We start from the raw sequence: 57,671 nt of genomic DNA on the forward strand, positions 1-57,671 counted from the left end.
GCACCAGCGCCAGGATTACAATTATAAGTTGCTAGTTTCGTCAACTTTCCTTCTAGATTGACATCATAGGTAGTGACTTCGTCAGTACCCAAGTCACAAGTTACCAAATATTGGTCTGGTGTTAAATCGGTGTAGTGTACGTGGGGAGAAGATTGGTTTTCATGTGGACCATGGCCAGTATGTTGAACTTTGTCTGCCAATTCAAGACAGCCATCTTCTTTACGTTTATAGACTAGAACTTGACCTTTATGATAGTTAGCGCCATAAACTAGACTCCGTGTCTCATCGACTGCAACATAGCAGTGAGGAGCACCTTCTTCAACGACGTGATTCAGGAGGGCACCATCAGTTTTGTATGCTGCGATTCCACCTTTGTCATCATGGCTTCCGACAGTATAGAGATGCTGATGCTGATCAAAGGCTAGGTAGGTTGGACTTGGCTCGGTTGCAAATAGTTCTAGATTTGAGAGTTTGCCAGTCTCAGTATCAAAATCAGCCTTGTAAATCCCTTGAGAAATACGTCGTGTATAGGTTCCAAAATATACTATTTCTTTCATATTCATACCTCTAGAAAAAGATAATTCAATTATAACATAAAAAGGCCTGCTTGATGAAAAATCTAAGTCAGAAAAAACAGCTCTTCCCTTGTCAAGAAGACAAATTTATCCCTTGCTAAATGACTATAAAAAACCCTTATTTTTCTTAAAACATGGTATAATGTTAGGACAAAGGAAAGGAAGAAAAAATGGAACAAAAAGAGAAACACTTTACCTTATCTTGGTTTTTTAAATGGTTTTTAGACAATAAAGCGACCACTGTTTTCTTGGTGACCTTGTTATTAGGTCTCAATATTTTTATTCTCAGTAAAATTAGCTTTTTATTTTTCCCAGTTATAGACTTTTTATCAGTAGTGATGTTGCCGGTTATTTTATCGGGTCTACTTTTTTACCTCTTAAATCCACTAGTAGATCTGATGGAGAAGTACAAGATCAACCGTGTCTTAGCCATTAGTATTATCTTTATCATTATTGCCATACTCTTGATTATTGGACTAGCCGTTGCAATTCCAAACCTTCAACGTCAAGTAGTAATTTTTGCGCAAAATGTCCCAAGTTATCTCGAAGATGCTGATAGAGTCATTAATGACCTTGTAACCAAGCGTTTGCCAGATGACTTTAGACCACAACTGGAGCAAGTTTTAGCTAATTTTTCAACACAAGCAACTGCTTGGGCAAGTAATATTTCTTCTAAGGCTGTTAACTGGGTGAGTGCTCTTATCAGTGGAACGTCACAGGTCATTGTCGCTCTGATCATCATGCCATTTATGCTCTTTTATCTCCTTCGAGATGGAAAAGGACTTAGAGACTATATTACTCAATTCTTACCAAATAAATTGAGAGAACCAGTTGGTAAGGTTCTTTCAGAAGTCAATCAACAACTTTCCAATTATGTTAGAGGACAAATTACGGTCGCTGTAATCGTAGCTATCATGTTTATTATCTTATTCAAGATTATAGGACTTCGTTATGCTGTTACTTTAGGTATTACAGCCGGTTTTCTCAATTTAGTTCCTTATCTAGGTAGTTTTCTTGCAATGATTCCAGCCCTTGTTTTGGGTTTGATTGCTGGTCCTGTTATGCTCTTAAAAGTTATTATCGTTTTCATTGTAGAGCAAACTATTGAAGGACGTTTTGTTTCTCCACTGATTTTGGGTAGTCAATTAAATATTCACCCAATTACCATTCTTTTTGTACTGTTGACTTCAGGATCCATGTTTGGTATTTGGGGTGTATTGCTAGGTATTCCAATCTACGCTTCCGCAAAAGTAGTCATCTCAGCAATATTTGATTGGTATAAAGGAGTTAGTGGACTTTATGAACCAGTAGAGGAGACTGAAGGTGAACAATAGTCAACAAATGCTCGAAGCCTTGGAGCAACAAGATTTATCAAAAGCAGAATCTTTTTTCCAAAAAGCCCTAGAGGAAGATTCAGATGAAGTTCTTCTTGAACTTGCTGCATATCTCGAAGGGATTGGTTTCTATCCACAGGCAGCACAAATCTATGAGAAACTAGCACCGAAATTTCCAGAAGTCTACATCAATCTAGCTGCAATAGCTGGTGAGGATGGATTGATTGAGGAGGCTTTTGATTATTTAGAGAATATTGGTCCGGAAAGTGAATGGTACGTATCAGCTCTTGCCTTAAAAGCAGATTTATATCAGATGGAAGGATTGACAGATGTTGCGCGTGAGAAGCTTCTAGAAGCTCGTAGCTACTCTGATGACCCTCTCCTGATATTTGGACTAGCTGAACTAGATAGTGAGCTAGGAAACGATTTAGAAGCCATTAAGGGCTATGCTCAACTAGATAATCGTGCTATCTACGATCAAACTGGAATTTCGACCTATCAGAGAATTGGTCTTGCTTATGCACGTTTAGGTAAGTTTGAATCTGCAATAGAATTTTTAGAAAAAGCCTTAGAGTTAGAATATGATGACCAAACAGCCTTTGAGCTTGCAAGTCTCTATTTTGACCAAGAGGACTACCAGAAAGCCGTACTATACTTTAAACAACTAGACACTATTTCCCCAGATTTTGAGGGTTATGAATATGGTTATAGTCAAGCCCTTCATAAAGAGCATCAGACAGAAGAGGCTCTTAAAATAGCTCAGCAGGGCTTGTCAAAAAATCCTTTTGAAACTCGACTCTTACTCCTTGCATCTCAGCTATCTTATGAGTTGCATCAACCTGAGCAAGCAGAAGCTTATCTGATTCAAGCACAAGAAAATGCTGATGACCAGGAAGAAATTTTGCTACGCTTAGCTACCATCTACCAAGAACAAGAAAGATACGAAGATATTCTAGCTTTAGCAGTCTATGAACCTGAAAATCTCTTGACTAAATGGATGATTGCTCGAAGCTATCAAGAAACTGAAGAATTAGATGCAGCATATGATCTCTATAAGGAACTTGCTACTGAACTCAAGGATAATCCAGAGTTTTTGGAACAGTTTATTTATTTGTTAAGAGAGTTAGGTAAGCTAGAAGAAGCAAAAGACTACATTCAATCCTATCTACAATTAGTACCCGATGATTTACAAATGCAAGATTTGTATGATTATTTATCTTAAATACAAAAGATAATCACCAAGCATAGGTGATTTTCTTTTTTTATTAAAAAGAAGTATAAATTGCTTTAAATTTAGGTGGATTGAGTATGAACTTTTAGTATTTTTTTGATATAATTGTTATAGTTATAAGTTGAATAATCAACAAAGTAAAAATAGAAAGATTAGCAAAATGACAAAAGTAAAAATTGTAACGGATTCTTCGGTTACTATTGAACCGGAAGTGGTTAAAGAATTTGATATTACTGTTGTTCCACTATCTGTAATGATTGATAGTGTCCTTTATTCAGATGCAGATCTTGAAGAAGGAGAATTTCTTCGCTTGATGCAAGCTAGTAAAAATCTTCCTAAGACTAGTCAACCACCAGTGGGACTCTTTGCAGAAATTTTTGATGATTTGGGTAAGGATGGTAGTCAGATTCTAGCTATTCACATGTCCCATGCTTTATCAGGAACTGTTGAAGCGGCTCGTCAAGGTGCAAGTTTATCAACAGCAGATGTCACTGTTTTGGATAGTTCATTCACAGATCAGGCCTTGAAGTTCCAAGTTGTGGAAGCTGCTAAACTAGCTCAAGAAGGAAAAGACCTTGAAACTATTCTAACCCATGTAGAGGACGTAAAAAATCACACTGAACTCTACATCGGTGTTTCAACTTTAGAAAATCTTGTAAAAGGTGGTCGCATTGGCCGTGTTACTGGTTTGCTAAGCTCTTTACTGAATATTCGAGTAGTTATGCAAATGAAAGACAATGAGCTTCAACCGATTGTCAAAGGACGTGGTTCAAAAACCTTTAAGAAATGGTTGGATGAGTTAGTAGCCACTCTTTCAAATCGTTCAGTAGCTGAGATTGGTATTTCTTATGCAGGTACAAATGAATTTGCAAACGAGATGAAAGCTGTTCTACAACCTTACGTTGAAAAACCAATTTCAGTTCTAGAAACAGGCTCAATTATCCAAACTCACACCGGAGAAAACGCCTGGGCGATCTTAATTCGCTATAATTCCTAAAAAAATGAAGAAAAATTGAGATAAAAGGTGTTTTTGACTTGACCTAAAAGCAATTTTAGGTTATGATTATAAGTGTTAATTAGAAATAATTTTGGAGGATTCATTAACATGGCAAACAAACAAGATTTGATCGCTAAAGTAGCAGAAGCTACAGAATTGACTAAGAAAGATTCAGCAGCAGCAGTTGACGCTGTATTCGCAGCTGTAACTGAATTCCTTTCAGCTGGTGAAAAAGTTCAATTGATCGGTTTTGGTAACTTCGAAGTTCGTAAACGTGCAGCTCGTAAAGGTCGCAACCCACAAACTGGTAAAGAAATCAAAATCAAAGCTTCTAAAGTTCCAGCATTCAAAGCTGGTAAAGCTCTTAAAGAAGCAGTTAAATAATGATTTTATAAAAAACCTATTAATCAAGCGTCAAGCTTGGTTAGTAGGTTTTTTTGTTTAATGGAGGACTTGTTACGAAAGTAGAAGTAGAAATAAGAATTGGGACTATTATAAGCTATAAAAAAAATTAAAGCTTGAAAAAATAAAAGAAACAAAAAAAACAACTCCGAATCGAAGTTGTTTTCGTTTAACCGTATACAAGTGATGCGGTTGATTATTTGAGACCGTATTTTTTGTTGAAACGATCCACGCGTCCATCTGCTTGAGTGAACTTTTGACGTCCAGTGTAGAATGGGTGTGAGTCTGATGAAATTTCCACACGGATCAATGGGTAAGTTTCGCCTTCGAACTCAACAGTTTCGCTAGAGCGTTTTGTTGAACCGCTAAGGAATTTGTAACCAGTAGTTGTGTCCATGAAGACAACTGGGCGATATTCTGGATGGATATCTTTTTTCATTTTGCAATATTTCCTTTCTGCCATGGTCTCTTTGCGAGCCATAGATTGTTACCATACTAGTCTATCAGATTCTGAAAAGTTTGGCAAGCTTTTTATCTATTTTTCAGCAAGTTTTTTAATTTTTGGTAGATGAGCTCATTCTCTTCTAAACTATATGAATTAGCTCCACTAGCAAGAGGATGGCCACCGCCATCATGTTCTTTTGCAACTTCATTGATTGGGACAAATTTACTGCGAAGACGTACGCGGTAGTGACCATCTGCTTGCTCCACAAAGATTCCCCAAAGGCTAACAGTATCAATACGGCCCGGAGCTCCAACGATGGCTGCTGTTTCCGCATCAGTAACGTCGTATTTCCTCAAGATTTCTTGGGTGAGAATAACACGTGCAGCACCATTTTCATCAACTTCTAAGTGGTCATAAACATAACCCTGGAGTTTGGCAATCTTAAAGCTCATAGTATCCATTTTACGTGTTAATTCAGCATAGTCAAAGTTATGTTCTCTGAGTTGACTTGCGATACGAAGTGTACGTGCAGAAGTAGAAGGGTAGAGAAAACGGCCAGTATCACCAATAATTCCAGCGCAGAGCATTTTGGCAGCGTAGTCGGATAATTCTAAGTTAGTTGCTTCAGCAAAAAGAGCAATCATCTCACTCGCACTACTAGAGTTCGTGTCTACCCAAACAAGATCGCCGTAGACTTCGTCATTTGGATGGTGGTCAATTTTGATAATTGTCTCAGCATTAAGATAACGTTTATCATCAATACGTGCTGTGTTTGCTGTATCACAGATAATGGCCAGTGCACCTTGATAGTCTGTGTCCTCTACCTGATCCATTTTAGCAAGCCAAGTTAAGGTTGGTTCATTAAAACCAACTACTTTTATCGTTTTTTCTGGAAAATGATGCTCAAGCAAGTCTTTTAAACCTACCTGACTCCCCAGAGCGTCAGGGTCTGGTTTCATATGACGGTGAATGATAATAGTATCATATTCTTTAATTTTTTCTAAAATTTGGTGACAAATTTCCATAATGAACCTCAATTCTTTCTCATTTCATTTTAGCACAAGAGTTTTTATTTTTAAAATGAAAAAGATGTGATATAATGGAGAAAGATTAATTGAGGAGGACCTTATGGCATTAGCAAAAATTGTATTTGCCAGTATGACCGGTAATACTGAAGAAATCGCTGATATTGTAGCAGATAAATTAAGAGAATGTGGTTTAGAAGTGGATGTTGATGAGTGTACAACCGTTGACGCTTCTGACTTTTTAGAAGCAGACATTGCCATTGTCGCAACCTATACCTACGGAGATGGAGAATTACCAGATGAGATGATGGACTTCTACGAAGATCTAGCAGACCTCAACTTGAGCGGTAAAATCTATGGTGTAGTCGGATCTGGTGATACTTTCTACGATGAATTCTGTAAAGCAGTTGATGACTTTGACCGAGTATTTGTAGCGACAGGAGCTGAAAAGGGTTCAGAGTGCGTCAAAGTAGACCTATCTGCCGAAGAAGAAGATATTGAACGCTTGGAGCAATTCGCAGAAGAATTAGCTACCAAAGTTGGATAATATAATGTTGCACTGATTGGGTAAGTCAGTGCAGTTTTTATTAACCAGGATTAGGATATTACTAGCCTATTTAGTGCTTTTTTGGTACAATAATTCAAATAAAAAGGAGACACTATGGACTTAGATATTATTAGACAAGAAATTGACAAAATCGATGACCAAATCGTCCAACTTTTAGAAGAAAGAATGCATCTAGTTGAGGGTGTAGTTGCTTATAAAAAGTCTACAGGAAAACCAATTCTAGATACTAAAAGAGAAGAAGCTATCTTTGAAAAAGTCAGAAATCGCGTCAGCAATAAAAAGTACGAAGAAACGATTGTTGTAACTTTTTCAGACATTCTCAAACGTTCACGAGATTATCAGGATAAAACGATCAAATGAAAAAAGAAAAATTTTACCCTCTAGGAATCTTTCTAGCTGGTATGCTGGGAGGAATTGTGCGTTTTCAGATTTCGATATGGTTGCCATCTAGTCCAGACTTCCCTTGGGGAACACTAGTAGTCAACTATTTAGGAATTTTTTGCCTTATCTACCTTGTAAAAGGTTATCTGGTTTATAAGGGAAGTAGTAAAGGCACTATTCTAGCACTTGGAACAGGATTCTGTGGTGGCTTAACGACATTTTCTAGTCTCCTATTAGATGCTGTGAAATTACTGGATACAGGGCGGTACCTTAGTTTAGTGACCTATTTGCTTTTGAGCATCGGCGGTGGACTTTTATTAGCTTATTGTCTAGGGAGGAAGAAATGGTAGTATTTTATCTAGCGCTTGCTTGTGGACTGGGTGCTCTTGTTCGTTATTTCTTTTCCCGTTATAATCAAGGGTCAGTGCTTCCACTAGGAACACTCATAGCTAATCTTCTAGGTTGTTTTTTGATTGGATTATGCTATAACCATGTGGAGTCAAAAGAAGTCTATCTTATTCTTGCAACTGGTTTTTGTGGTGGTTTGACTACTTTCTCAACCTTGAACGATGAACTACAAAAACTGCTAAGTGACAAGAAGGCATTTTATAGTTATTTATTATTAACCTACTTGCTTGGTTTTCTTGCAATTTTTTTGGGAATTTTGCTTTAAATTTCTTTACTTTTTCTAGGAAATTTGATAAACTGTATCTTGTGTGTAATGGACGCACAAAAATACAGTTTATCCGCTGAGGAAGTTTCCTCAAGATTGACAAAGATAGGAGAATAAAATGAATCCATTAATCCAAAGCTTGACTGAAGGTCAACTTCGTACAGATATCCCTTCATTCCGTCCTGGTGACACTGTTCGTGTACACGCGAAAGTTGTCGAAGGAAACCGTGAACGTGTTCAGATCTTTGAAGGTGTTGTTATTGCACGTAAAGGTGCTGGCATCTCAGAAAACTACACAGTTCGTAAAATCTCTAACGGTGTAGGTGTTGAACGTATCTTCCCAATCCACACTCCTCGTGTTGAAAAGATCGAAGTTGTTCGTTACGGTAAAGTACGTCGTGCGAAATTGTACTACTTGCGTGCTCTTCAAGGTAAGGCAGCTCGTATCAAAGAAATCCGTCGTTAATTCGATGAACAAAACTCTGCTGCAAGGCAGGGTTTTTCTCTAGCTCCCTTAGTTCAATGGATATAACAACTCCCTCCTAAGGAGTAGTTGCAGGTTCGATTCCTGCAGGGGGCATTTTAAGAAGCGTAAAGAAACATAAAGAATATTCAAAGTCTTTATTTATAGGCAATCATCACAATTTAGTTTTTTAAAATAGTATAGTATATTTTGTTTTTTTTGACCAAACGTTGACCAAAATTTGACCAAAAATTTGTTTTGATTTTTATGAATATAGAATAAAGTAGATCAGGAAGCTGGTCTATTTTATTTTGTATTTAATATGTATAAAAATTTGAATTGTCTGTCTAAAATAACTTAGTATTTTTGGAATTTTTGACCAAAGTGTGACCAAAATTTGACTAAATATTTGTTTTGATTTTGATGATTATGAGGTTAAGTAGATCATAGGAGTAAGTCTTTATAGGTATAAGTTATTTATGCTCGCTATGTTAGTTAAATAATTAATTTTTGACTGATTTATCTCTGTTTAATGTAAATTAGTTATGAGGAATATTGTCTTATTTATATACGAATATATAAAATAATGATACAATAATATTATATAGAAAATTGTAGATATTAGACTGACTATAAAAAATGGAGGTAATTTATGAATAGCAAGGAATGGATTATGGAATTTGAATCTTTAAATGTATGATTACTATAACCGTTATAAAATCAATAAGAAACGTTGTGGTCGGAATTTTTGATATCTTCTAAGAGTAGTCAGAGGATTATTGATTTAATAACAGAAGTACACGAAGACATATATTTAACATCTATTATTTTACCCATCCCGAAGATTTTAGCTCAATCTTTAGCATTTTGGTAAAGTATGAAAAAAGTGCAAGTAAATATATTTTATCGAAAGGAGAGATATATGAGTGAAATAGTTATTAATGCTCAGAATTTATCTAAAAATTTTTATAATTTTGATTCAAGACTCCCATTTATCAAGAGATTTTTGAAACGTAATCAAATAACGATTCGAGCTGTTCAAGATATTAGTTTTACGATTAAGAGAGGGAGTATAGTTGGCTTTATTGGGAGTAATGGAGCTGGTAAATCCACAACGATTAAAATGTTGACTGGGACTCTTTATCCTAGTTCCGGAAAATTAGAAGTGAATGGAGAAATTCCATTTAAAAGAAGTATAAATTTTAGAAAAAAAATTTCAATAGTAGTAGGAAATAAATTACAGTTATTTCAAGATGTTTCGGCTATGGATTATTTTCAATTGATTGGTACTTTATATGAGGTAGAACCGGCGATTTTACAAGAACGAATTCAGGAATTAAGCAATTTGTTGAATGTAAAAGATCAGCTTTACCAGCAGGTCCGGACCCTCTCTCTTGGACAAAAAATGAAAATGGAGTTTATCGCGGCATCTTTAACAAGTCCGGAAATATTATTTTTAGACGAGCCTACTATAGGGTTAGATATACAGTCTAAAAAAGATATCAGAACATTTTTAAAGAAAATGAATGAAGAATGTCATACTACTATTATTTTAACGAGTCATGATATGGATGATATTTCGTCTGTTTGTGACGAATTAATCGTCATTGACAAAGGAAAAATTATTTTGCAGGAGTCAATGGATGTTATTTTATCTAAATTTTCTGATTTTAAATATTTAAAGATAAAAATGACATTAGATTTGGTACCAGAGTTATGCTCTGTTAAAGGAGTAGTAGTCATTTCTCAAACAAAATCGGAATGTATACTAAAAATACCTAGAGATTTTGTCTTTGAGACATTAGAATCAATCAATAAGCTTGTAGATATAGAAGATTTTGAAATATCAAATCTTTCTTTAGAAGAAATTATTTTACAAAACTATTTTACAAAAAAGGAGCACAATTGAAAAAAGAAATGTCTATTATTCTGATATCATTTCGATCTATTTTGAACTATAAATCAAGTGTACTATTGTTAATGTTACAGGCAAGTATACAAATTATGATATCAGTATTTTTATGGACGTATATATATCAGAGTAACCAGATAAATATAGCAGGATATGATTTTACCTCAATGGTTCAATACTATTTGGGGACTATAATTTTTTCATATTTTGTTTTTTATCCAGTTGATTGGGAAATCAATGACGATGTTCATTCAGGAAATTTTTTTAGCATATTAATAAAACCTGTTACTTTTTATAAGTATTATTTTTGTAAAATGCTTGGAGATAGGCTTGCTCATTTATTATTTATCATCATTCCTGTTATTTTATTCTCCAGTGTTTATTACAAGAATGAGTTATTAACCATTGAAATTCTTATTTTAGGAAGTATTGCAATTATTCTATCTATGGTTCTATGGTTTTTAATATCATGTTGTGTAGGTATGCTTTCTTTTTGGTTAGAAAATATATTTTTTGTCCTTACTGTTAAAGAAATAGTAATTCAGTTTTTATCAGGAATATTATTGCCTTTAAGTTTTTTTTCAAATAATTTTCGTCTGTTTTTAGATGTATTACCTTTTAAATACTTAGTATATGAACCGCTTCAGATGTTTAGTAATGATACATATAAATTAATAGACTATTTGAGAATTATTTGTATTCAATTGATTTGGTGCATCATTTTTTATATTATATCAAGATTCATATTGAGAAAAGGAGTGGAGCACTTCTCAAATGTGGGAGGATAAAATGTTTAGAATAAAAGTAATTTTTAGGCTACTTCATTTTGGTTTTAAATCTGATATGAATTTTCATTTTGACTTCTTTTGTGGTCTATTTTCGTCGATACTGTGGATTGGTTTACCTATTGTGTTTTTTAGATTGATTTTCTTAAACATAGACTCTTTTAATGGTTGGGACTATTATCAAATTTTATTTTTGGTAGGTTCCTACACTATTGTAGATGGAGTTATGATGGGATTGTTAATTAGAAGTATGGGAATTTTAGAATCAGATATTTTGAGTGGTAACTTGGATCAAATTTTATTGAGGCCGTTTGATACTCAGTTGTTCTATATTTTTAGATCATTTAATTTAGTTCAATTCGTGAATACTTTTTTTGGTCTTGCGATCATTTTTATAAGTTATGGAAATTTAAATGTACATTTAAATTCATTAAAAATATTATTTTATATCCTTTCTTTAATGTGTGGTTGTATTATATATTATTCAATTTGGTTTCTAATAACGATTAGTTCATTTTGGTTCCCAACTAAATTTTCAAAAGTAGATGTATTTTTGAATTATATTGGAATTTCTAAGTATCCATATAATATTTTTACAGGTATTAACAGATTGATCACTATGTTATTTGTTCCCAATTTATTAATTGCCAATCCTGCAGTATTAATATTTTTAGGGAAAGATACATTGAACCTATTTTTCTATCAAATAGTTTTTACAGTTTTTTTGATTATTATCAGTCGTACAATTTTTAGAAAAGGATTGAAAAAATATGAAAGTGCAGGAAGATAAACAATGTTGTTCAGTTATATGTTTGACTAAAGGAAGTGATTCGCTGTACTTTCGGATATGAGCTTGAAGGTGGAATTGCCGGAGTGAGTTGGATAAAAAGTTAGCGAAATTTTTGACCAAAAATTGACCAAAAGTATTCAAAAGCCTATTAGAATAGGGTTTTAGGACTGATATTTATATTCCTGCAGGGAGCAAAACTAGCCACAAAAACACTGGGTAACCAGTGTTTTTTCTTTGACCAAATTTTGAACCATTCATAAGATATCCATGGTGTGTTATAATGGACATAGAATGTTCAGGAGAAAAACATGAAAAAAGGTTTATTAATTGGCTGTTTATCCATAGTTATACTATTTGCAATATTCATAATACTTAGTCCTATTCTTGCAATGATGGATATGTGGGGTCTATTTGCCCATGCAAGTCGGAATGAACTTGAGCAAGTAGTACATCGCTCTTATGAGAACTACGGTCTTAAAGGTCAGTTTGAGTTAGAAAAATACGAAAAAAACTATACAAGTGTAGGAGGATTTGTAATCCATGGTACTTACACTGAAAATATAGATGGTAAAATCTATCAGGTTAATTCTCGTTTTAAATACTATACTCGTCCTTCGGAAAAAGAAACGTATAGAAAGACTGATGCGGAAGTAGATTATAAACAAAACAAAAAAATTTATCAAGTTTTTCCAGAATTAGCTTATTTAGGAATTGAGATTAGTCCAGGCACCAGCGAATTTTTAAAAACATTGGATACTTCAATAACAGATCCTAAAATGACTGCTTTGAAGTACGAAGGGATTGATTTTCAATTTAATAGTAAATCTGGTAATATCCACCTTTATGATGAAATCTTAGAGGAAAATCAAAGAAATGGACAAGCATTACAAGGGATGTATCCTATGGATGCTCAATATCTTTTCCAAAAAGATATTTTTATACCAGAATTTCAATTTGGATACTACACTCCAGAAGACAAGAAGGATCAGTTATATGATGCCTATCTTGAAGATCTTGAATCGCAAATGAAAGAATTTTTTAACAATCAACCCCTTCCAAGCGGTCTTTATGCTGTAAAGATTGATAAATATGAGGGGAATAAACTTGTTAATAATAGTGGTGGATATTATGTGAAGATTGAGAATCGTCAAGTTGTGGAGTTTATCAAAGATTTACAGTAGGAGTCACTGTACTAATGCTTTTTAGCTGTATAGAGTTTAGAGAAAAGAGGTAATATGTCAGATGTCCCAAGAAGAATACCTTCGACTAAAAAAAGAATATAAAATTCGACTAGTTTTAGTAATAGCTCTATTCGTATTATTTTCTATTCTAAGCATTATGCTTATCATAAATCTCAATAGATTTATCCCACTAGGAGCAACAGCAATGGCTACAGTTGTGCCATTTAACCATTTTTTACTCGTTCCACTTTGGGAAGAAAAAAAAGCGATTGAAACAGAGCATGCTGAATGAAAGGACCTTAGTACAAGCGGAGCTAGGGTTCCTTCGACAGAAGCGAGTAAACGGAACATAGCAGCCGTTGGGAGCGTTATTGCCTTGTTCTTATCGTTTGCTTTACTCTATAGGCCTGCTAAGGTATACCAGAAGGTACCTACTGCCGATGAACTAAAGAACCTTCCCAAGATTGAGAACAAGGGCATTCCTGAACTGGATAATAAGAAAATCCCAAAAATAAAAAGGGAATCAGAAGAGTAAGAGTGACGAATCTAGGTATAGTAGAATGTAAGAAAATTAGCTATCTATAAGGAGTAGAAACGATGTTAGCCATTTGTATTGATACTATAGGCGACAAGTCAATGACCTATAAGTTGTTAAGAAACTATTCATCCTTGTCTCTTTCTCTAATCCAATCAAGAATAAAAAATCATGATACAGTTATGGAAGTGGATATTCTAGATTTGGACGAATTAAAAAAAGTAAGAGCCCTTATTCATGACTTAAGTAGCATTGGAACCATGGTTACAATGAATGATTCGACTGGTGTCATCACATTAGAAATATTAAATAATATTATTACGACCTATGAAGAGATTGCAGCTGAAAGAGAAGAACTGGATGCGCTTATGTTTGATGAGGAAGAGTAATCTGTAATTAAAACACCCCCAGAAGTTAGTTTTTTATCTCTAACTTCTGAGGTGCTTTTTCTATATTCTGATTATTTTACAAGACCCAAGTTCGAATCGCATGGGCAACGCCTGATTCATCATTTGTTTTAGTGATGTATTTGGCGATTTTTTTGAGTTCGGGGTTTCCGTTTTCCATAACAACGGGGTTACCAACGACTTCGAGCATAGCACGGTCATTTTCTTCATCCCCGATCGCCATAGTTTCATCCTTGCTTAGTCCAAGTTTCTCAGCTAGGTGAGTGATAGCAGATCCCTTGTCTACATCCTTTTTAAGGAGTTCTAGGTAAAATGGAGCAGATTTGTTGATAGAGTAGCGCTCGTAAAATTCTGCTGGAATCTTTTCAATAGCAGCATCGAGAATCTCAGGTTCGTCGATAAACATACATTTGACGATTTCTTTATCAGCCATCTCTTCAGGTGTACGGTAAAAAATTGGCATGCTGACGAGAGTTGATTCGTGTACGGTGTATTTTCCGATATTGCGATTGGCAGTGTAGATGCCGTCCTTGGTAATAGCATGCATATGGACTCCCAGTTTACGGCTGAGAAATTCCATATCCAGATAGTCCTCGTAAGTCAAGGATTCACTGATAATCTCATGACCATTAGCGGTTTCTTGGACAAGGGCACCGTTGAAGGTCACAACATAGTCCTCTTCGTCTCTCAACTGCAAGTCGTCAAGGAGTTTGGCAACTCCAGCAATGGGGCGTCCTGTTGCAATGACCACCTTGACTCCAGCTGCTTTGGCATCTTGGATAGCTGCAAAAACTTCTGGAGTAATTTCTTTTTTGCTATTAACCAGGGTACCATCAATATCGACGGCGATTAGTTTTATACTCATAAATTTCCTCTGTTATTTCTTGTCTGGAGTGAAATGATCATTCTCAATCAAATGTGAAAATTGTTGAATGATATTCGTGAAAATACTGTTTTGCTTAAGCATTTCTTTAGGGAAGTAGAAGCGGTTGTCACCGTGACGGCTCCCTGCAAGAGACTGAACTATAGGAGATAAGCTAGAAAGTTCTGCCAGTTCACCATTTTTTTGAACAATCTCGATTTGAGTTCTTGGATTTTCAGACTCTGGTCGATAAATATCGTAAGGAAGGTCAAAATTCTTATGAATAGCTGTGTAGTAGTTGGGGTCAAAACCAATTTCTTCTACGAAATTTCGCATGATTTCAAGCTGGTCTTGGTCTTCCTGAGAAAAAGTAATAGATTTAAAGACCTTACGATTGATAAAACGTTGGGAAAGGTCGGCTAGAATTTTATCTGTACTAGTCATCCAGAGTTGGAAATAGGTATTCATAACCCCGTCGTCAAGTGCAAGATAGTCAGACAAGCTAACGTTTTTCTCAAAAAATGGTAGTAGATGTGGGGATGTAAGGGCAAAGAAGTCCTTATTTTCAGGATAGAGCTCCTTAGCACGTTTGAGAAGATTTTGCAGAAGGACTTCCATGGCGCGTGTGGCTGGGTGGAAATAAACCTGCATGTACATCTGGTAACGACTGAGTACATAATCCTCGATGGCATGCATCCCATTACGCTGAAAGGCGATGCCATTTTCAACAGGACGAATGACACGAAGAATACGTGTCAGATCAAACTGGCCATAAAAAGCACCGGTGAAGTAGGAGTCGCGAAGGAGATAGTCCATACGGTCTGCATCAATCTGACTCGAAATGAGCTGAACCACTTGTTTGTTTGGATAAGTGTGATCGATAACGCTGGCTACTTTTTTTGGAAAGTCCGGTGCTACCTGCAAAAGAACCTGATGAATCTCTGTATCAGGGCTTTGGATAATTTCCTGGGTAATTGCCTCATGGTCCGTGTCAAAGAGATTTTCAAAAGTATGAGAGTAGGCACCATGTCCGAGATCATGTAGAAGAGCCGCAGTCATGGTTAGTAAAGACTCATTAGAATCCCATTCCTCAGGATATTTCTCCTCAAAAATCTCCGTGATTTGCCTAGCAATTTCGTAGACACCCAAACAGTGAGAAAAACGACTATGCTCTCCACCATGGAATGTATAGCTAGATGTCCCAAGCTGTTTGATGCGACGGAGCCGCTGAAATTCTTTGGTATTGATCAGGTCATAAATGACTTGATTATTAACGTGGATATAGTTGTGAACTGGGTCACGAAATACTTTTTCATTCATAAGACCATTATAGCAAATTCCTTGCCTTTTTGGTAAAATAGTAGGGATAAGTGAGAAGAAAGAGGAATAGTTGTGAAGATAAGAATGAGAAATACCATCAAGTTCGATGAACAATTGGAAGTAATCGACCAACTTTATGATGTTGAATTACGGGAAAAGGGCGATTTTTCCTATCTCCTTTTTTTCAATGAAGACCAAGAAAAAGTAGTTTTGAAATTTAATGGGGAGGAACTGGTCATGACACGTTTCTCAAATCCCAAGACCATCATGCGTTTTCTCAAGGATACTGATAGTTTAGCCTATATTCCGACACCTATAGGCATGCAGGAGTTTATCATTCAAACAAGCCACTATGAAGTAGGTGAAGAGAAAATTGAACTAGGCTACCAACTACAAAACAAAGAAGGAGTTCCATTTGCCAACTACAGTTTAGAAATTACTTGGGGATAAGAATAAGGTTGGCGTGAGCCAACCTTATTTATGATAAATATTTTTGACTTTTCTTTAGTAATAACGGACGGTAGGTGAAATTATCCAGTGGATGATTTCAGCAATCCACGAAATTCCATACCTAAACTTTGAGCCTTATGTCTCAAAGTTTCCGAACACCCGAATGACTTTTCTGGTGTTTTTATTACTGCGAAAAGTCAGGTAAAATACTCGCTTCACTCAATAAATATAGAAAAAAGTTCATAATAAATCCAATATAAAGTTTATAGAATAAAAAAGTAAATTTCTAAATATCAAATAAGGTTGGCTCAGGCCAACCTTATTTAATATAGAGCTCTTGATTTTTCAAGACGATTTCACGTACACTTGCAAATTTCTTCAGTTTTTTAAGCTCTTCTGGATGGGTGACAAGAGTGATAACATAGCCTTCTTTACCCATGCGTCCTGTACGACCCGCACGGTGAGTGTAAGTTTCCTTGTCTCTAGGGACGTCAAAGTTAATCACGCATTCCAGGCTATCAATGTCGATACCACGAGCGAGAAGGTCTGTGGCAAGAAGTAGTGTCAGTTGATTATCTTTGAATTTTTCTAGAATAACTTTTCTAAATTTAATGTTGACATCGCTAGCTAGCGAAACTGCTAAAACATCACGATATTGTAATTTTTCCTCGGCGCTTCCAAGGTCAGACAAGCTATTAAAGAAGACAAGACCACGGAAATCTTCAACCTGTGCCAGTTTACGAAGCATATCTACTCTGTGACGTTGGTCTACTTGCATGTAGAAATGTTGAATATTGTCTAACTTTTGGTCTGATAGATCAATGATGCGCGTGTTAGGTGCAATCTTATCTTGGTCAAATTTGGTAGTGGCACTCATGTAAATAAGTTGATGGTCACGAGGTGCATAGTTGGTAATCCTTTCTACAAAGTGGATTTGAGAATCATCTAGCAACTGGTCGAATTCATCAAGAATGATTGTTTCCACGTTCATCATCTTGATTTTTTTCAATTTGACCAGTTCAAAGATACGACCAGGTGTTCCAATCAGAATTTCTGGTCCTTTTTTTAGTCTTTCAATTTGGCGTTTCTGGCTCGAACCGGATAGAAATAGCTGAGCTGTCAATCCGATAGCCTCACCCCAGGTTTTAGTGACTTCAAAAATTTGTCCAGCAAGCTCAGTATTAGGTGCTAAAATCAATAATTGTTGGGCTTTTTTCTTTTGCAGTTTGAGAAGACTAGGTAGGAGATAGGCTAAAGTCTTCCCTGTACCAGTTGGACTGACTCCAAGTAGGTTTTCACCATCTGTTATCGGTTCAAAAAGTTGAATTTGAATGGGAGTAAATTCTTGGAATCCCAGTTGATCAATCAACTCTTGCCATTCGATAGGTAGTTTGGTTTTCATTTTTCTGCCTCAAATCTAATGCCAGCATTCTGGCGCATGGTGTAAAGTAGGTTGTGGACGTGTGTCGCATCATCAATCCAAGATTGGTAAAGAGTCAGGTCTGCTTGCTTGATCATGTTCGCAAAAGCAGCAACTTCCTCAGTCATGGTGTGAGGAGCCTGCTGGATAGGAAGTTGAACATCATTTCCTTGATGGTCTGTAAAAATAGCTGATTGGACATGCTCGATTGTATTAAGTGTCAAGGTTCCATCAGTAGTATAAATCTCACAAGGAAGATTAGAAGTGATATTCTTTCCTGCTTTGATATGTACTTGATAGTTAGGATATGAGAGAATACCATCCCCATTTAAATCAATGCTATTATCTAGTTTCTGAGCTTGATAGGTTGCATGAGTCGGTTTTCCAAATAAGCGGATTGCTGCGTATAGAGTATAAATACCAAGATCCATAAGTGCACCACCTGCAAAACGGTCTGAGAAAACATTAGGAGTATTGCCAGCAAGTAGGTTAGGCATCTTAGAAGAGTATTTAGCGTAGTTAAAATCCGCACCCAGAATTTGTTTGTTTGCAAGAAAGTCTTTGATTGTGGCAAAAGCATCTTCGTGGTAGTTTCTTGCTGCTTCAAAGATAAAACATTTATTATCTTTAGCTGTTTGAACTAAATCCTGCCATTCTTGTGGTTGAGTGACAGCTGGTTTTTCAAGGATAACATGTTTTCCAGCAGATAAAGCCATCTTTGCTTGACTAAAATGCAGGGAATTCGGACTAGCAATGTATACCACATCGAATGAATCATTAAAGAAATCATTTAGCTGATCAAATAGCTTAACGCCCTGATACTGTTCAACAAACTTTTTTGCGGTTTCTATTTTTCTTGAATAAACTGCACCCAGTTGAAATTTTCCGCTAGTATGGGCAGCCTCTAGAAAATGATGGCTGATTGAACTAGTTCCTATGATACCAAGTTTTAGCATAGTTACTCCTTTTCCACAAGTAATGGTTGATTTCATTATAACATAGAAAGAGTCAACTCGTTACCTTGAGATAATTCTTTTGCTTTGATACTTCGAAATTTCTAGAAAAAATGGTACAATAGTCACAGTATATTTAGGAGATTAGTATGAGATTATTACCTATGAGAAAAATTTCTCGTCATTCAAAAAGATTGGCGCTTTTTTTGACTTTTTGTGCAGGCTATGTAGATGCCTATACCTTTATTGTAAGAGGGAATACCTTAGTCGCTGGGCAAACGGGGAATGTGGTATTTTTATCAGTCGGAATCGTTCAGAGAAATTTGGCTGATGCTGAAATAAAGATATTGACACTGTTATCTTTCATGTTAGGCGTTTTTTTGCTTACGATTTACAAGGAAAAACTTCGCATTGTTAAAAAACCCATTATATCACTTATACCATTGGCCATTTTATCATTGATAATTGGATTTATTCCATTGAGTGTAGATAACATGTTTATTGTTCCTCCTCTGGCTTTTTGTATGGGACTGGTAACAACGGCTTTCGGAGAGGTTTCAGGGATTGCCTATAACAATGCCTTTATGACGGGAAATATTAAACGCACCATGTTGGCTTTTGGCGAATATGTTCGGACCAAGCATACAGCCTTTTTGATGGAAGGATTGATTTTTGTAAGTCTACTGATTAGCTTTATTCTAGGAGTAGTATTTTCAGCTTACTTAACGATTATCTTCAACGAAAAAACGATTTTAGGTGTCCCTATCATGATGAGTATTTTTTATCTAAGTATGGTTTTATCTTCTTTGCGAAAAAAGTCTAATAAAAGGCTGAATTTTGAGTGAAAATACTTGTCAAAAATTTGGAATCATGCTATACTTGTAGAGTTGACTATGCACGATCCTGTGCAACCGCACGAACATCGTTGCTCGTCGTATAACAAATTTAAACTTCGTCATTATCGCCTTGCCTAACATAAGTTATGTCTTCGGCTCAATTCCTAGTTTATTCTTTGTTATACTAAGAGCTCTTCTTTTAAGTGGTTCGTCCCACGATGCTAGGCGAGTCTTCACAAAAATTCGGGGAAACCCCAAAAAATCATAGGAGGTGCATAATGAGCACATACGCAATTATCAAAACTGGCGGAAAACAAGTTAAAGTTGAAGTTGGTCAAGCAGTTTACGTTGAAAAATTGAACGTTGAAGCTGGTCAAGAAGTTACTTTTAACGAAGTTGTTCTTGTTGGTGGTGAAAACACTGTTGTCGGAACTCCACTTGTTGCTGGAGCTACTGTAGTTGGAACTGTTGAAAAACAAGGAAAACAAAAGAAAGTTGTTACTTACAAGTACAAACCTAAAAAAGGTAGCCACCGTAAACAAGGTCACCGTCAACCATACACTAAAGTTGTCATCAACGCAATCAACGCTTAATTTTAAGGAGAACACATGATACAAGCAGTCTTTGAGAGAGCCGAAGATGGCGAGCTGAGGAGTGCGGAGATTACTGGACACGCCGAGAGTGGCGAATACGGCCTAGATGTCGTGTGTGCATCGGTTTCTACGCTTGCCATAAACTTTATCAATTCCATTGAGAAATTTGCAGGCTATGAACCAATCTTAGAATTAAACGAAGATGAAGGTGGCTATCTGATGGTTGAAATTCCAAAAGATCTTCCTTCTCACCAGAGAGAAATGACACAATTATTCTTTGAATCATTTTTCTTAGGTATGGCAAACTTATCGGAGGACTCTTCTGAGTTCGTCCAAACCAGAGTTATCACAGAAAACTAACACGGAGGAAAACATTATGTTAAAAATGACTCTTAACAACTTGCAACTTTTCGCCCACAAAAAAGGTGGAGGTTCTACATCAAACGGACGCGATTCACAAGCTAAACGTCTTGGAGCTAAAGCAGCTGACGGACAAACTGTAACTGGTGGATCAATCCTTTACCGTCAACGTGGTACACACATCTATCCAGGTGTAAACGTTGGACGTGGTGGAGACGATACTTTGTTCGCTAAAGTTGAAGGCGTAGTACGTTTCGAACGTAAAGGTCGCGATAAGAAACAAGTTTCTGTTTACCCAATCGCTAAATAAGCATTAAAAAAGGCTTTCCAAGATTTTTGGAAAGCTTTTTTTCTTGAACAATTTTAGTATCAGTTATTTTTTATGTTTACTTCAGAAACTATTCTGAATCAATAAACTCTTAAGGAACTTATTTGATTTATTATGATAGATAATAAGAAAGAAATATGGTATAATATAGGGTGAGACCTTATGAATAAATAGTGAAAGAGTATATAAAAAATAATGAAAAAAATTGTCATTAACGGTGGGCGCCCATTAAAGGGTGAGATAACCATTAGCGGAGCGAAAAATAGTGTAGTAGCTCTAATTCCAGCTATTATTTTGTCAGATGATGTAGTTATTTTGGACTGTGTTCCAGACATCTCTGACGTTGCTAGTTTGGTTGATATCATGGAAATTATGGGTGCTAGTGTAAAGCGCTATGATGATGTTTTAGAGATTGATCCTCGTGGTGTTCAAAATAAACCAATGCCATATGGTAAAATCAACAGTCTTCGTGCATCCTATTATTTCTACGGTAGTCTTCTTGGACGTTTCGGTGAAGCAACAGTAGGTTTACCTGGTGGATGTGACTTGGGACCTCGTCCGATTGACTTGCATTTAAAAGCCTTCGAAGCAATGGGTGCTAAGACAACCTATGAGGGAGACAATATGAATCTCTCAACAAACGGCTCTAGATTACAAGGCGCTCATATTTATATGGATACTGTTAGTGTCGGAGCAACCATTAACACAATGCTTGCAGCGGTAAAAGCCCAAGGACGTACAGTCATTGAAAACGCGGCTAGAGAGCCTGAAATCATTGATGTAGCTACATTGTTAAATAATATGGGAGCTCATATTCGTGGTGCAGGTACAGATATGATTACTATCGATGGTGTTGAATCTCTACACGGTACACGCCATCAGGTAATTCCTGACCGTATTGAAGCAGGGACCTATATTGCAATGGCTGCTGCTGTGGGACAAGGAATTCGTATTAACAATGTACTTTATGAACACTTAGAAGGTTTTATTGCAAAACTTGAAGAAATGGGTGTTCATATGACTGTTTCTGAAGATAGTATCTTTGTTGAAGAGCAGAAAAATCTAAAAGCTGTTAATATCAAGACTGCTCCATATCCAGGATTTGCTACAGACCTTCAACAACCGATTACCCCTCTTTTGTTGAAAGCTGAAGGACGAGGAACACTGATTGATACCATTTATGAAAAACGTGTCAATCATGTCTTCGAATTAGCCAAAATGAATGCAGATATTTCTACAACGAATGACCATATTTTCTACAAGGGTGGCAATCCTTTACACGGTGCAAGTGTAAGAGCGACTGACTTACGTGCAGGAGCTGCCTTGGTTATTGCTGGATTAATGGCTGAAGGTAGAACAGAAATTACTAGTGTAGAGTTCATTTTAAGAGGCTACTCAAATATTATTGAAAAATTACGTAACCTTGGAGCAGATATTGAGCTAATCGAAGATTAGCCATTTTGAGGAACACAATGAATATCTGGACAAAATTAGCAATGTATTCTTTCTATGAGACGGAACGTTTGTATTTCCGTCCATTCTTTTTTACGGATGTAGATGACTTTCATGCTCTAGCATCAGACCCTGAAAATCTCCAATTTATTTTTCCTTCGCAAGCCAGCATTGAGGAAAGTCAATATGCTCTTGCTAACTACTTTATGAAATCACCTTTGGGAATTTGGGCGATTTGTGATAAGAAAGCACAGAAGATGATTGGAGCCATTAAGTTTGAAAAGCTGGATGAAATTCGTAAAGAAGCAGAAATTGGCTATTTTTTAAGGAAAGACTATTGGTCTCAGGGATATATGACGGAAGCAGTTACCAAATTACGTGATTTGTCTATGGATCAGTTTGAATTAAAGCAACTTTCTATTGTGACGCATTTAGAAAATAGTGCTAGTCAAAAGGTTGCACAAAAATCAGGCTTCGTTTTATATCGTCGTTTCAAGGGTAGTGACCGCTATACTCGTAAGATGCGGGATTATCTAGAATTTCGCTATACAAAAGGAGAGCTAAATGAGTAAACACCAAGAAATTTTAGCTTATTTAGAAGAATTACCAGTCGGAAAACGGGTCAGTGTTCGAAGTATTTCAAATAGGCTGGGAGTGAGTGATGGTACAGCTTATCGTGCTATCAAAGAAGCTGAAAATAGAGGATTGGTTGAAACACGTCCTCGAAGTGGAACTGTCCGTGTCAAGTCCAAAAAAGTTGCCATTGAGAGATTAACCTATGCAGAAATTGCAGAAGTCACTGGTTCGGAAATTTTAGCTGGCCAAGCAGGTTTGGAGAGAGAATTCAGTAAATTCTCCATTGGAGCCATGACAGAAAAGAATATTCTTTCTTATCTTCATGATGGTGGTCTACTTATTGTCGGTGACAGAACACGAATCCAATTATTGGCACTTGAGAATGAAAATGCTGTCTTGGTAACAGGTGGATTTGAAGTTCATAAAGATGTTTTGGATGCTGCTAATAAGAAAAATATCCCAGTGTTACGCAGTAAACATGACACATTTACCATTGCAACCATGATTAACCGAGCTTTGTCAAATGTACAAATAAAGACAGATATTTTAACTGTTGAAAAAATCTATCGTACTTGTCATGAATATGGTTTTTTACAGGAAACGGATACTGTTAAAGATTACTTAGATTTAGTTCGTAAGAATAGAAGTAGTCGCTTCCCTGTTATCAATCAGCATAAGGTTGTTGTGGGTGTCGTGACCATGCGTGATGCTGGAGATAAATCACCAGGGACTACCATTGATAAGGTCATGACAAGAACTGTCTACATGACCGGTTTAGCCACAAATATTGCTAACGTGAGCCAGAGAATGATTGCAGAAGATTTTGAAATGGTACCTGTTGTACGGAGCAATCAAACCTTGCTTGGTGTCATAACTAGACGTGATGTCATGGAAAAAATGAGTCGTTCTCAGGTCTCAACTTTACCAACCTTTTCAGAACAGATTGGACAGAAGTTATCTTATCATCATGATGAAGTTGTTATTACAGTTGAACCCTTTATGTTAGAAAAAAATGGTGTTCTGGCTAATGGTGTTCTTTCAGAAATCTTGACTCATATGACGCAAGACTTGGTCGTTAATAGCGGGCGTAACCTTATCATTGAACAAATGTTGATTTACTTCTTACAGGCTGTTCAGATTGATGATGTTCTACGTATTCAAGCTAGAATAATTCATCATACGAGACGATCGGCTATTATTGATTATGACATTTATCTCAATCATCAAATTGTATCAAAAGCAAATGTAACTGTAAAAATTAATTAGAATCTAGGAGAAAACATGATTACATTAAAATCAGCTAGAGAAATCGAAGCTATGGATAAGGCTGGTGATTTTCTTGCAAGTATCCACATTGGCTTGCGTGATATCATCAAGCCAGGTGTTGATATGTGGGAAGTAGAAGAGTATGTTCGCCGTCGTTGTAAAGAAGAGAATTTCCTTCCACTACAGATTGGTGTTGATGGAGCAATGATGGACTATCCATATGCAACCTGCTGTTCGCTCAATGACGAAGTAGCACATGCCTTCCCTCGCCATTATATCCTCAAAGAGGGTGACCTTCTCAAGGTTGATATGGTCCTTGGTGGGCCAATCGCGAAGTCTGACCTCAATGTTTCTAAACTCAATTTTAACAACGTTGAGCAGATGAAAAAATACACTCAAAACTATACGGGTGGATTAGCTGATTCTTGTTGGGCATACGCAGTTGGTAAACCATCAGAAGAAGTTAAAAACTTGATGGACGTGACCAAGGAAGCTATGTATAAGGGTATCGAGAAAGCTGTTGTTGGCAACCGAATTGGTGATATTGGTGCAGCTATTCAAGAATATGCTGAAAGTCGTGGATACGGTGTTGTTCGTGATCTTGTAGGACACGGTGTTGGCCCAACTATGCATGAAGAACCAATGGTTCCTAACTATGGTGTAGCTGGTCGTGGTCTCCGTCTTCGAGAAGGTATGGTTTTGACAATCGAACCTATGATCAATACAGGTGATTGGGAAATCGATACAGACATGAAAACAGGCTGGGCTCACAAAACTATCGACGGTGGTCTATCATGTCAGTATGAACACCAGTTTGTTATTACCAAGGATGGACCTGTAATCTTGACAAGTCAAGGTGAAGAAGGAACTTATTAATAAAAAAGGGGAGCTGAGCTCCTTTTTTTATTCGTTAAAGTTGAAATAAAATTTGCGTAGCAGATATCTTACAAACGTTTTCTTTTATAGTAAAATAAAAGATAACTATATGAAAGAAGGTTCTTAATTGGAAAGTATTATATTTTTTATCTCTGTATTTTTAGCTGGGGTTTTATCGTTTTTCTCACCCTGCATATTTCCTTTATTACCAGTCTATGCAGGTGTTTTGTTAGATGATCAAGAGCAGTCAAAGACATTTCGGTTTTTAGGTAAAGATGTTGCCTGGTCAGGATTAATTCGGACATTCTGTTTTATCGCAGGTATCTCTCTGATTTTCTTTATTCTAGGGTTTGGAGCAGGATTTCTCGGCAACTTACTCTATGCTGATTGGTTTCGTTATGTTATGGGTGGTATTATTATCATACTAGGCTTACATCAGATGGAAATCCTTCATTTACAAAAATTAGAGTTCCAAAAAACAGTAAGATTTGATCAAAAACAGTCTAGTAAATATCTATCAGCCTTTCTATTAGGTATTAGCTTCAGCTTTGGTTGGACTCCATGTATTGGTCCAGTTTTAAGTTCAATTTTAGCATTAGCTGCCTCAGGAGGAAATGGAGCTCTTCAAGGGGCCTTATTAACCCTAGTTTATACTCTTGGAATGGCGCTTCCATTTTTAGTATTGGCCTTGGCATCAGGTCTCATCATGCCTTATTTTAGTAGAATTAAATCTCACCTACTCTTACTGAAAAGAATTGGTGGTTTACTAATTATTCTCATGGGAATTTTATTAATGTTGGGACAGTTAAATGTCTTATCCGGAATATTAGGATAAAAGGAGTTATCTATGAAAAAAATAATCTATTTTGGACTTAGTTTCTTATCTATCTTTCTTTTGATTGCTTGTGGCAAGGAAGAGAAGGAATCAAGTCAGGAAAATCAAACGACTCAAACACAGCAACAAGCAACGGTTAAGCAAATTGCTGTAGGAGCAGAAGCGCCGGATTTCACGCTCCAATCGATGGATGGAAAAGAAGTCAAACTATCTGATTTTAAAGGTAAAAAAGTTTATCTAAAATTCTGGGCTTCTTGGTGCGGACCATGTAAAAAAAGTATGCCAGAACTAATGGAACTTGCTGCAAAAGAAGATCGTGATTTTGAAATATTATCTATTATTGCACCAGGCCTTCAAGGTGAAAAAACCATAGACCAATTTCCAAAATGGTTTGAGGAGCAGGGCTATAAGGATATTCCTGTCCTATATGACACCAAGGGGACAACCTTCCAAGCCTATCAGATTCGAAGCATTCCAACAGAATTTCTAATCGATTCAAATGGTAAAATTGCCAAAATCCAAATAGGTGCAATTAGTAATGCAGATGCAGAAGCGGCGTTTGCACAAATGAATTAACGTTATAAAAAAATGTCTAGACTGTTTTGTCTAGACATTTCTTTTTTTAAAAATTTAATTGAATTAGTTTTTAGAAGCAGCTTGGAATTCTGGGTTTTTCCATGCTTCGTCAATAATTTCTTGTAATTCACGAGCAGAAAGTTGCATTTTTTGAGTTTCAGCGTCGTTCAATGGGATGTTAACTGGGCGAACGATACCATGCGCACCAACGATAGCTGGTTGACCGATAAAGACGTTTTCAACTCCGTATTGTCCTTCTTGGAAGACTGAAAGTGGAAGAACCGCATTTTCATCATCAAGGATAGCTTTTGTGATACGAGCAAGAGCAACTGCGATACCGTAGTATGTAGCACCTTTTTTGTTGATGATTGAGTAAGCAGCGTCACGAACTGAGATGAAGAGTTCAACAAGGTCAGCTTCATTCAAGTCACGGTTAGCTTGCAACCATTGTTCCAATTTAACACCGGCAACGTTAGCGTGTGACCAAACAGCAAACTCAGAGTCACCGTGTTCACCCATGATGTAGGCGTGAACTGAACGTGCATCAACACCGATAGTTTCAGCAAGTGCTTGACGGAAACGAGCTGAGTCAAGTGAAGTACCTGAACCGATAACACGTTCTTTAGGGAAACCTGAGAATTTCCAAGTTGAGTAAGTTAAAATGTCAACTGGGTTAGCAGCAACAAGGAAGATACCGTCAAATCCAGATGCAACAACTTGTTCAACGATTGATTTGTTGATAGCAAGGTTTTTTCCAACAAGATCAAGACGAGTTTCACCTGGTTTTTGTGGAGCACCAGCAGTGATAACTACAAGGTCTGCATCCGCACAGTCTTCGTACTTAGCTGCATAGATTTTTTTAGGTGAAGTAAAAGCTAGCGCGTGGCTAAGGTCTTCAGCATCACCAACTGCTTTTTCAAACAATTGAGGAATCTCAATGATACCAAGTTCTTGTGCAATTCCTTGTGTTACGAGGGCAAAAGCGTAAGATGAACCTACGGCACCGTCACCGACGAGGATAACTTTTTTGTGTTGTTTAGTTGCTGTCATTTGTCTAAACATCTCCTTTATTTTATTAAGTGGGAAACCCATTTGATTTCATTCTATCACTTTTGCTAAGCTTTGTCACGGATATACCTTCGTGATAAATATGTAAACGTTTTACACGTGTTGTTAGACTGTAAAATAGTACAAACTATGGTATAATATATCTAGTTACTAATAGTGAAATGAGGCATTTTTTAATGCAAGATAAAAATTTAGTGAATGTCAATCTGACCAAGGAGATGAAGACTAGCTTTATCGACTACGCCATGAGTGTAATCGTATCGCGTGCTCTTCCTGATGTTCGTGATGGGTTGAAACCTGTTCATCGTCGTATTTTGTACGGAATGAACGAATTAGGAGTTACGCCTGATAAACCTCATAAGAAATCTGCCCGTATTACAGGGGACGTAATGGGTAAATACCACCCACACGGGGATTTATCTATCTATGAAGCTATGGTTCGTATGGCTCAATGGTGGAGCTACCGCTACATGCTTGTAGATGGGCACGGTAACTTTGGTTCTATGGACGGTGATGGTGCTGCCGCGCAACGTTATACCGAAGCACGTATGAGCAAGATTGCTCTTGAAATGCTTCGCGATATCAATAAAAATACTGTTGATTTTGTTGATAACTATGATGCCAACGAGCGCGAACCTGTTGTTTTACCAGCTCGTTTCCCAAATCTTTTGGTCAATGGTGCCACAGGTATTGCCGTTGGAATGGCGACCAATATTCCACCTCATAATTTGGGTGAAACCATTGATGCTGTTAAACTCGTCATGGATAATCCTGAAGTTACAACCAAAGATTTGATGGAAGTTTTGCCTGGTCCAGACTTCCCAACTGGTGCCCTAGTTATGGGTAAATCAGGTATTCATAAGGCTTATGAGACTGGTAAGGGATCTATTGTTCTTCGTTCTCGTACGGAAATTGAAGAAACTAAAACAGGTCGCGAACGTATCGTTGTTACTGAATTCCCATATATGGTCAACAAAACCAAAGTACATGAACATATTGTGCGCTTAGTTCAGGAAAAACGTATCGATGGAATTACAGCTGTTCGTGATGAATCTAACCGTGAAGGTGTTCGCTTTGTTATTGAAGTTAGACGCGATGCATCAGCTAATGTTATTTTGAACAACTTATTCAAGATGACTCAGATGCAGACTAGCTTTGGTTTTAACATGCTTGCTATCCAAAATGGTGTTCCAAAGATTTTATCGCTTCGCCAAATCTTGGATGCATACATTGAGCACCAAAAAGAAGTTGTGACTCGTCGCACTCAATTTGATAAAGAAAAAGCTGAGGCACGCGCGCATATCTTGGAAGGTTTGCTAATTGCTCTGGATCATATTGATGAAGTCATTCGTATCATCCGTTCCAGCGAAACTGACCAAGAAGCTCAAGCGGAATTGATGAGCAAGTTCAAGCTATCTGAACGTCAAAGCCAAGCAATCCTAGACATGCGTCTCCGTCGTTTGACTGGCTTGGAGCGTGATAAGATTCAATCTGAATATGATGACCTCATTGCTTTGATTGCCGACTTAGCAGATATTCTTGCAAAACCAGAACGTGTGGCTCAAATCATCAAGGAAGAATTGGATGAAGTCAAACGCAAGTATGAAGATAAACGCCGTACTGAGTTAATGGTTGGTGAAGTCTTGACGCTTGAAGATGAAGACTTGATTGAAGAGTCTGATGTTCTTATCACTCTATCAAATAAAGGTTATATTAAACGTTTGGACCAAGACGAGTTTACTGCCCAAAAACGTGGTGGACGTGGCGTACAGGGAACAGGAGTCAAGGACGATGACTTTGTCCGTGAGTTGGTTTCTACCAGCACCCATGATCACTTGCTCTTCTTTACCAACAAAGGTCGTGTCTATCGTTTGAAAGGTTATGAAATCCCAGAATATGGTCGTACAGCCAAGGGATTGCCTGTAGTTAACCTCTTGAAACTGGATGAGGGAGAAAGCATCCAAACTATCATTAATGTCGAATCAGAACGTAGTGATGATGCATACATCTTCTTTACGACCCGAGCAGGTATTGTTAAGAGAACTAGCGTTAAAGAATTTGCCAACATTCGTCAAAATGGTCTAAAAGCCTTGAATTTGAAAGATGAGGACGAATTGATTAATGTTCTTCTTACTCAAGAAGATACTGATATCATTATCGGTACTAAGTTAGGCTATGCAGTTCGTTTCAACCAGTCATCCGTTCGTAGCATGAGTCGTAGTGCAACTGGTGTTAAAGGAGTGAATCTTCGTGAAGGTGATGCTGTAGTTGGCGCTAGAGTGATTACCGATCAAGATGAAGTTCTTATCATTACTGAAAAAGGATACGGTAAGCGTACAGTTGCCACTGAATATCCAACTAAAGGTCGTGCTGGTAAAGGTATGAAGACCGCTAATATTACTGATAAAAACGGTCAACTTGCAGGCCTACTAACAGTAAAAGGTGACGAAGATTTGATGGTTATCACAGATACTGGTGTCATGATTCGTACAAATGTTGCCAATATTTCTCAAACTGGACGTTCAACCATGGGAGTTAAGGTTATGCGTTTAGATGAGAACGCTAAGATTGTAACCTTTACTACAGTTGCAGCAGCTGAGAAAGAAGAAGTTGGGGCAGACAACGAAACAGAAAGTGAAGAATAATGTCTCAAAAAAGAACTAAGAGTAAAAAAAATAAACGTAAGAATCTGCTGATTAATATTTTAGCTGGCTTTCTAATCCTTTTGTCTCTAGCCTTGATTTTTAACTCAAAGATTCGTAATATCTTTATGGTTTGGAATACTAACAAGTATCAAGTTAGTCAAGTCTCTAAAGAGAAGCTTGAAGAGAACAATGGTGCAGAAGGAAATTTTGATTTTAATTCCGTGAAGGCTATTTCTTCGGAGGCTGTTTTATCATCCCAATGGGATGCACAACAGTTGCCTGTTATAGGTGGAATTGCAGTTCCTGAAGTAGAAATCAACTTGCCAATCTTTAAAGGTTTGGACAATGTAAACTTGTTCTACGGAGCAGGAACCATGAAACCAAATCAAAAAATGGGTGAAGGAAATTATTCTCTAGCTAGTCACCATATCTTTACAGCTGAGAATGCTAGCCAAATGCTATTTTCTCCTTTGGTTAATGCCAAAGAAGGAATGAAGATTTATCTGACTGATAAGGATAAAGTTTATACCTACGAAATTCGGGAAGTGAAACACGTAACCCCAGATCGAGTTGATGAAATTGATGATCGTGAAGGTATCAATGAAATTACCTTGGTCACTTGTGTAGACTATGATGCAACCGAACGGATTATCGTAAAGGGAGATTTAAAAGAAATCAAATCTTATTCAGACACTCCGTCAGATGTCTTGGCAGCATTTAATAAACCGTATAAACAAAGATATTAATTTGTAAATTTTAGAAAAAGGTTCGCTAATGATAGCGACCTTTTTTCTTGTCAATTTCAGAAAATAGATAAGGTAAAGACTTTTCAATTTTTCTAAAAAGTAGTATAATGTTTCTATTATAGAAATTTTTAGAAAATTCCAAAAGAGGTTTGTTATGGGATATACAGTTGCTGTTGTCGGTGCTACAGGTGCCGTTGGTGCTCAAATGATCAAAATGTTGGAAGAATCAACTCTTCCAATCGATAAGATTCGCTACCTTGCGTCTGCACGTTCTGCAGGAAAGGTCTTGCAATTCAAGGGCCAAGATGTGACTATTGAAGAAACAACAGAAGAAGCTTTTGAAGGAGTTGATATTGCTCTCTTCTCTGCTGGTGGTTCAACTTCTGCAAAATACGCACCTTATGCTGTTAAAGCAGGGGCAGTAGTAGTAGATAACACTTCTTATTTCCGTCAAAATCCAGATGTGCCATTGGTTGTTCCTGAAGTAAACGCCCATGCTCTGGATGCTCATAACGGGATCATCGCATGTCCTAACTGTTCAACTATTCAAATGATGGTAGCTCTTGAACCAGTTCGTCAAAAATGGGGCTTAGACCGTATCATCGTTTCAACTTATCAAGCTGTTTCAGGTGCTGGTATGGGAGCCATTCTTGAGACACAACGTGAATTGCGTGAAGTCTTGAATGATGGTGTAAATCCACGTGATTTGCATGCGGAAATCTTGCCATCAGGTGGCGATAAGAAACACTATCCAATTGCTTTTAATGCCCTTCCTCAAATTGACGTCTTCACTGATAATGACTACACTTATGAAGAAATGAAGATGACAAAGGAAACTAAGAAAATCATGGAAGACGATAGCATTGCCGTTTCAGCAACTTGCGTGCGTATTCCTGTCTTGTCAGCTCACTCTGAGTCTGTTTACATTGAAACAAAAGAAGTGGCTCCAATCGATGAAGTCAAAGCTGCGATTGCTGCCTTTCCAGGTGCAGTTCTTGAAGACGATGTGGCTCACCAAATCTATCCACAAGCTATCAATGCGGTTGGTTCTCGCGATACCTTTGTCGGACGTATCCGTAAAGACTTGGATGCTGAAAAAGGGATCCACATGTGGGTGGTGTCTGATAACCTTCTTAAAGGTGCTGCTTGGAACTCAGTTCAAATTGCAGAAACTTTACATGAACGTGGTTTGGTTCGTCCAACTACAGAATTAAAATTTGAATTGAAATAGGGAGCAAAACAGAAATCAGTAACTCGAAGAGTTTGATTTCTTCCTCGCTTTTATAATTTAAGGCTCAGGCTATAAAAGTCCACCGGACTTTTATACTCCCCCCGCACAGTTGATTAGTAAGTACGAATGTTGCAAACATGAGTAGTTCCAATCAACCACTGCGTTATGAAACAGAAACCAGTAACTCGAAGAGTTTGATTTCTTCCTCTTATTTTATGTACATAACAGGAGGCAAAGGCAAGTATGCCCCAGCCTCTTTCTTATATAGAGAAAGGTTTTTTCTATGGCTTATCAAGATTTAAAAGAGTGTAAAATTATCACGGCTTTTATTACCCCTTTTCATGAAGATGGGTCAATAAATTTCGACGCTATTCCAAAATTGATTGAACATCTATTGGCACATCACACAGACGGAATTCTCTTGGCGGGGACGACTGCTGAGAGTCCGACTCTTACTCACGATGAGGAGTTGCAATTGTTTGCAGCTGTTCAGAAGGTTGTTAATGGACGTGTTCCTTTAATTGCTGGTGTTGGTACTAATGATACACGCGACTCTATTGAGTTCGTCAAAGAAGTAGCAGAATTTGGAGGCTTTGCGGCTGGTCTTGCGATTGTTCCTTACTACAATAAACCATCTCAAGAAGGAATGTATCAACACTTTAAAGCTATTGCAGATGCTTCTGATTTACCCATCATTATCTATAATATTCCAGGTCGTGTAGTAGTTGAGTTGACACCAGAAACCATGCTTCGCTTAGCGGAACATCCAAATATCATTGGTGTCAAGGAATGTACCAGCCTTGCAAATATGGCTTATTTGATTGAGCACAAACCAGAAGAATTCTTGATCTACACTGGTGAAGATGGAGATGCTTTCCATGCTATGAACCTTGGTGCTGATGGGGTTATCTCTGTTGCTTCTCATACCAATGGTGATGAAATGTATGAAATGTTCACTGCGATTGAAGAGAGTGATATGAAGAAGGCTGCAGCTATTCAACGTAAGTTTATTCCCAAAGTTAATGCTCTCTTCTCATACCCAAGTCCTGCACCTGTTAAGGCAGTCCTCAACTATATGGGATTTGAAGCTGGTCCAACTCGCCTCCCATTGGTTCCTGCGCCTGAAGAGGATGCTAAACGCATTATCAAGGTTGTTATTGACGGAGACTATGAGGCGACTAAAGCGACTGTCACTGGAGTTCTTCGACCTGATTATTAAGATAACAAATATAAAAAGAAACTTCCTACAAGTAAAAATTGTTGGGAGTTTTTTTCTTTTTCTACGAATATATAAATAGAGAGAGGATAACAAGGAGTTAATAATGAAGATTAAGATTGATAATTTTGAGATTTATAAGTTAAAGCAAGCAGGTTTAAGTAATCAGCAGGTTCTAAAAGTACTTCAATACGGAGAAATTTATGATCAGGAATTGAGTTTAGAGACAATCGCTGAAGCCTCAGAGTGTCGTAATCCAGTAGTTTTTATGGAGCGGTACCATAAACTGACTTTTGAAAGCATGGAACGCCTGAAGAAAGATTTTGAAAAGTTCCCATCATTTTCAATTTTGGATGATGTTTATCCCATTTCACTCAGTGAAATTTATGATGCACCTGTATTGCTTTTTTATAAAGGAGATTTAAATCTCTTGAAATTACCCAAGGTTGCAGTTGTAGGTAGTCGCTCTTGTAGTCAAATTGGAACCAAATCAGTCCGTAAAATCATTGAAGAATTGGAAAATGAATTAGTTGTGGTGAGTGGACTTGCTAGAGGAATTGATACAGCAGCCCATATGTCTGTTCTACAAACTGGGGGCAAAACGATTGGCATTATTGGGACTGGTTTAGATGTCTATTATCCCCGCTCCAATAAACGCCTTCAAGAATACATTGGAGAACATCATTTGCTTCTAAGCGAGTACGGTCCAGGAGAAGAACCTTTGAAATATCACTTTCCTGCCAGAAATCGCATTATTGCAGGATTGTGTCGAGGAGTCATCGTTGCAGAAGCTAAAATGAGATCTGGTAGCTTAATCACTTGTGAGCGTGCCATGGAGGAAGGTAGAGATGTCTTTGCGATTCCAGGTTCCATTTTAGATGGACGCTCAGACGGCTGTCATCATTTAATCCAAGAAGGAGCAAAACTAGCAACATGTGGGCAGGATATACTAGCAGAATTTGAATTTTAATGAATGAAATGATTTCATTTAGCAAACTTTTCTTCTATTATATGGGTGTTATGTCTTGACAGGTTTTTAAAAATGGTTTACACTTTATAAAGTTTAATTACTTTGAGAAGGTGTGATACTGTGGTAACGGCAACCAAAAAGAAAAAATCAACAAGTAAAAAAAATCTTGTAATCGTGGAGTCGCCTGCTAAGGCGAAAACGATTGAGAAATATCTAGGACGTAATTATAAGGTTTTAGCCAGCGTAGGACATATTCGTGATTTGAAAAAATCAAGTATGTCAGTTGACGTGGAAAATAATTACGAACCGCAATATATCAATATTCGTGGGAAAGGTCCTCTCATCAATGATTTGAAAAAAGAAGCTAAGAAAGCCAATAAAGTCTTTCTTGCAAGTGACCCGGACCGGGAAGGGGAGGCTATTTCATGGCATTTAGCGCATATTTTAGATCTAGACGAGAATGATACCAACCGTGTTGTTTTCAACGAGATTACCAAAGATGCAGTAAAAAATGCCTTTAAAGAACCTCGTAAAATCAATATGGATTTGGTCGATGCCCAACAAGCCCGTCGTGTTTTGGACCGTTTAGTGGGGTATTCAATTTCACCAATTCTTTGGAAAAAGGTTAAAAAAGGCTTATCAGCAGGACGTGTTCAGTCTGTTGCTCTTAAGCTAATCATTGATCGTGAAAATGAAATCAATGCCTTCCAACCAGAAGAATATTGGACGATTGATGGTGTTTTTAAAAAAGGTACCAAGCAATTCCAAGCTTCTTTTTATGGAATGAATGGCAAGAAGATGAAGTTGACTACCAATGATGAAGTCAAAAAAGTTTTATCTCATTTGAACAGCAAGGATTTTACAGTTGATCAAGTAGATAAAAAGGAAAGAAAGCGCAATGCTCCTCTTCCATATACAACGTCTTCTATGCAGATGGATGCTGCTAACAAGATTAACTTCCGTACTCGAAAGACGATGATGGTTGCTCAGCAACTCTATGAAGGAATCAATATCGGTACAGGTGTCCAAGGTTTGATCACCTATATGCGTACGGATTCTACTCGTATCAGTCCAGTTGCTCAGAATGAAGCCGCTAGCTACATCAATGAACGTTTTGGTAGTATGTATTCTAAACATGGTAGCAAGGTGAAAAATGCCTCTGGCGCTCAAGACGCCCACGAAGCTATTCGTCCTTCAAGTGTCTTTAATACACCTGAGAAAATTGCTAAGTATTTGGATAAAGACCAGCTAAAACTTTATACCCTTATCTGGAACCGCTTTGTAGCGAGTCAAATGACTGGTGCAATTTTTGATACCATGGCTGTTAAACTTTCACAAAATGGTGTTCAATTCGCGGCGAATGGTAGTCAGGTTAAGTTTGATGGTTATTTAGCCATTTACAATGATTCTGATAAGAATAAGATGCTGCCAGATATGAAGGTGGGTGATGTTGTTAAACAGGTTAATAGCAAACCTGAACAACATTTCACACAACCACCGGCACGATATTCAGAAGCAACACTGATTAAAACCTTGGAAGAAAATGGAGTTGGACGTCCATCTACCTATGCTCCAACCATTGAAACAATCCAAAAACGTTACTATGTAAGACTAGCATCTAAACGCTTTGAACCAACTGATTTGGGACAAGTTGTTAACAAGCTGATTGTCGAATATTTCCCAGACATTGTTAACGTGAAGTTTACCGCTGAAATGGAAGGTAAACTGGACGATGTTGAGGTCGGAAAAGAAGAGTGGCAACGGGTTATTGATGAATTTTACAAACCATTCTCTAAAGAGGTCGCAAAAGCTGAAGCAGAGATGGAAAAAATTCAAATCAAGGATGAGCCAGCTGGATTTGACTGTGAAGTTTGTGGTAGTCCTATGGTAATTAAGATTGGACGCTTCGGTAAGTTTTACGCATGTAGTAATTTTCCAGATTGTCGACATACGCAAGCCATTGTTAAAGAAGTCGGTGTTACATGTCCAAATTGTCATCAAGGGCAAATTATCGAACGTAAAACCAAACGTAATCGTATTTTCTATGGATGCAATCGTTATCCAGAATGTGAGTTTACCTCTTGGGATAAACCTGTTGGACGTGATTGTCCTAAATGTGGTCAATTCCTCATGGAGAAAAAAATCCGTGGTGGCGGAAAACAGATTGTATGTAGCAATGGTGACTACGAGGAAGAAAAGATTAAATAAAATTAATTAGGGCTGAAATGATAATTTCAGCTCTTTTTAATTTAAACTTGACAGATTTTATCTTTTTATGCTTAACTAGAAGAAGATTATTCTTACTTAGGAGTAGATATGCGCATTATTTATCTTAGCATTGGATTTATTTCACTAGCTTTAGCAATCGTTGGAGTTGTCTTGCCACTATTACCGACAACACCCTTTCTCTTGTTGTCAATAGCTTGTTTTTCAAAATCTTCTAAACGTTTTGAAGATTGGCTCTATCATACCAAGCTTTATCAAACTTATGTTGCGGACTTTAGAGAAACTAAGTCTATTGCGCGTGAACGAAAGAAGAAGATTATCGTATCGATTTATATTTTGATGGGAATCTCCATTTATTTTGCTCCGCTCTTACCTGTAAAAATTGCTTTAGGCTGCTTAACAGTATTTATAACCTATTATCTCTTTAAGGTAATACCAGATAAAGAATAGCTAAAAAAGTAATGATTTCCCTTGATAAAAAATAGAGATTACTAAAAATAATATGATATAATAATATTAAAGAAACTTTCAAGGAGTATCAAATGATTTACGAATTTTGTGCTGAAAATGTGACCTTGCTTGAAAAAGCTATGCAGGCAGGAGCTCGCCGTATTGAACTCTGTGATAATTTAGCAGTTGGTGGAACGACACCAAGCTACGGAGTAACCAAGGCAGCTGTTGAACTTGCATCAAACTACGATACGACTATCATGACGATGATTCGTCCACGTGGTGGTGACTTTGTTTATAATGACCTCGAGATTTCTATTATGCTTGAGGATATTCGTCTAACTGCTCAAGCAGGAAGCCAAGGCGTTGTTTTTGGTGCATTGACTGCTGATAAGAAGTTGGATAAGGCTAACCTCGAAAAGTTGATTGCTGCATCTAAAGGTATGGAGATTGTCTTCCATATGGCTTTCGATGATTTGAGCGATGAAGATCAGTTGGAAGCCATTGATTGGCTTAGTCAAGCTGGAGTGACACGCATCCTGACTCGTGCTGGTGTATCTGGTGATTCACTCGAGAAACGTTTTGAGCACTATCGTAGAATTCTCGAACATGCTGCAGGTAAAATTGAAATCCTACCGGGTGGAGGGATTGACATGGACAACCGTCAAACCTTTATTGATCAACTAGGTGTGACACAATTACATGGAACCAAGGTTGTCTTTTAAAAAATAGAAAGGAACTGCTAGCTTTTGGTAGCAGTTTTCGCTTATGTTTGAAATTTTTAAAGCCTATCAGTTTAATAGTAAAAAGGCTAAAGAGTATGGATTTGTAGAAAATCAAGGTGTATGGACCTATAATTCGACTATCTTGCAGGAAGATTTTCTCATGATGGTTACAGTTGAGGATGGGGACTTAAGTTTTCGAGTTTATGACCAAGAAACTGGCGAACTCTATCCTCAAGTTCATATGGAAAGTATGAGAGGTACTTTTGTTGGAAGCGTTCGAGAGGCTTGTTTAGAAGTTCTTTATGGCATTCGAAAGGCTTGTTTTGAGGTACAGGAATTTCTCTGTCCACAGACCAGGAGAATCATGGCGCTTGTTCAAGAAAAGTATGGCAATCAGCTGGAATATCTATGGGAGAAATCACCTGATACGGCGGTTTTGCGTCATGAAGATAATCAGAAATGGTATGCTATTTTAATGAGAATTCCTTGGGATAGGCTAGATAAGGGTAGAGAAGGGCTAGTGGAAGCAGTCAACCTCAAACACGACCAAGTAGCTGACTTGCTTTCACAAAATGGGATTTATCCAGCCTTTCATATGAATAAACGCTATTGGATTAGTCTTCCACTCGATGACACTCTAACTGACGAAAAGGTCCTTGAATTATTTGAGAGAAGTTGGTTATTGACTTCTAAGAAATAAATAAACATATTTGAGTTTTCAAATACTTTCAATTCGCAAAATATTCTTTATTGAAGAAATTTTCAGAAAATATTGGATTTTTTCTTGACAAGTGATTTTTCCTATGCTAGAATACTAAACAAGACATCAAACAAAGGAGAAAGCCAAACATGAAAACAGCCAAGTTTAATCAATTTGCTTTGTTGTTGAGGTACTCGGACTAGTGCAAAAGCATTAGTCCTGTTTGGCTTACCAAGCGGGAGTAAATCAACATCTCGCTTGGAACTCCGAGCGAGATGTTTTTTCTATATCGAAAATGTGAAGGGAGAATTCTCATGCGTGTAGTTGAGTTTTTAGATACCAGTCTCCGAGATGGTGAGCAGACACCAGGTGTCAATTTTTCAATAAAGGAAAAGGTTGCTATAGCAAAACAGCTAGAGAAATGGGGAATTTCAGCAATTGAAGCTGGTTTTCCAGCTGCTAGTCCAGATTCATTTACAGCTGTTCAAGAAATCGCTAAAGCCATGAAAAAAACAGCAGTGACAGGATTAGCTCGTTCTGTTAAATCAGACATTGACGCTTGTTATGAAGCACTTAAAGATGCAAAGTATCCTCAGATTCACGTCTTTATCGCTACCAGTCCGATTCACCGTAAGTATAAGCTCAATAAGAGTAAGGAAGAGATTTTGGAAGCAATCAGTGAACATGTTTCCTATGCAAGGAGCAAGTTTGAAGTAGTAGAATTCTCTCCAGAAGATGCTACTAGAACTGAGCTGGACTTTCTCCTACAAGTCGTTCAAACTGCGGTCGATGCGGGTGCGACTTATATCAATATTCCTGATACAGTAGGTTTTACAACTCCAGAGGAATATGGAAGTATCTTTAAATATCTGATTGACAATGTCCAAACAGACCGTCAGATTATCTATTCACCTCACTGCCATGATGACCTTGGAACGGCGGTAGCAAATAGCCTCGCTGCTGTTAAGAATGGTGCAGGACGTGTCGAGGGAACCATTAACGGAATCGGAGAACGAGCCGGGAATGCTGCTTTAGAAGAAATAGCAGTAGCTCTCAATATTCGCCAAGATTATTACCAAGCAGAGACAAGTATCGTCCTAAACGAAACGATTAATACGTCCGAAATGGTCTCTCGCTTCTCAGGGATTCCAGTTCCCAAAAATAAGGCAGTTGTCGGTGGAAATGCCTTCTCTCATGAATCAGGTATTCACCAAGACGGAGTTCTTAAAAACCCACTTACCTATGAGATCATCACCCCAGAGTTGGTGGGTGTTAAAAGTAATAGTCTTCCGCTCGGAAAATTATCTGGTCGACATGCCTTTGTAGAGAAACTGAGAGAACTGGCCTTAGACTTCACAGAAGAGGATATCAAGCCGCTCTTTGACAAATTCAAATCACTTGCAGATAAGAAACAAGAAGTCACAGACACAGATATTCGTGCTCTGGTAGCTGGAAGCATGGTTGAAAATTCGGAAGGTTTCCACTTTGATGATTTACAACTTCAAACTCATGCGGAAAATGAAATTGAAGCGACTGTTAGATTGGTTAATTTGGATGGTGAGAAAGTCGACTTTAATGCGACTGGACAAGGTTCTGTTGAGGCTATCTTTAACGCTGTTGATAAGTTCTTTAATCAATCTGTTCGCCTGGTATCCTACACCATTGATGCGGTAACAGATGGAATCGATGCTCAGGCTAGAGTCTTAGTTACTGTTGAAAACAAAGATACAGAAACCATCTTTAACGCAGCCGGAATTGATTTCGATGTGTTGAAGGCCTCAGCTATTGCTTACATCAATGCTAATACTTTTGTTCAAAAAGAGAATACCGGAGAGATAGGTCCAAATGTTTCCTATCGCGACATGCCTAGTCTTTAAAGGAGAATACCATGACAAAGAAAATTGTTGCCCTAGCAGGTGATGGGATTGGACCAGAAATTATGGAAGCTGGTTTAGAAGTTCTTGCATCGATAGCCGAAAAAACAGGATTTGACTTTGAGATAGATAGACGACCATTTGGAGGTGCAGGTATTGATGCTACAGGACATCCATTACCAGATGAAACTTTAAAGGCTGCTAGACAAGCAGACACTATTCTCCTAGCAGCTATCGGTAGTCCCCAGTATGATAATGCCGCAGTTCGACCTGAACAAGGTTTGCTTGCTCTTCGTAAGGAACTCAATCTCTATGCCAATATTCGTCCGGTAAAGATATTTGAGAGTCTCAAGCATTTATCTCCTCTCAAACCTGAACGAATTACTGGTGTTGACTTTGTTGTAGTACGTGAGTTGACAGGTGGAATTTACTTTGGTGAACATATCCTTGACGAGCGCAAAGCGCGTGATATCAATGACTATAGCTATGAGGAAGTGGAGCGGATTATTCGTAAGGCTTTTGAAATCGCAAGGAGTCGGAGAAAAATCCTTACCAGTATTGATAAGCAAAATGTTTTGGCAACCTCAAAACTTTGGCGAAGAGTGGCTGAGGAAGTCGCAAAAGATTTTCCAGATGTAATCCTGGAACACCAGTTGGTCGACTCAGCTGCTATGCTCATGATTACCAATCCAGCCAAGTTTGATGTTATCGTGACAGAGAATCTTTTCGGAGATATCCTCTCAGACGAATCAAGTGTTTTATCTGGTACACTTGGGGTTATGCCATCAGCCAGTCATTCTGAGAATGGACCGAGTCTCTATGAACCCATTCATGGTTCAGCGCCTGATATAGCAGGCCTAGGAATCGCCAATCCTATTTCGATGATTTTATCAATTGCTATGATGTTGCGAGATAGTTTTGGACGATATGAGGATGCTGACCGTATTGAGTGCGCTGTTGAAGCAACTTTAGCTGCAGGAATTTTAACGAGAGATATAGGAGGACAGGCTTCTACCAAGGAAATGACAGAAGCCATTATCGCAAGATTATGAAACTAAACGAAGGAATTACTTTTGTCCTACTGATTTGGAATCTTTTGACTTTTATGATCTATGGAATTGACAAATCCAGGGCAAAGAGAGGTGCTTGGCGCATCCCTGAAAAATATTTATTATCATTTGCATTCTTATGTGGTGGTTTTGGTGCTTGGTTGGCAGGTGTTACCTTTCACCACAAGACTAGAAAATGGTATTTTAAAACGGTTTGGTTCCTAGGAATAGTGACTACACTAGTAGCTTTGTATTTGATATGGAGGTAATGAATGGCAGGAAAATCGATTTTTGATAAATTATGGGACCTCCATGTGATTACAGGAGAAGAAGGACAGCCTCAACTCATGTATGTAGATCAGCACTATATTCACGAGGTGACCAGTCCTCAAGCTTTTCAAGGATTGCGAGATGCAGGACGTAGATTGAGACGACCAGATTTAACATTTGGTACCTTTGACCACAATGTCCCGACGGTCAATATATATGATATTCGAGATGTAATCTCCAAAGCACAGATTGATAAGTTAGCTGAAAATGTTGAAGAGTTTGGAATTGAACATGCTGCCCACGGTTCAGAAAAACAAGGTATCGTTCATATGGTTGGTCCAGAAACAGGACGAACCCAACCAGGAAAATTCATCGTCTGTGGTGATAGCCATACAGCAACCCATGGAGCTTTTGGAGCGATTGCCTTTGGGATTGGAACCAGTGAGGTCGAGCACGTATTTGCTACTCAAACCATTTGGCAGCTTAAACCCAAGAAAATGTTGGTGGAATTCACAGGAGTTCCTCAAAAAGGGGTTTATGCCAAAGATTTCATTCTAGCCTTGATTGCCAAGTACGGTGTTGCTTGTGGTGTTGGCTACGTGGTGGAGTATCGAGGTCAGGCCATTGATGCACTTAGCATGGAAGAGCGAATGACCATCTGCAATATGTCTATCGAGTTTGGCTCCAAAATGGGAATCATGAATCCAGATCAGACCACATTTGACTATTTAAAGGGACGAGAGTGTGTACCTAAAGATTTTGATGCAGCAGTAGCTGATTGGAAAAGACTGGATAGTGATGAAGATGCCGTTTATGATAAGGTTATTCGTTTGGATGTCTCAGAATTGGCTCCTATGGTGACTTGGGGTACTAATCCCGCTATGGGTGTTGACTTTGATTCTAGTTTCCCAGAAATTACGGATATGAATGATGAACGAGCCTATCATTACATGGATTTACAACCAGGTCAGAAACCAGCAGATATCCAACTAGGCTATGTCTTTATTGGTTCTTGTACCAACGCTAGACTTAGCGATTTGCAACTGGCGGCTCGATTTGTAGAAGGGAAGAAGATTGCACCAAATTTGACGGCTATCGTGGTACCTGGTTCTCGACCAGTCAAGCGAGCTGCTGAGAAGTTAGGTTTGGACAAGGTATTCCTAGATGCTGGCTTCGAATGGAGAGACCCTGGATGCTCCATGTGTCTAGGGATGAATCCTGATAAGGTACCAGATGGTGTTCATTGTGCCTCGACCAGCAACCGTAACTTTGAGGATCGGCAGGGCTTTGGCGCTAAGACTCATCTCTGTAGTCCAGCCATGGCAGCTGCGGCAGCAATCGCAGGACGTTTCGTAGATGTACGGCAAATGCCAGAAGCCCAGTAAGGAGAGAATATGGAGAAATTTACAGTTTATACAGGAACAACCGTTCCTCTGATGAATGACAATATCGATACCGACCAAATTCTTCCCAAACAGTTTCTGAAGTTGATTGACAAGAAAGGTTTTGGCAAATACCTCATGTATGCTTGGCGTTATTTGGATGATAAGTATACTGAGGATCCAGATTTTGTCTTTAACCGACCTGAATATCGCAAAGCTACTATCCTCATCACGGGAGATAACTTTGGAGCTGGTTCTTCGAGGGAGCACGCAGCTTGGGCGCTAGCAGACTATGGTTTTAAGGTCGTAATTGCAGGATCTTTTGGAGATATTCATTACAATAATGAGCTCAATAATGGCATGTTGCCAATTGTTCAACCAAGGGAAGTTAGAGAAAAGCTCGCCCAACTCAAACCTAGCGACCAAGTAACTGTAGACTTGGAGCAACAAAAAATCAACTCACCAGTTGGAGAATTCACTTTCGAAATCGATAGCGAGTGGAAACACAAGCTCTTAAATGGTTTGGATGATATCGGTATTACCATGCAGTACGAAGATTTGATTGCTGCTTATGAAAAACAACGTCCAGCCTACTGGCAGGATTAGAATAAATATAGAAAAGGAAATAGAACTATGACAAAACACATTCAATGGGACGGAACACTTTCACAAGAAGGCTATGACATTTTAAAAGGTGAGGGCGGATGTATCGTTTGTCCTACTAAAGTCGGTTACATCATCATGACTAGTGACAAGGCTGGACTTGAGCGTAAGTTTGAAGCCAAAGAACGTAACCGTAACAAACCAGGTGTTGTCCTCTGTGGTAGCATGGACGAGCTACACGCTTTAGCACAGCTAAATCCTGAAATCGAAGCCTTCTATCAAAAACATTGGGACAAAGATATTCTCCTCGGTTGTATCCTTCCTTGGAAACCAGAAGCCTTTGAAAAACTCAAAGCTTATGGTGATGGCCGTGAAGAACTCATGACTGACGTTCGTGGAACGAGCTGTTTTGTCATCAAGTTTGGTAAAGCTGGAGAACAATTAGCTGCCAAACTTTGGGAAGAAGGTAAAATGGTTTATGCCTCATCTGCAAACCCATCTGGTAAAGGAAACCGGGGTAAGGTGGAAGGTATCGGAGAACGTATCGAAGGAGCAGTGGATCTTGTCATCGAAGCAGACGACTATGTTGCTTCAATCCAGCCAGACAAAACAGTTGAAACTCGCTACGAGCAAGGTGTGATGGTGTCTATGGTTGATAAAGACGGCAAGCTCATTCCAGAACAAGGAGGAGAACGTTCAATCTCACCAGCACCAGTTGTGATCCGTAAAGGACTTGACATCGATAAAATCATGATGCACCTGTCAGACACCTTTAACTCATGGGACTACCGTCAAGGTGAGTATTATTAATATAAATCAAAAATAGAGAGCCTATAAACTCTCTATTTTTTATGAAATAACGAGTAAAATCCGAACGTTATAAATTTTAGGTTTCAAAATAATTGACAAAAACTTTACCTTAGTTTATAATCTTTAAAGGAAACGTCGGAAAAGGCGTAGTGATGCGCAAGCATAGGTAGGTCATTATAAAAGAAACGAGACATCGAAATGTTAAACGAATTTCCGATTTTTGACTATGAAGATATTCAGCTAATTCCTAATAAGTGTGTTCTTCAAAGTCGAGCAGAGGCTGACACACAAGTGACACTAGGGAAGTACACCTTTAAATTACCAGTTGTTCCTTCAAATATGCAAACTATCTTGGATGAAGATGTTGCAGAACAACTTGCAAAAGGTGGTTATTTCTATATCATGCATCGCTTCGATGAAGCTGGGCGCATTCCTTTTGTGAAACGCATGCACGAAAAAGGGTTGATTGCTTCTATCTCTGTTGGTGTTAAAGATTACGAATATGATTTTGTTAGTCAATTAAAGAAAGATGCTCCAGAGTACATCACTATTGATATTGCTCATGGCCATGCTGACAGTGTGATTTCAATGATTCAGCACATCAAAAAAGAGTTGCCAGATACCTTTGTCATCGCTGGTAACGTTGGAACACCAGAAGCTGTACGTGAATTGGAGAATGCTGGCGCGGATGCGACTAAGGTCGGAATCGGTCCAGGTAAAGTATGTATTACTAAGGTAAAAACTGGCTTTGGTACTGGTGGTTGGCAGTTGGCGGCTCTTCGCTGGTGTGCTAAAGCTGCTCGTAAGCCGATCATTGCTGATGGTGGGATTCGTACACATGGTGATATTGCTAAATCAATCCGCTTCGGTGCAAGCATGGTTATGATTGGTTCACTATTTGCAGGTCATATCGAAAGCCCTGGTAAAACCGTTGAAGTCGATGGTAAACAATTTAAAGAATACTATGGATCTGCTTCAGAATACCAAAAAGGTGCCTACAAGAATGTTGAAGGCAAGAAGATTCTTCTTCCTGCCAAAGGACATTTGCAAGATACCTTGACTGAGATGGAACAAGATCTGCAAAGTTCGATTTCTTATGCTGGAGGTCGCAAGGTTGCTGATCTTAGACATGTGGATTATGTCATTGTGAAAAACTCTATCTGGAATGGAGATGCTCACTAAATATTTTATTACTTATTTATGCCATGAATAGGCGTGGCGTTTCTACAAGGTACCGTAAATACCTAACAATAAGTAGGTCGAAGAGAGATTAAAGAAGCGGTACTATTTGTTTCTATGTTTCTGAGGGACTTACTTTGTAAGTCCCTTTTTATTTCGGAGGTTAACGTGAAATTACTAGAGGAACGTATTTTAAAAGATGGGAATATTCTAGGTGAGAATATTCTTAAGGTGGATTCATTCTTGACTCACCAAGTGGATTTTTCCTTAATGCGCGAGATTGGTCGCACCTTTGCAGAATATTTTAAAAATGCAGGTATTACCAAAGTCGTAACCATTGAAGCATCTGGAATTGCTCCAGCTCTATATGTTGCAGAACAATTAGATGTACCTATGATTTTTGCTAAGAAGGCAAAAAATATTACCATGAATGAAGGAATTTTAACTGCTGAGGTTTATTCTTTTACTAAACAAGTTACTAGTACCGTATCCATTGCAGGAAAGTTCTTATCTCCTGGAGATAAAGTATTAATTATTGATGATTTCTTGGCTAATGGTCAAGCAGATAATGGTTTGATTCAGATTATCGAACAAGCTGGTGCTACAGTCGAGGCCATCGGGATTGTGATAGAAAAATCTTTCCAAGATGGTCGTGAACTGTTAGAAAAATCAGGTCATCAGGTAGTATCACTTGCTCGTTTAGAGCGTTTTGAAAATGGAAGAGTTATCTTCAAGGAGGCAGACATCTAATGAATCAAAAAGAAAACCACTCAAAAGCGGCCGTATTGGGCTTGCAACACTTACTTGCCATGTACTCAGGTTCAATCCTGGTACCAATCATGATTGCAGGTGCCCTAGGTTACTCACCTCAACAACTGACATACCTTATCTCTACAGATATCTTTATGTGTGGGGTCGCAACTCTCTTACAATTGCAACTTAATAAATATTTTGGTGTCGGTTTACCTATTGTTCTTGGGGTAGCCTTCCAGTCTGTTGCTCCACTTATTATGATTGGACAAAGTCACGGTAGTGGTGCTATGTTTGGTGCCTTGATTGCTTCTGGTATTTATGTCGTTCTTGTAGCTGGCGTATTTTCTAAGGTTGCAAATCTGTTTCCTTCAATCGTAACAGGTTCTGTCATTACAACAATCGGTTTAACTTTGATTCCTGTAGCTATCGGAAATATGGGAAATAACGTCGAAAAACCAACGGGACAAAGTTTAGCATTAGCAACAATCACCATTCTCATCATTCTTTTGGTCAATATTTTTACAAAAGGATTTATTAAGTCAATTTCTATTTTGATTGGTTTGATTGCTGGTACTATCATCGCTGCGACTATGGGCTTGGTTGATTTCTCTCCAGTAGCAGAAGCTCCACTTGTTCATATCCCAACTCCATTCTACTTTGGTGCTCCACAATTTGAGATTTCTTCTATTGTAATGATGTGTATTATCGCTACTGTATCAATGGTAGAATCAACTGGTGTATATCTTGCCCTTTCTGATATTACTAAAGATCCAATCGATAGCACTCGTCTCCGTAATGGTTATCGAGCTGAAGGTCTTGCTGTTTTACTTGGTGGACTTTTCAATACCTTCCCTTATACAGGTTTTTCTCAAAACGTTGGTTTGGTGAAACTTTCAGGTATTCGTACACGTTTGCCGATCTACTATGCTGCAGGTTTTCTTATCTTACTTGGTCTCTTGCCTAAGTTCGGTGCCTTGGCACAGATTATCCCTAGCCCTGTTCTAGGTGGAGCCATGCTTGTCATGTTCGGTTTTGTTTCTCTACAAGGAATGCAAATCTTGTCTCGTGTGGACTTTGAGCACAATGAACACAACTTCCTCATTGCAGCAGTGTCTATCTCGGCTGGGGTAGGATTAAACGGAAGTAACCTCTTCAATACTTTACCGACTGAATTACAAATGTTCTTCTCAAATGGTATCGTCATTGCAAGTACAGTGGCCATCATTTTGAACGGTATTTTGAATCGTAAAAAATAAAAATAAGTGAGAAGGATAGAAATATCCTTCTCATTTTGTTTTTTAGAGCTTCTGTATTGTTTCTATAGTCCTTTTTATGGTAAAATGGTTCTATGAATGAAAGAATGAAAGAGCTCGTTGAGTTGCTCAATCGCTATGCGACAGAGTATTATACAAGTGATAACCCATCTGTATCTGATAGTGAGTATGATCGTCTCTATCGTGAACTGGTAGAGTTAGAAAAAGCTCATCCAGAGCAAGTCTTGCCAGATAGTCCAACCCACCGTGTTGGCGGTAAGATTCTAGATGGATTTGAAAAATATAGCCATCAGTATCCTCTCTATAGTTTGCAGGATGCTTTTTCTCGTGAAGAGCTCGATGCCTTTGATGCGCGTGTTCGTAAAGAATTGGATGATGTTACTTATATCTGTGAGTTGAAAATTGATGGTTTATCGATTTCCTTGACTTATGAGCAAGGAATTTTTGTTGCTGGAGCTACTCGTGGTGATGGTTCAGTCGGTGAGAATATCACAGAAAATCTCAAACGTGTCAAGGACATTCCTTTATCATTATCTGAAAAAATAGATATAACAGTTCGTGGTGAATGTTATATGCCAAGAGCTTCTTTCAATCAAGTCAATCTTGCTCGTCAAGAAAACGGGGAGCCGGAGTTTGCTAATCCACGAAATGCAGCTGCAGGAACCCTTCGCCAGTTAGATACAGCAGTAGTAGCTAAGCGTAATCTTGCAACTTTCCTCTATCAGGAAGCAAGTCCTTCAACTAGAGACAGCCAAGAGAAGGTTTTAAATCATCTGGAACAGTTGGGCTTTGTTGTCAATCCAAGACGACTATTAGCGCACAGTATGGATGAGGTTTGGCAGTTTATCCAAGAAATTGGTCAAGAGAGAGATCAGTTGCCTTATGATATTGATGGTGTTGTTATTAAGGTCAACGACCTAGCTGGTCAAGAGCAACTTGGTTTTACAGTTAAAGCGCCTAAGTGGGCAGTCGCTTATAAGTTCCCTGCAGAAGAAAAAGAAGCAAAATTACTTTCTGTTGACTGGACAGTAGGAAGAACTGGTGTCGTAACTCCGACTGCTAATCTTACTCCGGTGCAATTGGCAGGTACAACAGTTAGTCGTGCAACCCTGCATAATGTAGACTATATCGCTGAAAAGGATATCCGCAAGGATGATACAGTGATTGTTTATAAGGCAGGGGATATCATTCCAGCTGTTTTACGTGTAGTAGAGTCCAAGCGTGTGTCTGAGGAGAAACTAGATATTCCAACAAACTGTCCAAGTTGTGAAAGCAAGCTATTACATTTTGAAGATGAGGTGGCTCTTCGTTGTATAAACCCACGTTGTCCAGCTCAAATCAAGGAAGGTCTAATTCATTTCGCATCCCGTGATGCCATGAATATTTCTGGCCTTGGACCATCTATCGTCGAGAAACTTTTTGCTACCGATTTGGTTAAAGATGTTGCAGATATATATCGTTTGACAGTTGAAGATTTTCTCTTGTTAGACGGCATCAAGGAGAAATCCGCTCAAAAACTTTACCAGGCTATTCAAACTTCTAAAGAAAATTCTGCTGAAAAACTTTTGTTTGGTTTAGGCATTCGTCATGTTGGTAGCAAGGCAAGTCAGTTACTCTTACAACATTTCCATTCAATAGAGTCACTTGCTCAAGCAAATCCTGAAGAAGTAGCAAGCATAGAAAGTCTAGGGAGTGTGATTGCTCAAAGTCTCCAATCTTATTTTGAGACTGAGGGTGCAAAAATTCTTTTAAGTGAATTGAAAGAATTAGGTGTTAATCTAGACTATAAAGGACAGGTCATTGCAGCAGATGCTGCCTTATCAGGTCTAACTGTCGTATTGACAGGGAAACTTGAACGTCTTACTCGCTCGGAAGCCAAAAGTAAGCTCGAAAATCTTGGTGCCAAGGTAACGGGTAGCGTATCGAAGAAGACTGACCTTGTAGTAGCAGGAGCAGATGCAGGAAGCAAACTCCAAAAAGCACAAGAACTTGGAATTGAGATTCGAGATGAAGCTTGGCTTGAGAGTTTGTAAGGAATATACAGTCTAGAATAATCATCTATCATTTCTTGCTTCTATCCAAATAAGTGAATCAAGAAATGTTACTATATAAATTAATAATTAGAAATTAGGGAAAAACATGTACAATTATCCTGTACTTATTCATTATCATCGTAAGGATGAAGCATATCAGAGTTGCAACTTTAGTAAATGGCCAGCTGATTCAGTAGAGTTTGTTAAAGAGCAAGAATACTTTGGAGATAAATTTTCATTTACCCAATCAAGTGAAACACCTCTTGAACAAATGGTGTTTACAGTTGATAAAGATGGAGTAAGCAAAGAATATCCTATCCGATTCAATCATTATCCACTCTTAACAGAAGTTTGGATTTTAGATGGAGATGCCACCGTTTATTATTCTGAAAACCCAGCCATTGCAAGTCCACACTATAAAGATCAAAATCCATTTGCTTTTGATAAAGCGATTAACAGTGCTAGTTTTGATCACCACTGGGGTTACCAAGGAGAGTTGGGATGCCAGGTTTCCGAAGAAGAAACAAGCTTTAAACTTTGGTCGCCAACAGCAACAACTGTACAAGTTGTAGTTTATGAATCAGCAAGTAATGATGCGGCTATCCTAAAGACTTATGAAATGCAACGTGGTAACAGTTATTCATATAGTCACAAGGATAATACAATTGGCGTTTGGAATTTGACAGTTCCTGAAAGTCTTGCTGGTCGTGCCTATCAATATCAGATTAATTTTCCACATCATCAATCATTGACACGAGATCCATATACCATTGCGACAAGTCCAGATGGCAAACGTTCAGCGATTCTTTCAGAAAAAGAACGTCAGGTTGAAGGTTTTGAAGTTAAGAATGGAACGGAAGCTACTTGGCGATTGGAAAATTCTTGTCAAGCTGTTGTTTACGAAATGCATATTCGTGACTTGACCAAGTCTGAAACTTCTGGTGTTGCTCCAGAATTAAGAGGAACATTCTTGGGTGCTGCCCAGACTGGAACAGTCAATCACTTCGGTCAGTCTACTGCATTTGACTACATCAAGGAACTTGGTGTGAACTATGTTCAACTGCAACCAATTGCTGATCGTCACAAAGAGTATGATGCAGATGGAAATGTGACCTACAACTGGGGTTACGATCCACAAAACTACAATGCACCAGAAACCAGCATGTCTACGAATCCAAATGATCCAGGTCAAGTTATCCGAGATTTGAAGACGATGATTCAAGCTTATCATGATGCTGGTATTGGTGTCATCATGGACGTTGTATACAACCATACGTTTTCAACTGTTGATGCCCCATTCCAAACAACAGTCCCAGACTATTATTACCGAATGAATCGCGATGGAAGTTATCAAAATGGTACTGGTGTAGGAAACGAGACTGCTAGTGAACACGAAATGTTCCGTAAGTACATGATTGATTCACTTCTTTATTGGGTGAATGAGTTTAATATTGATGGTTTCCGCTTTGACTTGATGGGAATCCATGATGTTAAAACTATGCAGATGATTCGTTGGGCAATGGATGAAGTCGATCCTAAAATTATCCTTTATGGAGAAGGCTGGGATATGGGAACTGGTCTTGCTCCTTATGATAAGGCTAAGAAAGACAATGCCTATCAATTACCTAATATTGGATTTTTCAATGATGATCAACGTAATGCGGTAAAAGGTGCTGAAGTTTATGGTGATATCAAATCAGGCTTCGTAAGTGGTGCTGCCACTGAGCCAATTGTTGCCAAAGCTATCCTTGGTAGTCGTGAACTAGGCTCTTATCTAAGCCCTAACCAGGTTGTCAACTATGTAGAAGCCCATGATAACTATAACTTGCATGATTTATTAGCGACACTTCATCCAACAGAAGACCAAGGAAGTATCATGAAAAAGGTAGAAACAGCAACTGCAATGAATCTACTCATGCAAGGCATCTCCTTTATGGAACTTGGTCAAGAGTTTGGACGTACCAAACTGGTTCCTACAGGTGAAAACGGTGAGTTGACTCATGATGATCGCGAACGTGCTATGAACAGTTACAATGCTCCAGACGCTGTTAACCAGGTAGACTGGGATTTAATTAATGAGCGTCAAGAAAGCATAGAATTTATTCGTCAGATTATAGAGCTTAAAACAAAGACTAGTGCCTTTTCATATCCTACATACGAGGAAGTATACCGTCACGTCTTTGTTCACACAGCTATTGAAAATAGTGGCTGGATTGTCTATGAGATTCAGGGAACTAAAGAACATTTCTTGGTTGTATTTAATGCCAAAGGTGCATCTTTCTATTATGAAAATGCTGGAAATCTAGAAATGTTGGTTACAAATAGTCGTTCAAACCAAGAAAACACTCTTGATAATGTGAGCGTTGCAGTTATGAATGTTTTAGTTTAAAAAAATAAAACTCAAGATTAATCTTGAGTTTTTTTATATATAAATTTGTCCTAATAAAAAATATGGGAATATTACTAAAAATAGTTGAAAATTTCAGAAAATTTGATAAAATTGTACTTAAGATACTTTATCCGAACAAAAAGTTTGATTCATGAAAATAACGTTAAGTTTTTAAAGTATCTGTTTTGCGAAATTAGCATTGAAAAAAATATTGTAAGTGATTTAATGCTACAAAAACTGATATCAAGGTAGAATATCAATAAATACTGAAAATTTAAGAAATGTCAAGATAATTACTTGAAGATTTTCTAAAAAATATTTATGATAATTCGGAAATTGGTTGAAAGTTTTCTTAAAAGATAGTATAATAGAAATATAGAAAACGCTTACAATATAAAGGGGGATTTATGGATACATTAGAAGCTTTAAGAACTTTTACAACAGGCGAAAATTTCCATCTTCAGCACTATTTGGGCGCACATCGTGAGGAGAAAGACGGGGAATGGGGTTACACATTCCGTGTTTGGGCTCCAAATGCGCAGGCTGTTCATCTAGTCGGTGATTTCACGAATTGGGTTGAAAATCAAATCCCTATGGTTCGAAACGAATCTGGAGTTTGGGAAGTTTTTACAACTTTTGCCCAAGAAGGTCAGATTTATAAATATCATATCACACGGGCTAACGGTCATCAGCTTATGAAGATTGATCCTTTAGCTGTTCGGTATGAAGCACGTCCAGGAACAGGGGCTGTGTTAACAGAAATTCCAGAAAAGAAATGGAAGGATGGACTTTGGTTAGCTCGTAGAAAACGTTTGGGATTCTTCGAAAGACCAGTTAATATTTACGAAGCACACGCTGGTTCCTGGAAACGAAATCCGGATGGAACTCCATATAGTTTTGCTCAATTAAAAGAAGAGTTGATCCCTTACTTAGTTGAAATGAACTACACTCATATTGAATTTATGCCTTTGATGGCTCATCCGCTAGGTTTGAGTTGGGGCTATCAACTGATGGGATATTTCGGCTTAGAACATTCTTACGGAAGACCAGAAGAGTTTCAAGACTTTGTTGAGGAGTGTCACTTAAACAATATCGGTGTTATCGTGGACTGGGTTCCAGGTCACTTTACAATCAATGATGATGCCTTAGCCTACTATGATGGAACTCCGACTTTTGAATATCAAGACCATAACAAAGCTCATAACTATGGTTGGGGGGCATTAAACTTCGACTTAGGGAAAAACGAAGTACAATCTTTCCTAATTTCTAGCATTAAGTTCTGGATTGATTTTTATCATTTAGATGGTATCCGTGTAGATGCCGTAAGTAATATTCTTTATCTTGATTATGATAATGCACCTTGGACACCAAATAAAGACGGTGGAAATCTTAACTACGAAGGTTATTATTTCCTTCAGCGTTTAAATACTGTTATTAAGCTAGCTCACCCTGATGTCATGATGATTGCAGAAGAAAGCTCTTCGGCAACTAAAATAACAGGTCCGAAAGAGATGGGTGGTCTTGGATTTGACTACAAGTGGAACATGGGATGGATGAATGATATCTTACGTTTCTACGAAGAAGATCCAATTTACCGCAAGTATGATTTTAACCTTGTAACCTTCAGTTTTATGTATGTCTTTAATGAAAATTATCTCCTACCATTCTCACATGATGAGGTTGTACATGGTAAGAAGAGTATGATGCATAAGATGTGGGGGGATCGTTATAATCAATTTGCAGGCCTTAGAAACCTTTATACTTATCAAATTTGTCACCCCGGTAAGAAATTGCTCTTTATGGGTAGCGAATTCGGGCAGTTTTTAGAGTGGAAATCAGAAGAGCAATTAGAATGGTCAAACCTTGAAGATCCAATGAATGCCAAGATGAAATACTTCACATCTCAGTTGAATCAACTTTATAAGGACCACCGTTGTCTTTGGGAAATTGATACAAGCTATGATGGAATTGAAATTATCGATGCAGATAATAGAGATCAGAGTGTTCTTTCCTTTATTCGTAAAGGAAAGAAAGGCGAGATGCTAGTCTGTGTCTTTAATATGGCACCGGTTGAGCGCCCTGATTTCACAATTGGACTGCCAGCTGCAGGTGTGTATGAAGAAATTTGGAATACAGAGCTAGAACAATGGGGTGGTGTGTGGAAAGAACACAACCAAACTGTTCAAACTCAAGAAGGGTTATGGAAGGATTATGAGCAGACTTTGACCTTTACTTTGCCAGCTATGGGGGCAAGTATCTGGAAAATCAAACGTCGCTTGAAACCCGCTAAAAAAGAATCAAATAAATCTCAAAAAGGAGTAGAAAATGAAGAATGAAATGCTAGCTTTAATCCTTGCCGGTGGGCAAGGAACTCGTCTCGGTAAACTCACTCAAAGCATTGCAAAACCTGCTGTGCAATTTGGTGGGCGCTATCGTATCATTGACTTTGCTCTTTCTAACTGTGCCAACTCTGGCATCCATAATGTTGGGGTTATTACACAGTATCAACCACTAGCTCTCAACAGCCACATTGGTAATGGTTCTAGTTGGGGTCTTGATGTAATTGATTCAGGTGTTTCTATCCTTCAACCTTACTCTGCAAGTGAAGGAAATCGTTGGTTTGAAGGTACAAGTCATGCGATTTACCAAAATATTGACTATATCGATAGCATTAATCCTGAGTATGTTTTGATTCTTTCAGGAGACCATATCTACAAGATGGACTATGATGATATGCTCCAATCACACAAGGATAACAATGCCAGCTTGACAGTAGCTGTCTTGGATGTACCACTAAAAGAAGCTAGTCGTTTCGGTATCATGAATACAGATGCTAATAATCGCATTGTTGAATTCGAAGAAAAACCTGCCCAACCAAAATCAACCAAGGCATCAATGGGGATTTATATCTTTGACTGGAAACGACTTCGCAACATGCTAGTTGCTGCTGAAAAGGCTAACCTAGATATGTCTGATTTCGGAAAGAATGTTATTCCAAATTATCTTGAGACAGGTGAAAGTGTCTATGCTTATGAATTCAATGGATACTGGAAGGATGTTGGTACAATCGAATCTCTTTGGGAAGCAAATATGGAATACATCTCTCCAGAAAATGCTCTAGATAGCCGAAATCGTCAATGGAAAATTTATTCTCGTAACCTTATCGCTCCACCAAACTACCTTGGAGAATTTGCTCAAGTAGAAGACTCTCTAGTAGTAGATGGATGTTACGTGAATGGTACTGTAAAACATTCCATTCTTTCTACAGCTGCTCAAGTTCGTAAGGGAGCAGAAGTTGTTGATTCTGTCATCATGAGTGGAGCAGTTATCGGTAGAGGTGCTAAAATTACACGTGCAATCATCGGTGAAGGTGCAATTATTGCCGATGGTGTTGAAATTGATGGTACAGAAGAAGTACAAGTAGTCGGATATAACGAAGTAGTGGGGGTAGCAACAGATGAAGATTGATAAATATTCAGCGATTTTAGGAAATACCGTTGGTTTCCATGATATGTCAACCTTGACAAGTAACCGTCCAGTGGCAAGTTTGCCATTTGGAGGAAAGTATCGTTTGATTGACTTCCCACTCTCAAGTTTAGCAAATGCTGGTGTTCGAAGTGTCTTTGGAATCTTCCAACAAGATAACATCAGCTCTGTATTTGACCACATTCGTTCAGGACGTGAATGGGGCTTGAATACCCTTCTTAGCCACTACTATCTTGGAATCTACAATACTCGTGTGGAAAGTAGTACTGTAGGTAAAGAGTATTATCAACAACTCTTGACTTATTTAAAACGTTCTGGATCTAACCAAACGGTTTCCTTGAACTGTGACGTTTTGGTAAATATTGATCTTGCTCAGGTTTTCCATTTGCATAATACTACAAAATCTCCTATCACAGTTGTTTACAAGAAACTACCTAAGAAGGATATTTCAGAAGTAAATGCAATCCTTGATATCGATGAAACTGACCATGTGCTTTCTCACAAGCTCTTTGATAAAAAATTAGACCAAAATCTTTACAACATGTCTACCGATATCTTTGTCGTTGATACCCCATGGTTGATTGAACGTCTTGAAGAAGAAGCTCAGAAAGAACATCCAGAAAAACTTCGCTATGTTCTTCGTGATTTGGCAGCTAAAGAAGGTGCTTTTGCCTACGAGTATACTGGCTATTTGGCAAATATTCATTCTGTAGAAACCTACTACCAAGCCAATATTGATATGCTTGATCAGCATAAATTCTACTCTTTGTTCTCTCCAAATCAAAAGATTCACACAAAGGTGAAAAACGAAGAACCAACTTATTATGCACCTGGTTGTGAAGTAAATACTTCGCAGTTTGCTTCTGGTAGTATTGTCGAAGGTAAGGTTGTTCGTTCAGTTGTTTCGCGTAATGTTCAAATTCATAAAGATAGCTTAGTTAAAGAATCTATTGTTTTCCCTCGTGTTGTCATTGGTGAAGGTGCTCAAGTTGAGAATGCAATTATTGATAAGGGTGCTGAAGTAGCTGATGGAGTTGTTATTCGTGGTACAGCAGAAAATCCTGTTGTCATCAAAAAAGGTGAAAAAGTAACAGAGGACATTCTTTCATGAAAATTTTATTTGTAGCAGCCGAAGGAGCCCCTTTTTCTAAAACAGGTGGCTTGGGAGATGTTATCGGGGCTCTTCCAAAATCATTAGTTAAAGCTGGTCATGAAGTTGCTGTTATCCTGCCATACTATGACATGGTGGAAGCCAAGTTTGGTGATCAAATTGAAGATGTTCTTCAATTTGAAGTATATGTTGGTTGGCGTAGACAATTTTGTGGCATTAAGAAGACTGTTTTAAATGGTGTTACTTTCTACTTTATTGACAACCAGTATTATTTCTTCCGTGGTCATGTGTATGGTGATTTCGATGATGGTGAACGTTTTGCCTTCTTCCAACTTGCGGCTCTGGAGGCTCTGGAGCGTATTGGATTTATACCAGATGTTCTTCATGCTCATGATTATCATACAGCTATGATTCCTTTCTTGTTGAAGGAAAAATACAGATGGATCCAGGCCTACCAAAACATTAAGACTGTTTTAACGATCCATAATTTGGAATTCCAAGGCCAATTCTCTGAAGGTATGCTTTGGGATTTGTTCCGAGTTGGATTTGAACGATATGCTGATGGTACAGTTCGCTGGAATGACTGCCTGAACTGGATGAAGGCTGGTATCCTCTATGCAGATCGTGTATCTACTGTATCGCCAAGCTATGCTTATGAAATCATGACAACAGAGTTTGGTTGTGGCTTGGATCAGATTTTACGAATGGAGTCTGGTAAGGTTTCTGGTATTGTAAACGGAATCGATACGGATCTTTATAATCCAGAAACGGATCCTTTGTTGGATTATCATTTTAATAAATCAGACCTATCAGGAAAAGTTCAGAATAAAGCTAAACTTCAGGAGAAAGTTGGTCTTCCAGTTCGTCCTGATGTTCCAATGATTGGTATTGTGTCGCGTTTGACAAGACAGAAAGGTTTTGATGTCGTCGTTGAAGGTTTGCATCGCATGCTTCAAGAAGATGTTCAAATCGTTCTCTTGGGTACAGGTGATCCTGGTTTTGAACAAGCCTTCTCATGGTTTGGTCAAGTATTCCCAGATAAACTTTCTGCCAATATTACCTTTGATGTCAAGC

58 protein-coding genes, 1 tRNA gene and 1 riboswitch (2 of these 60 running past the window's edge) are annotated in these 57,671 nt (G+C 38.1%); of the genes, 51 read left to right on the forward strand and 8 right to left on the reverse strand.

Annotated features, from left to right (window positions below):
* Nucleotides 1–557, reverse strand: partial view of a lactonase family protein gene (locus ACWPUA_RS01715; RefSeq protein WP_414277026.1) — the 5' portion only. 454 nt of this gene lie to the left of the window's left edge; the window shows 557 of its 1,011 coding nt (coding positions 1–557); its start codon is at nt 555–557; its stop codon lies beyond the left edge, outside the window.
* A 188-nt stretch (nt 558–745) separates the two neighbouring features.
* Between ACWPUA_RS01715 and ACWPUA_RS01720 the strand changes: the two genes are divergently transcribed.
* The 4 genes from ACWPUA_RS01720 to ACWPUA_RS01735 all read left to right on the forward strand — a co-directional run bounded on the left by ACWPUA_RS01720 (nt 746) and on the right by ACWPUA_RS01735 (nt 4,521).
* Nucleotides 746–1,909, forward strand: coding sequence for an AI-2E family transporter (locus tag ACWPUA_RS01720; protein ID WP_036757315.1), 1,164 nt, complete (start codon nt 746–748; stop codon nt 1,907–1,909).
* A complete protein-coding gene (locus ACWPUA_RS01725) occupies nt 1,899–3,131 on the forward strand; it encodes a tetratricopeptide repeat protein (RefSeq protein ID WP_006152638.1) in 1,233 nt (410 codons plus the stop codon). Before ACWPUA_RS01720 ends, ACWPUA_RS01725 begins: the two co-directional genes overlap by 11 nt.
* A gap of 169 nt (nt 3,132–3,300) precedes the next feature.
* A complete protein-coding gene (locus tag ACWPUA_RS01730; protein WP_006152655.1) occupies nt 3,301–4,137 on the forward strand; it encodes a DegV family protein in 837 nt (278 codons plus the stop codon).
* 108 nt (nt 4,138–4,245) lie between these two features.
* The gene (locus tag ACWPUA_RS01735) at nt 4,246–4,521 is read left to right on the forward strand and encodes an HU family DNA-binding protein (RefSeq protein WP_004253345.1); all 276 of its coding nucleotides are present in this window, start codon (nt 4,246–4,248) and stop codon (nt 4,519–4,521) included.
* Nucleotides 4,522–4,735: 214 nt separating this feature from the next.
* Here ACWPUA_RS01735 and ACWPUA_RS01740 read toward each other — a convergent pair whose 3' ends face one another.
* Together ACWPUA_RS01740 and ACWPUA_RS01745 are read right to left on the reverse strand one after the other, a co-directional pair.
* Nucleotides 4,736–4,978, reverse strand: coding sequence for a type B 50S ribosomal protein L31 (locus ACWPUA_RS01740; RefSeq protein WP_004253349.1), 243 nt, complete (start codon nt 4,976–4,978; stop codon nt 4,736–4,738).
* A 92-nt stretch (nt 4,979–5,070) separates the two neighbouring features.
* A complete protein-coding gene (locus ACWPUA_RS01745; RefSeq protein ID WP_454378754.1) occupies nt 5,071–6,009 on the reverse strand; it encodes a DHH family phosphoesterase in 939 nt (312 codons plus the stop codon).
* 103 nt (nt 6,010–6,112) lie between these two features.
* Here ACWPUA_RS01745 and ACWPUA_RS01750 point away from each other — a divergent pair, with 103 nt between their 5' ends.
* From ACWPUA_RS01750 to ACWPUA_RS01805, 12 genes are all read left to right on the forward strand, one after another.
* Nucleotides 6,113–6,556 (forward strand): flavodoxin, encoded by a 444-nt coding sequence (locus tag ACWPUA_RS01750; protein ID WP_454378756.1) that lies wholly within the window; start codon nt 6,113–6,115, stop codon nt 6,554–6,556.
* A 114-nt stretch (nt 6,557–6,670) separates the two neighbouring features.
* Entirely contained in the window at nt 6,671–6,937 is a 267-nt protein-coding gene (locus ACWPUA_RS01755; protein ID WP_006154409.1) for a chorismate mutase, read from the forward strand.
* The gene (gene crcB / locus ACWPUA_RS01760; RefSeq protein WP_006152649.1) at nt 6,934–7,308 is read left to right on the forward strand and encodes a fluoride efflux transporter CrcB; all 375 of its coding nucleotides are present in this window, start codon (nt 6,934–6,936) and stop codon (nt 7,306–7,308) included. Before ACWPUA_RS01755 ends, crcB (ACWPUA_RS01760) begins: the two co-directional genes overlap by 4 nt.
* A complete protein-coding gene (crcB, locus tag ACWPUA_RS01765; RefSeq protein ID WP_320693413.1) occupies nt 7,302–7,631 on the forward strand; it encodes a fluoride efflux transporter CrcB in 330 nt (109 codons plus the stop codon). Before crcB (ACWPUA_RS01760) ends, crcB (ACWPUA_RS01765) begins: the two co-directional genes overlap by 7 nt.
* A 118-nt stretch (nt 7,632–7,749) precedes the next feature.
* Nucleotides 7,750–8,097 carry a 50S ribosomal protein L19 gene (gene rplS, locus ACWPUA_RS01770; protein ID WP_001068670.1) on the forward strand — a complete coding sequence of 116 codons (348 nt, stop codon included), beginning with the start codon at nt 7,750–7,752 and terminating at the stop codon, nt 8,095–8,097.
* Nucleotides 8,098–8,139: 42 nt separating this feature from the next.
* Nucleotides 8,140–8,211: transfer RNA gene (locus ACWPUA_RS01775), tRNA-Arg, on the forward strand.
* Between the two features lie 805 nt (nt 8,212–9,016).
* A complete protein-coding gene (locus tag ACWPUA_RS01780; protein ID WP_003010129.1) occupies nt 9,017–10,003 on the forward strand; it encodes an ABC transporter ATP-binding protein in 987 nt (328 codons plus the stop codon).
* Nucleotides 10,000–10,794, forward strand: a complete 795-nt coding sequence (locus tag ACWPUA_RS01785; RefSeq protein ID WP_003013825.1) for an ABC transporter permease — start codon at nt 10,000–10,002, stop codon at nt 10,792–10,794. Before ACWPUA_RS01780 ends, ACWPUA_RS01785 begins: the two co-directional genes overlap by 4 nt.
* Before the next feature lies 1 nt (nt 10,795).
* Nucleotides 10,796–11,581, forward strand: coding sequence for an ABC transporter permease (locus tag ACWPUA_RS01790; protein ID WP_003013947.1), 786 nt, complete (start codon nt 10,796–10,798; stop codon nt 11,579–11,581).
* Nucleotides 11,582–11,889: 308 nt separating this feature from the next.
* Nucleotides 11,890–12,762, forward strand: coding sequence for a hypothetical protein (locus ACWPUA_RS01795; protein ID WP_454378761.1), 873 nt, complete (start codon nt 11,890–11,892; stop codon nt 12,760–12,762).
* A 61-nt stretch (nt 12,763–12,823) separates the two neighbouring features.
* Nucleotides 12,824–13,054, forward strand: a complete 231-nt coding sequence (locus tag ACWPUA_RS01800) for a hypothetical protein (RefSeq protein WP_454378763.1) — start codon at nt 12,824–12,826, stop codon at nt 13,052–13,054.
* 305 nt (nt 13,055–13,359) lie between these two features.
* Entirely contained in the window at nt 13,360–13,686 is a 327-nt protein-coding gene (locus tag ACWPUA_RS01805; RefSeq protein WP_006145674.1) for a hypothetical protein, read from the forward strand.
* 76 nt (nt 13,687–13,762) lie between these two features.
* On the opposite strand, the gene yidA is transcribed toward ACWPUA_RS01805, so the two are convergent.
* Nucleotides 13,763–14,569, reverse strand: coding sequence for a sugar-phosphatase (gene yidA, locus ACWPUA_RS01810; RefSeq protein ID WP_454378765.1), 807 nt, complete (start codon nt 14,567–14,569; stop codon nt 13,763–13,765).
* Nucleotides 14,570–14,581: 12 nt separating this feature from the next.
* Nucleotides 14,582–15,886 carry an HD domain-containing protein gene (locus ACWPUA_RS01815; protein ID WP_454378767.1) on the reverse strand — a complete coding sequence of 435 codons (1,305 nt, stop codon included), beginning with the start codon at nt 15,884–15,886 and terminating at the stop codon, nt 14,582–14,584.
* Nucleotides 15,887–15,958: 72 nt separating this feature from the next.
* Between ACWPUA_RS01815 and ACWPUA_RS01820 the strand changes: the two genes are divergently transcribed.
* Nucleotides 15,959–16,336, forward strand: coding sequence for a DUF1934 domain-containing protein (locus ACWPUA_RS01820; RefSeq protein WP_454378769.1), 378 nt, complete (start codon nt 15,959–15,961; stop codon nt 16,334–16,336).
* A gap of 319 nt (nt 16,337–16,655) precedes the next feature.
* On the opposite strand, the gene ACWPUA_RS01825 is transcribed toward ACWPUA_RS01820, so the two are convergent.
* A complete protein-coding gene (locus ACWPUA_RS01825) occupies nt 16,656–17,738 on the reverse strand; it encodes a DEAD/DEAH box helicase (RefSeq protein WP_454378771.1) in 1,083 nt (360 codons plus the stop codon).
* A complete protein-coding gene (locus ACWPUA_RS01830; protein ID WP_454378773.1) occupies nt 17,735–18,712 on the reverse strand; it encodes a Gfo/Idh/MocA family protein in 978 nt (325 codons plus the stop codon). Before ACWPUA_RS01830 ends, ACWPUA_RS01825 begins: the two co-directional genes overlap by 4 nt.
* A gap of 146 nt (nt 18,713–18,858) precedes the next feature.
* On the opposite strand from ACWPUA_RS01830, the gene ACWPUA_RS01835 reads away from it, so the two are divergent.
* The 10 genes from ACWPUA_RS01835 to sdbB all read left to right on the forward strand — a co-directional run bounded on the left by ACWPUA_RS01835 (nt 18,859) and on the right by sdbB (nt 26,407).
* Entirely contained in the window at nt 18,859–19,554 is a 696-nt protein-coding gene (locus ACWPUA_RS01835; RefSeq protein WP_454378775.1) for a YoaK family protein, read from the forward strand.
* Between the two features lie 269 nt (nt 19,555–19,823).
* Complete coding sequence (gene rplU / locus ACWPUA_RS01840) at nt 19,824–20,138, forward strand: 50S ribosomal protein L21 (protein WP_000109141.1); 315 nt, start codon at nt 19,824–19,826, stop codon at nt 20,136–20,138.
* Nucleotides 20,139–20,153: 15 nt separating this feature from the next.
* The gene (locus tag ACWPUA_RS01845; protein WP_000613698.1) at nt 20,154–20,498 is read left to right on the forward strand and encodes a ribosomal-processing cysteine protease Prp; all 345 of its coding nucleotides are present in this window, start codon (nt 20,154–20,156) and stop codon (nt 20,496–20,498) included.
* A gap of 16 nt (nt 20,499–20,514) precedes the next feature.
* Nucleotides 20,515–20,808, forward strand: a complete 294-nt coding sequence (gene rpmA / locus ACWPUA_RS01850; protein ID WP_000916509.1) for a 50S ribosomal protein L27 — start codon at nt 20,515–20,517, stop codon at nt 20,806–20,808.
* A gap of 213 nt (nt 20,809–21,021) precedes the next feature.
* Nucleotides 21,022–22,281: a UDP-N-acetylglucosamine 1-carboxyvinyltransferase gene (locus tag ACWPUA_RS01855; RefSeq protein ID WP_254724113.1), complete on the forward strand. Its 1,260-nt coding sequence runs from the start codon at nt 21,022–21,024 to the stop codon at nt 22,279–22,281.
* A gap of 17 nt (nt 22,282–22,298) precedes the next feature.
* Nucleotides 22,299–22,850, forward strand: a complete 552-nt coding sequence (locus ACWPUA_RS01860) for a GNAT family N-acetyltransferase (protein WP_454378785.1) — start codon at nt 22,299–22,301, stop codon at nt 22,848–22,850.
* A complete protein-coding gene (gene spxR / locus ACWPUA_RS01865; protein WP_254724115.1) occupies nt 22,843–24,120 on the forward strand; it encodes a CBS-HotDog domain-containing transcription factor SpxR in 1,278 nt (425 codons plus the stop codon). The genes ACWPUA_RS01860 and spxR overlap by 8 nt, the downstream gene beginning before the upstream one ends.
* 15 nt (nt 24,121–24,135) lie before the next feature.
* Entirely contained in the window at nt 24,136–24,996 is an 861-nt protein-coding gene (locus ACWPUA_RS01870) for a methionyl aminopeptidase (RefSeq protein WP_254724116.1), read from the forward strand.
* Between the two features lie 127 nt (nt 24,997–25,123).
* Nucleotides 25,124–25,831, forward strand: a complete 708-nt coding sequence (gene ccdA2 / locus ACWPUA_RS01875) for a thiol-disulfide oxidoreductase-associated membrane protein CcdA2 (RefSeq protein WP_254724117.1) — start codon at nt 25,124–25,126, stop codon at nt 25,829–25,831.
* 12 nt (nt 25,832–25,843) lie between these two features.
* On the forward strand, nt 25,844–26,407 hold the full coding sequence (gene sdbB, locus ACWPUA_RS01880; protein ID WP_254724118.1) for a thiol-disulfide oxidoreductase-associated lipoprotein SdbB: 564 nt from the start codon (nt 25,844–25,846) through the stop codon (nt 26,405–26,407).
* A gap of 63 nt (nt 26,408–26,470) precedes the next feature.
* Here sdbB and ACWPUA_RS01885 read toward each other — a convergent pair whose 3' ends face one another.
* Nucleotides 26,471–27,457, reverse strand: coding sequence for an L-lactate dehydrogenase (locus tag ACWPUA_RS01885; RefSeq protein WP_004253416.1), 987 nt, complete (start codon nt 27,455–27,457; stop codon nt 26,471–26,473).
* A 194-nt stretch (nt 27,458–27,651) separates the two neighbouring features.
* Between ACWPUA_RS01885 and gyrA the strand changes: the two genes are divergently transcribed.
* From gyrA to glgA, 24 genes are all read left to right on the forward strand, one after another.
* Nucleotides 27,652–30,120 carry a DNA gyrase subunit A gene (gene gyrA / locus ACWPUA_RS01890; RefSeq protein WP_454378789.1) on the forward strand — a complete coding sequence of 823 codons (2,469 nt, stop codon included), beginning with the start codon at nt 27,652–27,654 and terminating at the stop codon, nt 30,118–30,120.
* Nucleotides 30,120–30,866, forward strand: coding sequence for a class A sortase (locus ACWPUA_RS01895; RefSeq protein ID WP_036757611.1), 747 nt, complete (start codon nt 30,120–30,122; stop codon nt 30,864–30,866). Before gyrA ends, ACWPUA_RS01895 begins: the two co-directional genes overlap by 1 nt.
* A gap of 154 nt (nt 30,867–31,020) precedes the next feature.
* Complete coding sequence (locus ACWPUA_RS01900; protein ID WP_254724120.1) at nt 31,021–32,097, forward strand: aspartate-semialdehyde dehydrogenase; 1,077 nt, start codon at nt 31,021–31,023, stop codon at nt 32,095–32,097.
* A gap of 283 nt (nt 32,098–32,380) precedes the next feature.
* Nucleotides 32,381–33,316: a 4-hydroxy-tetrahydrodipicolinate synthase gene (gene dapA / locus ACWPUA_RS01905; protein ID WP_036757606.1), complete on the forward strand. Its 936-nt coding sequence runs from the start codon at nt 32,381–32,383 to the stop codon at nt 33,314–33,316.
* Nucleotides 33,317–33,425: 109 nt separating this feature from the next.
* Entirely contained in the window at nt 33,426–34,283 is an 858-nt protein-coding gene (gene dprA, locus ACWPUA_RS01910; RefSeq protein WP_367618085.1) for a DNA-processing protein DprA, read from the forward strand.
* Nucleotides 34,284–34,403: 120 nt separating this feature from the next.
* Nucleotides 34,404–36,491 carry a type I DNA topoisomerase gene (topA, locus tag ACWPUA_RS01915; protein ID WP_454378792.1) on the forward strand — a complete coding sequence of 696 codons (2,088 nt, stop codon included), beginning with the start codon at nt 34,404–34,406 and terminating at the stop codon, nt 36,489–36,491.
* Nucleotides 36,492–36,599: 108 nt separating this feature from the next.
* Entirely contained in the window at nt 36,600–36,959 is a 360-nt protein-coding gene (locus tag ACWPUA_RS01920; RefSeq protein WP_225750258.1) for a YbaN family protein, read from the forward strand.
* A gap of 92 nt (nt 36,960–37,051) precedes the next feature.
* The gene (locus ACWPUA_RS01925) at nt 37,052–37,684 is read left to right on the forward strand and encodes a copper homeostasis protein CutC (RefSeq protein WP_414277014.1); all 633 of its coding nucleotides are present in this window, start codon (nt 37,052–37,054) and stop codon (nt 37,682–37,684) included.
* Nucleotides 37,685–37,727: 43 nt separating this feature from the next.
* Nucleotides 37,728–38,384: an MmcQ/YjbR family DNA-binding protein gene (locus ACWPUA_RS01930; protein ID WP_454378795.1), complete on the forward strand. Its 657-nt coding sequence runs from the start codon at nt 37,728–37,730 to the stop codon at nt 38,382–38,384.
* A gap of 314 nt (nt 38,385–38,698) precedes the next feature.
* On the forward strand, nt 38,699–40,261 hold the full coding sequence (locus tag ACWPUA_RS01935; RefSeq protein WP_454378797.1) for a 2-isopropylmalate synthase: 1,563 nt from the start codon (nt 38,699–38,701) through the stop codon (nt 40,259–40,261).
* A gap of 11 nt (nt 40,262–40,272) precedes the next feature.
* Nucleotides 40,273–41,310, forward strand: a complete 1,038-nt coding sequence (gene leuB / locus ACWPUA_RS01940; RefSeq protein ID WP_454378799.1) for a 3-isopropylmalate dehydrogenase — start codon at nt 40,273–40,275, stop codon at nt 41,308–41,310.
* Nucleotides 41,307–41,576 (forward strand): DUF1294 domain-containing protein, encoded by a 270-nt coding sequence (locus ACWPUA_RS01945; protein WP_454378801.1) that lies wholly within the window; start codon nt 41,307–41,309, stop codon nt 41,574–41,576. Before leuB ends, ACWPUA_RS01945 begins: the two co-directional genes overlap by 4 nt.
* A 3-nt stretch (nt 41,577–41,579) precedes the next feature.
* Nucleotides 41,580–42,962: a 3-isopropylmalate dehydratase large subunit gene (leuC, locus tag ACWPUA_RS01950; protein WP_454378803.1), complete on the forward strand. Its 1,383-nt coding sequence runs from the start codon at nt 41,580–41,582 to the stop codon at nt 42,960–42,962.
* Nucleotides 42,963–42,971: 9 nt separating this feature from the next.
* Nucleotides 42,972–43,565: a 3-isopropylmalate dehydratase small subunit gene (gene leuD / locus ACWPUA_RS01955; RefSeq protein WP_454378805.1), complete on the forward strand. Its 594-nt coding sequence runs from the start codon at nt 42,972–42,974 to the stop codon at nt 43,563–43,565.
* Nucleotides 43,566–43,592: 27 nt separating this feature from the next.
* Complete coding sequence (locus tag ACWPUA_RS01960; RefSeq protein WP_454378807.1) at nt 43,593–44,372, forward strand: L-threonylcarbamoyladenylate synthase; 780 nt, start codon at nt 43,593–43,595, stop codon at nt 44,370–44,372.
* A 198-nt stretch (nt 44,373–44,570) separates the two neighbouring features.
* Nucleotides 44,571–45,554 carry a GMP reductase gene (guaC, locus tag ACWPUA_RS01965; RefSeq protein ID WP_036757580.1) on the forward strand — a complete coding sequence of 328 codons (984 nt, stop codon included), beginning with the start codon at nt 44,571–44,573 and terminating at the stop codon, nt 45,552–45,554.
* Nucleotides 45,547–45,643, forward strand: a riboswitch (purine riboswitch). It overlaps the preceding gene by 8 nt.
* A 76-nt stretch (nt 45,644–45,719) precedes the next feature.
* Nucleotides 45,720–46,301, forward strand: coding sequence for a xanthine phosphoribosyltransferase (locus tag ACWPUA_RS01970; RefSeq protein WP_454378810.1), 582 nt, complete (start codon nt 45,720–45,722; stop codon nt 46,299–46,301).
* Entirely contained in the window at nt 46,301–47,560 is a 1,260-nt protein-coding gene (locus ACWPUA_RS01975; RefSeq protein ID WP_414277007.1) for a nucleobase:cation symporter-2 family protein, read from the forward strand. The genes ACWPUA_RS01970 and ACWPUA_RS01975 overlap by 1 nt, the downstream gene beginning before the upstream one ends.
* A gap of 92 nt (nt 47,561–47,652) precedes the next feature.
* Entirely contained in the window at nt 47,653–49,611 is a 1,959-nt protein-coding gene (gene ligA, locus ACWPUA_RS01980; RefSeq protein WP_454378812.1) for an NAD-dependent DNA ligase LigA, read from the forward strand.
* Between the two features lie 106 nt (nt 49,612–49,717).
* Nucleotides 49,718–52,000, forward strand: coding sequence for a type I pullulanase (pulA, locus tag ACWPUA_RS01985; RefSeq protein ID WP_454378814.1), 2,283 nt, complete (start codon nt 49,718–49,720; stop codon nt 51,998–52,000).
* A 407-nt stretch (nt 52,001–52,407) separates the two neighbouring features.
* The gene (glgB, locus tag ACWPUA_RS01990) at nt 52,408–54,336 is read left to right on the forward strand and encodes a 1,4-alpha-glucan branching protein GlgB (RefSeq protein WP_414271570.1); all 1,929 of its coding nucleotides are present in this window, start codon (nt 52,408–52,410) and stop codon (nt 54,334–54,336) included.
* Nucleotides 54,326–55,468 carry a glucose-1-phosphate adenylyltransferase gene (locus ACWPUA_RS01995; protein ID WP_004253502.1) on the forward strand — a complete coding sequence of 381 codons (1,143 nt, stop codon included), beginning with the start codon at nt 54,326–54,328 and terminating at the stop codon, nt 55,466–55,468. Before glgB ends, ACWPUA_RS01995 begins: the two co-directional genes overlap by 11 nt.
* Nucleotides 55,458–56,597: a glucose-1-phosphate adenylyltransferase subunit GlgD gene (gene glgD / locus ACWPUA_RS02000; protein WP_006151425.1), complete on the forward strand. Its 1,140-nt coding sequence runs from the start codon at nt 55,458–55,460 to the stop codon at nt 56,595–56,597. The genes ACWPUA_RS01995 and glgD overlap by 11 nt, the downstream gene beginning before the upstream one ends.
* Nucleotides 56,594–57,671: the 5' portion of a glycogen synthase GlgA gene (glgA, locus tag ACWPUA_RS02005; protein WP_454378818.1), read on the forward strand. Its footprint extends 356 nt past the window's final position; only the first 1,078 of its 1,434 coding nucleotides appear in the window; it begins with the start codon at nt 56,594–56,596; its stop codon lies beyond the right edge, outside the window. Before glgD ends, glgA begins: the two co-directional genes overlap by 4 nt.

Source organism: Streptococcus sp. Marseille-Q6504, from assembly GCF_965111625.1.

Coding starts and splice junctions, on each gene's coding strand:
- ACWPUA_RS01720 (WP_036757315.1), top strand. CDS start 746: ATGGAACAAAAAGAGAAACACTTTACCTTATCTTGGTTTTTTAAATGG.
- ACWPUA_RS01730 (WP_006152655.1), top strand. CDS start 3,301: ATGACAAAAGTAAAAATTGTAACGGATTCTTCGGTTACTATTGAACCG.
- ACWPUA_RS01735 (WP_004253345.1), top strand. CDS start 4,246: ATGGCAAACAAACAAGATTTGATCGCTAAAGTAGCAGAAGCTACAGAA.
- ACWPUA_RS01740 (WP_004253349.1), bottom strand. CDS start 4,978: ATGAAAAAAGATATCCATCCAGAATATCGCCCAGTTGTCTTCATGGAC.
- ACWPUA_RS01745 (WP_454378754.1), bottom strand. CDS start 6,009: ATGGAAATTTGTCACCAAATTTTAGAAAAAATTAAAGAATATGATACT.
- ACWPUA_RS01750 (WP_454378756.1), top strand. CDS start 6,113: ATGGCATTAGCAAAAATTGTATTTGCCAGTATGACCGGTAATACTGAA.
- ACWPUA_RS01755 (WP_006154409.1), top strand. CDS start 6,671: ATGGACTTAGATATTATTAGACAAGAAATTGACAAAATCGATGACCAA.
- crcB (WP_006152649.1), top strand. CDS start 6,934: ATGAAAAAAGAAAAATTTTACCCTCTAGGAATCTTTCTAGCTGGTATG.
- crcB (WP_320693413.1), top strand. CDS start 7,302: ATGGTAGTATTTTATCTAGCGCTTGCTTGTGGACTGGGTGCTCTTGTT.
- rplS (WP_001068670.1), top strand. CDS start 7,750: ATGAATCCATTAATCCAAAGCTTGACTGAAGGTCAACTTCGTACAGAT.
- ACWPUA_RS01780 (WP_003010129.1), top strand. CDS start 9,017: ATGAGTGAAATAGTTATTAATGCTCAGAATTTATCTAAAAATTTTTAT.
- ACWPUA_RS01790 (WP_003013947.1), top strand. CDS start 10,796: ATGTTTAGAATAAAAGTAATTTTTAGGCTACTTCATTTTGGTTTTAAA.
- ACWPUA_RS01795 (WP_454378761.1), top strand. CDS start 11,890: ATGAAAAAAGGTTTATTAATTGGCTGTTTATCCATAGTTATACTATTT.
- ACWPUA_RS01800 (WP_454378763.1), top strand. CDS start 12,824: ATGTCCCAAGAAGAATACCTTCGACTAAAAAAAGAATATAAAATTCGA.
- ACWPUA_RS01805 (WP_006145674.1), top strand. CDS start 13,360: ATGTTAGCCATTTGTATTGATACTATAGGCGACAAGTCAATGACCTAT.
- yidA (WP_454378765.1), bottom strand. CDS start 14,569: ATGAGTATAAAACTAATCGCCGTCGATATTGATGGTACCCTGGTTAAT.
- ACWPUA_RS01815 (WP_454378767.1), bottom strand. CDS start 15,886: ATGAATGAAAAAGTATTTCGTGACCCAGTTCACAACTATATCCACGTT.
- ACWPUA_RS01825 (WP_454378771.1), bottom strand. CDS start 17,738: ATGAAAACCAAACTACCTATCGAATGGCAAGAGTTGATTGATCAACTG.
- ACWPUA_RS01830 (WP_454378773.1), bottom strand. CDS start 18,712: ATGCTAAAACTTGGTATCATAGGAACTAGTTCAATCAGCCATCATTTT.
- ACWPUA_RS01835 (WP_454378775.1), top strand. CDS start 18,859: ATGAGATTATTACCTATGAGAAAAATTTCTCGTCATTCAAAAAGATTG.
- rplU (WP_000109141.1), top strand. CDS start 19,824: ATGAGCACATACGCAATTATCAAAACTGGCGGAAAACAAGTTAAAGTT.
- ACWPUA_RS01845 (WP_000613698.1), top strand. CDS start 20,154: ATGATACAAGCAGTCTTTGAGAGAGCCGAAGATGGCGAGCTGAGGAGT.
- rpmA (WP_000916509.1), top strand. CDS start 20,515: ATGTTAAAAATGACTCTTAACAACTTGCAACTTTTCGCCCACAAAAAA.
- ACWPUA_RS01855 (WP_254724113.1), top strand. CDS start 21,022: ATGAAAAAAATTGTCATTAACGGTGGGCGCCCATTAAAGGGTGAGATA.
- ACWPUA_RS01860 (WP_454378785.1), top strand. CDS start 22,299: ATGAATATCTGGACAAAATTAGCAATGTATTCTTTCTATGAGACGGAA.
- spxR (WP_254724115.1), top strand. CDS start 22,843: ATGAGTAAACACCAAGAAATTTTAGCTTATTTAGAAGAATTACCAGTC.
- ACWPUA_RS01870 (WP_254724116.1), top strand. CDS start 24,136: ATGATTACATTAAAATCAGCTAGAGAAATCGAAGCTATGGATAAGGCT.
- sdbB (WP_254724118.1), top strand. CDS start 25,844: ATGAAAAAAATAATCTATTTTGGACTTAGTTTCTTATCTATCTTTCTT.
- ACWPUA_RS01885 (WP_004253416.1), bottom strand. CDS start 27,457: ATGACAGCAACTAAACAACACAAAAAAGTTATCCTCGTCGGTGACGGT.
- gyrA (WP_454378789.1), top strand. CDS start 27,652: ATGCAAGATAAAAATTTAGTGAATGTCAATCTGACCAAGGAGATGAAG.
- ACWPUA_RS01895 (WP_036757611.1), top strand. CDS start 30,120: ATGTCTCAAAAAAGAACTAAGAGTAAAAAAAATAAACGTAAGAATCTG.
- ACWPUA_RS01900 (WP_254724120.1), top strand. CDS start 31,021: ATGGGATATACAGTTGCTGTTGTCGGTGCTACAGGTGCCGTTGGTGCT.
- dapA (WP_036757606.1), top strand. CDS start 32,381: ATGGCTTATCAAGATTTAAAAGAGTGTAAAATTATCACGGCTTTTATT.
- ACWPUA_RS01920 (WP_225750258.1), top strand. CDS start 36,600: ATGCGCATTATTTATCTTAGCATTGGATTTATTTCACTAGCTTTAGCA.
- ACWPUA_RS01925 (WP_414277014.1), top strand. CDS start 37,052: ATGATTTACGAATTTTGTGCTGAAAATGTGACCTTGCTTGAAAAAGCT.
- ACWPUA_RS01930 (WP_454378795.1), top strand. CDS start 37,728: ATGTTTGAAATTTTTAAAGCCTATCAGTTTAATAGTAAAAAGGCTAAA.
- ACWPUA_RS01935 (WP_454378797.1), top strand. CDS start 38,699: ATGCGTGTAGTTGAGTTTTTAGATACCAGTCTCCGAGATGGTGAGCAG.
- leuB (WP_454378799.1), top strand. CDS start 40,273: ATGACAAAGAAAATTGTTGCCCTAGCAGGTGATGGGATTGGACCAGAA.
- ACWPUA_RS01945 (WP_454378801.1), top strand. CDS start 41,307: ATGAAACTAAACGAAGGAATTACTTTTGTCCTACTGATTTGGAATCTT.
- leuC (WP_454378803.1), top strand. CDS start 41,580: ATGGCAGGAAAATCGATTTTTGATAAATTATGGGACCTCCATGTGATT.
- leuD (WP_454378805.1), top strand. CDS start 42,972: ATGGAGAAATTTACAGTTTATACAGGAACAACCGTTCCTCTGATGAAT.
- ACWPUA_RS01960 (WP_454378807.1), top strand. CDS start 43,593: ATGACAAAACACATTCAATGGGACGGAACACTTTCACAAGAAGGCTAT.
- guaC (WP_036757580.1), top strand. CDS start 44,571: ATGTTAAACGAATTTCCGATTTTTGACTATGAAGATATTCAGCTAATT.
- ACWPUA_RS01975 (WP_414277007.1), top strand. CDS start 46,301: ATGAATCAAAAAGAAAACCACTCAAAAGCGGCCGTATTGGGCTTGCAA.
- ligA (WP_454378812.1), top strand. CDS start 47,653: ATGAATGAAAGAATGAAAGAGCTCGTTGAGTTGCTCAATCGCTATGCG.
- pulA (WP_454378814.1), top strand. CDS start 49,718: ATGTACAATTATCCTGTACTTATTCATTATCATCGTAAGGATGAAGCA.
- glgB (WP_414271570.1), top strand. CDS start 52,408: ATGGATACATTAGAAGCTTTAAGAACTTTTACAACAGGCGAAAATTTC.
- ACWPUA_RS01995 (WP_004253502.1), top strand. CDS start 54,326: ATGAAGAATGAAATGCTAGCTTTAATCCTTGCCGGTGGGCAAGGAACT.
- glgD (WP_006151425.1), top strand. CDS start 55,458: ATGAAGATTGATAAATATTCAGCGATTTTAGGAAATACCGTTGGTTTC.